The organism is Virgisporangium aliadipatigenens, assembly GCF_016863615.1.
Lineage (GTDB): Bacteria > Actinomycetota > Actinomycetes > Mycobacteriales > Micromonosporaceae > Virgisporangium > Virgisporangium aliadipatigenens.
Genome location: NZ_BOPF01000002.1, coordinates 508,656 through 564,129 on the forward strand (window position 1 = coordinate 508,656; position 55,474 = coordinate 564,129).

The following is a 55,474-nucleotide window of genomic DNA, read 5'->3' on the forward strand; positions in this document are numbered from 1 at the left end:
TTCGTGCGTGTACCCGTGGTGGCGGAGACGGAGCTACGGCACCCCTGGGTGGGCCGGGTGACGGTGACTCAGCGGGCGCTCACCGGCGTCGGCACCACGGGGTGCTATTTCGTGTTGGCCACGGCCAAGCCCGGCTCCGAGTCCGCCGAGCGTCTCCGGCGGCTCGCCGACGAATCGTCCGGGCGGTGCGCGGCGGCGGGCCTAGAGTGAGCCCATGTCCAAGGTTCGGGTGCACAACTTCGCGGTGTCGCTGGACGGTTTCGCCACCGGCGAGGGACAGAGCCTGGAGGCGCCGTTCGGACACGCCGGTCTTCGTGCTGACCCACCATCCGCGGCCCCAGCACGGTGCGCCAGTTCCTCGAGGCGGATCTGGTCGACCATCTGCACGTGGTCCTCGTCCCGATCGTTCTCGGGCGCGGTGTGCGCCTCTGGGACGGGCTGGAGAGCCTGGAGAGCCGGTTCGCGGTCGAGTCGGTGACGAGCCCGAGCGGCGTCACCCATCTGACCTTCACTCGGCGATAGAGGACTGTTCGGCGGCGATCCAGCCCGGCGACTCCAGCCGGATGGTGTCGGCGCCGACGAACGCCGTGAGCAGTTCCTCGAGGCGGGCGAGTTCGTCGTCGCCGATGCGTTCCGCCCACGCCTTGCGCAGGTCGTCGAAGATCGCCTCGCCCTCGCGCATGACCCGGTGGCCGAGGTCCGTGACCCGCAGCCGCCTGCGCCGGCGATCGGCGGTGTCGTCCTCGACCGCCACCCAGCCGCGCTGCACGAGAACGGCGATCGTCTTGGCCGCGGCCTGTTTGCTGACCGACAGGGCCCGGCCCAGTTCGGACGCACTCTCGGCGCCGAGGTCGATCGCGCTCATCGCGTAGTGCAGCGACGGTCGAACGTCGTCGTGCCCGCGGTCGGCGAGTTCGCGCACGGCGGCGTCGACGAGCTTGCGGTAGCTGCCCAGGAGCAGCAGCGCGAGGTGGGGGCCGGGTCGGGTCACAGGGTTCAGCGTAGGGGGCGCCCTGGACAAGGACAACCTTGTTGTCTACCTTTACTCGACAACAAGGTTGTCCAATCCGAGGAGGTCTCCCGTGGACCCGACCTACCCGACTCCCGCGATCGCCGGGGTCACCCATCACACGGCCGCCGTCAACGGCACCGAGCTGCACTACGTCTCCGCCGGCGACGCCGGATCGCCGATCCTGCTGGTGCACGGCTTCCCGGAGAGCTGGTGGGCGTTTCACAAGGTCATCCCGTTGCTGGCCGAGCGGCACCGGGTCTTCGCCGTCGACCTGCGCGGCTTCGGGGACTCCTCGCACGCCGCGGGCGACTACGGCAGCGCCGTCGCAGCGGAGGACCTGCACCGGTTGATCGCCCACCTGGGCGTCGGGCCGGTGCATCTGACCGGGCAGGACATCAGCGGCGGCACGGTGTTCCGGCTGGCCGCCACGCACCCCGGGGACGTCGCCAGCCTCACGGCGATCGAGATGGGACTGGCCGGCTTCGGGCTCGAGGGCTTCGCCGACGTCACCAACGGCGGCTCGTGGCACATCGGCGTCCTGGCCGCGCCGGGGATCCCCGAACTGCTGCTCACCGGGCGGGAACGGGAGTTCCTGGGCGGATGGGCGTTCCCCGGGATGACGGCCGTGGCCGGGGCGATCACCGACGCGGACGTGACCGAGTTCGTCCGGGTCTACGCCCGCACCGACGGATGGCGCGGCGCGGCCGGGCTGTACGCGTCGATGCTCACCGAGGGGGAGGAACTGCGGGCGCTGGCGGCCGCGGCACCGCTGACCGTGCCGACGCTCGCGATCGGCGGGTTCGGCGGGCGGTTCACCGAGAACACCCTCAACCGGGTCTCCGCGGCGCCGGCGCGCAGCGTCCTGCTCGAAGGAGTCGGGCACTACGTGGCCCTCGAGGCGCCGGAGGCGTTGGCGGCGGCGCTCCTCGCGTTCGTCGCCGACGTCGACGGCGTCGCCGACGAGGACCACCCGACCGGTGTGCCGGGGAACGGCACCGTCCATAGTGGACGTTAGCCGACCGGTGCGATCCCGCACGGCGGCGCCGGGTTCGGCGGCTACTTGACGGCGATCGGGTTGACCGGGGCGCCGACCGCGCCGGTGACGGGTAGCGGCGCGGCGGTGAGCCAGAACTCGAAAACCCCGTCGGCGGCGCAGTCGGCGGCGAGCGCGTCGAGGTCCCACAGTTCGCCGAGAAACAGGCCGATGTGCGGGATCGCGACCTGGTGCAGCGGCTGGAACGCGCGGTCGAACTCGTTGGGCCGCACCTCGAAGCCCCACGTGTCGGTGGCGATGGCGGCGATCTCGGTGCGGTGCAGCCACTCGGCGGTGGTGAACGACAGGCCGGGCGCGGGACCGCCCGCGTAGTCGCCCCAGCCGTGCCCGGCGGCGACTCCCCGGCGGGCGCGGGTGAGTTGGCCGGTGCGCACGAGCACGATGTCGCCACGGCCGATCGCGACACCGTGCGCGTGTGCGGTTTCGGTCAGGTGTTGCTCGGTGACGGCGAACCCGTCGGGCAGGTCGCCGTCACCGCCGTGTACCCGGCCGACGTCGAGGAGCACGCCGCGGCCGGCGATGACGTCGGCGACGGTCTCGATTCCGGTGACCGTGTCGCCGAGGCTGGTGACCACCTCGCCGGCGGGGCGGCCGTTCCAGGCGGCCCCGTGGTCGAAGATGTGGCCGAGGCCGTCCCACTGGGTGGAGCACTGCAACGGCATCGCGATGACGTCGTCGGCGCCGCCGAGCCCGTGCGGGAAGCCCTGGACGCCGGCCGCCGCGTCGGTGCCGGTGTCGAGCATGGTGTGCACCGGGTTGGTGCGCCGCCGCCAGCCCTTCTGCGGGCCGTCGCCGTCGAAGCGTTGCGACAGCGAGAAGGAGACGCCGCGTCGCACGAGGGCGGCCCCTTCGCGGCGCTTCTCCTCGGTCAGGAAGTTCATGGTGCCGCGTACGTCCTCGGCGCCCCATCGGCCCCAGTTGGAGCACCGCTTCGCCGCCTCGCGGATCGCGCCCTCGGGGTCGGTCCGGTCGAGGGTCATGCCTTCTCCTGGAACGTGTCGGCGATCCAGTCGGCGATGTAGGTGGCGACGTGCGGCAGGTGGTCGAGTCCGATGTGCTCGGTGCCGCCCTCGGCCGGCGTGAACACCCGCAGGTCCCGCTTGGGGCTGTTGACGGCCTGTTCGTACGAACGGTGGGCGTAGCGCAGCGGGATCTGGCGGTCGTTCTCGCCGTGGGCGATGAGGAACGGCACGGTGATGTGTTCGACGACACCGTCGAGGTTGACCGCTTCGGCCTTCTTCACGAACGTGTCGATGTCGCTCTCGCCCCACACCCACAGCACGTGGTCCCAGTAGTGCGGTACCGGGTTCTCGCCCTCGCGTTCGAGCCGGCGCTTCTGTACCGCACCCCAGTCGTGGTTGGCGCCCCAGGCGACGCAGAGCGCCAGCCGCTTCTCGAACGCCGCCGCACGGGGCGCGTAGTAGCCGCCGAGGGACCAGCCGACGAGGCCGATGCGCGCCGGGTCCACGTCGTCGCGACCCAGCAGACGGTCGACGCAGGCGGCGGCCCACTGTTCGGTCTCGACGCGGGCGGTGAGACCCTGCAGGCGCAACGCCTCGCCGCTGCCGGGGCAGTCGACCATCAGCGTGGAGATGCCCCGGGCCGCCAACTCCTGCGGGAACCCCGACACGTACATGTGTTCCTTGGTGGAGTCGAGCCCGTTCCACAGGACGATGCACGGACGGGGCCCGTCACCGGGTGCGGCCATGAAGTACGCCGGCAGCTGCGTTCCCTCGAACGGCACGCTCACCCGCGTGGTCGCCGGCCGCAGGTACCGGAACGCCTTGGCGGCCAGCTCGAGGCAGCGCCGGTACACGGCGACGCGGTCGGCGGAGTGCGCGCTCTGCATCCGTTCGGCCTGCGTCAGATAATTTGTCGCGCGGAAATATTTCTGCCCGGCGGCCCGGTGGTGTCCGGCCCGTTCGTCCGCGGCGGCCGACACTTCGAGGTCGTCGACGACGGCGGTCCAGGCCGCCATGAACTGTGCGGTGCCGACGTCGGAGCCCTGCGCGGCGAGCTCGCGGATCGGCCGGCAGGCGCGGTCGACCTCGTCGATCAGGCCGCCGCTGTTGAGCGCGGCGACCACGCTGAGGTTCCACACGTAGTTGCCGGGGAAGTACTCGAACACTGCGGTGCCTCTCAGGTACGGCCCGGCGGGCGATAGGTGGGACGCAGGGCATCGGAGACGGGCTTGGCCCCGCCGTGGGAGGCGGCTCCGCCGTCGACGGCGATCTCGGCCCCGGAGACGAACGACGCGCCGTCGCCGAGCAGGAACACCACGACGGCGGCGACCTCGTCGGGCGTTCCGGCGCGGCCCAGCGGTGCGGCGGCGACCCCGGCCTCGCGCATGGCGGACGCGCCGGCCGTCATCGGGGTGTCGATCAGGCCGGGGTGCACGATGTTGACCCGGATGCCGCGCGGTCCCAGTTCGAGGCAGGCGGTGTGGGTCAGGCCGCGCAGCGCCCATTTGCTGGCGGTGTAGGCGACCGGACAGTGGCCCTGCGACGCGGCGAGCGAACCGATGTTCACGATCGACGCGCCGGCCGGCATCAGCGGGCCGAGCGCCTGGATGCCCAGCAGCGGGCCGAGCACGTTGACCGCCTGCACGTCGGTGAACGCCGCCGCGCTCACGTCGCCCAGCCGGGCCCGCCAGGTCACCCCGGCGCAGTTCACCAGACCATGGATTGTCGTCAGTCCGGCGGCGAGGGAGCCCCACGCGGACTCCTCGCGCACGTCGAAGCGGGGCAGGTCGAGTCCGACGGGATCGCCGCCCGCGGCGCGCACGGCCGTGACGACCGCGGCACCGATGCCGGAGGCGGCGCCGGTGACGACGACCGTGCGCCCGGCGAGGGCACTCACCGGGCTGGCCCGGAAAGCGGTGCGGCTCCGGAAAGCCTTGCGGCAGCGGGGTCGCGGCGGCGCACCGGCGGCAGGTCGGGTGCGGGCGCGGCCGCCGTGACCCGGTTGGTGAGGCTGCCGATGCCCTGCACCGTCAGCGTCACCTCGTCGCCGTCGCGCAGCGGCGGCGGATCGGTGCGGCCGCGACGCCCCCACAGTTCGGCGAGGCAGCCGCCGTTGCCGACCGTCCCCGACGCGAGCACGTCGCCGGCCTCGACCCGGCTGTCGCGGGAGGCGTAGGCGACGAGACTCTCGAACGTCCAGCCCATGTTGGACAACAGGTCCCGGCCGACCTCGACGCCGTTGACCGAGGCCGTGCACCACAGGTCGAGGAAACCGTCGGCGTCGCGGTGCGGCTCGAGCTCGTCGGCGGTGACGATCCACGGGCCGATCGTGGTGGCGAAGTCCTTGCCCTTGGCCGGTCCGAGCCCCACCCGCATCTCGCGACGCTGGAGATCGCGGGCCGACCAGTCGTTGAACACCGTGTAGCCGAAGACCGCGTCGCGCGCCTGCGCCGCCGTCAGGCTGGTGCCGCCGCCGCCCAGCACCACCGCGACCTCCAGTTCGAAGTCGCGGTCGGCGCACCGGGCCGGGAAGGCCACGTCGTCGCCCGGCCCGTGCAGCGTGTGCGGATTGGTGAAATAGAACGTCGGCGCCTCGTACCAGGCGTCGGGCACCCCGCCCGCGCCGTCGACGCTTCGGCGCACACCCTCGACGTGTTCCTCGAAGGCGACGAAGTCGCGAATGCTCGCCGGGGTGAGCGGTGGCCGGAGTCGGACCGCGTCTAGCGCCACGCCGTCGGAGGCGTCGAGAGCCTCGGCGCCGAGACGTAGCGCGGCCTCCGGACCGAGCGTCACGACCGCGCGCAGGTCCACATTTCGCGGGAACGGGTGGACGCGCCCGTCGGCGACGACGCCGGAGCGCTCGATGTCGCCGAGCCGGTAGGTGGCGAACCGCATCAGACCGGCGGTGCGACGAAGACGCCGCGGTCGGGGTCGTTGAAGGACTGCTTGGCGACGAACTCGCTCATCGGGTTCGCGGTTCCCCACTGGTCGGCGACCTCGGGTTCGGAGAGGTCGTAGAGGTGCGGATGCCAGGTGTCCTCGTCGAGTTCCTCCAACTCGGTGGTGTATTCGACGGTGTTGCCGTGCGGGTCGAGGAAGTAGGAGAACGTGTTGTTGCCGGCCATGTGCCGCCCCGGCCCCCACACCTTCTCGACCCCGGCGCGCAGCAGCCGCCCGGTGCCGCGCATGTATTCGTCGATGCCCCGCATCTCGAACGAGGCGTGGTGCAGCGACACGTGCGGCCCACGGGCGACGGCGAGGCTGTGGTGATAGCGGTTGGTGCGCAGGAACCACATCACCGAGCCCATGTGCGGGGAGGCGAGTGTGTCCGACAGCGCGAAGTGGAGGTGCTTCTCGTAGAAGGCGACGGTTGCCTCGGGGTTCGGTGCGTTGATGACGACGTGCGACAGCTTCACCGGGATCGACTCGCCCTCCTCGACCCGGCGGTGCGCACGTACGGCCACATCGCTGGAGACCTCGACCGTGCGCCCGTCGTTGTCGAAGAAGCGGAACCCGTAGCCACCACCGGGTGTGCGCAGCGAACCGGGCTCGGTGACCAGCCGTACGCCCGCGGTGCCGAGTCGCGCGGCCAGCGCGTCCACATCGGCCGGTGACGCCGCCCCGAACGCGATCAGGTCGAGGCGCTTCTCCGGCGCTCTGCGCAGCCGAACGGAGTACTGCTCGGGCGAGCCCTCGGCCGCCAGGAAGGCGATGCCGTCGTCGGTCGTCTCCGGCGAGAGGCCCCACGTGGAGGTGTAGAAGTCGAGTTGTTTGTCGAAGTCGGGCACGGCGAGGTCGACGTGGCGAAGATGGGTGATGAGGCGTTCGTCCATGGTGCGCGTTCCTCAGGCTCAGGCGGGTTCGGAAAGCATGTGCGTGGTGCGGGCCAGCAGGCCGGGCACGTCGCCGCGTTCCCGGTCGAGCAGCCACCGCGCCAGTTGCAGCGAGGCGTCGACGACGGCGCGGGCCCGGTCGTGGCGCCGATCGGCGTAGGCGCCCAGCAGGTCGTCGGTGACGGTGTCGTGGGCGATGAGAAGTTCGGCGAGGACGGCGGCGTCCTCGAGCGCCTGGGCCGCGCCCTGGGCGAGCGTGGGCGGGCAGGAGTGGGCGGCGTCGCCGACGAGGACGACCCGGCCGCGGTGCCACGGCGTGGGCACGACATGGCTTTCGAACCGGGCGTAGTTGACGGTGTGCGCGTCGACCAACACACTGCGGATCTCGTCCCACGGGCCGTGATACGCCTCGGACAGGCGGCGCATCACGGCGAGGCGTTCGGCCGCGGTGAGGTCGCTGCGATCCTGTACGTCCTCCACGATGTAGGCGTACAGCGAGTTGTCCCCGGTGGGGCAGTAGCCGGCGATGTAGCAGGGGCCGCCGTAGTACAGGTCGGTGCGGGTGACGCTCGCGGGTCGGGAGGTGTAGGCGCGCCAGATTCCCATGCCGGTCGGTGCGGGTTCGCAGTCGATGCCGATGGCGCGCCGGGTCCAGGAACGGATTCCGTCGGCCCCGACGACGAGGTCGTAGCGCCGGCGCGAGCCGTCGGCGAAGGTGACGTCGACGCCGGTGCCGTCCTGGTGAAGCGTGGCCGGCGACGTACCGAAGCGGATCTTGGCGCCGGCTGCGGCGGCCCGCGCGTGCAGGATCCGCGCGAGGACGGGGCGCGGCATGCCGACGGTGGCGGGCAGGTCGGGTCCGCCGGTGCGCACGTCGTCGAGCGAGGCGATCAGCGTGCCGTTCGGATCGGGGGCGCGCAGCCCCAGGGTGTCGAACGCATAGCCGTTGGCGAGCACCTCGTCCCAGACGCCGAGCCGGCGCAGGACCCGCAGGGCATTGCCCTGCAGCGTGATGCCGGACCCGACGGCGCTCGCGTCCGGTTTGATGTCGACGAGGTCGACGGAGACGCCGGCCTCGGCGAGGAGAACGGCGGTGGCCGTACCGGCAGCGCCGCCGCCGCTCACGAGCACGCTGTCGACTGCGGGCATGGCGCGTTTCTCCCTCGTCGCGGGGGTGTGACACGGCCCACTGTCTCGGACAGCGGCGGTATTCGGGAAGAGCGACTTGCCGATGCCAGCTATCCACGGTGCTTATGGTGAACGGATGGGCTTCGACCGCGTCCTCGGCAACCTGGACCTCAACCTGCTCGTGACGCTGGACGCGCTGCTGCGCGAGCGCAACGTCACCCGCGCCGCGGAACAGCTCGGCTCCAGCCAGCCGGCGGTCAGCGCCGCCCTCGCCAGACTGCGCCGGCACTTCGGCGACGAACTGCTGCACCGCGCCGGCAACCGTTACGAGCTGACGCCGCTGGCGGTCCAACTCGCCGTGCGTACCGCGCCCGCGTTGGCCGGGGTGCGCCGGGTCTTCGACACGAGCAGCCAGTTCGATCCGTCCACTGTGGAGCGCGAGTTCACGGTCGTCGTCTCCGACTACGCGGCCGCGGTCCTCGGGCCGGTCGCCGCACGGCTGATGAGCGAACGGGCCCCCGGCGCGCGGCTGCGTCTGCAACAGACCACCCCGCACGCCGTCGACCACGCCGACGAGACCCTGCGCGCCACCGACGGGCTCGTGCTGCCGCACGGGTTCCTCGCCGACATCCCGCACACCGACCTGTACGAGGACCGGTGGGTGTGCGTCGTCGCCACCGACAGCCCGGCCGCGTCGGCCGACCTCACCCTCGGACAGCTCGCGGACCTGGCGTGGGTGGCGCTCTACCACCGGCCGACCGCGTTCGCGCCGGCGTTGCAGCAACTGCGCATGCTCGGCGTCGAACCGCGGGTGGAGATCGTCGTCGACAACTTCCTGCCGATGCCGTTCCTCGTCGCGGGAACCGACCGTGTCGCGTTGATGCAGGAACGCCTCGCCCGCCGGGTGGCCGACGCCGCCGGGATCCGGGTGATGGCGTGCCCGTTCGAGGCGGTGCCGGTGGCCGAGGCGTTCTGGTGGCATCCGATGTACCGGGCCGATCCGGCGCACGTCTGGTTGCGGGAACTGTTCGCCGAGGCGGGCCGCACCCTGGATCCGGACGCGGGGGTATCCGGCACGCTGATGACGGGTATCGGCGGTTGACCCCTTCCGCCGTCGGGTCGGCGCGCCCATAGTCGGCGCATGTGACGCCCGCCGCCCCGGCGTCATCCACCCACGGCTGTTCCCTCGGCCGGCCGGGCATCGCGTGCCACGGCCGGGGCTGACGCCGTTCCCCGAAAGGCACCAGCATGTCCGAGACGACCTCGCCCCCGGCGCCCGACGTGGAGTCCACCGCGACCGACGGACGGCGCGCGGGCCCGGCGCAGCTCATCCTCCTGCTCGCCGGCAGCTGCATGTCGGTGCTCGGCGCCGTGCTCCTCGCGCCCGTCCTGCCGGCGATGAACGACCACTTCGCCGCGGTGTCCGGGGTGGACGTTCTGGTGCCGGTGGTCCTGACGGTGCCGGCGCTGCTGATCGGGCTGGCGGCGCCGTTCGCCGGCCTGGTCGTCGACGCCGTCGACCGCAAGCGGCTGCTCATCGCGGCGATGGTGGCGTACTCGGTGTTCGGGACCGCGCCGCTGTACCTGGACTCGCTCGGGGCCATCATCGCCAGCCGGGTTGCGGTCGGTGTGTGCGAGGCCGCCATCATGACGTGTTGCACCACGCTGATCGCCGACTACTGGTCGGGTGCGCGGCGCAGCCGGTATCTCGGCCTGCAGACACTGGTGGCGTCGGTGTCGGCCACGGTCTTCCTCGGCCTCGGCGGCGCGCTCGGCGCGGCCGGATGGCGCACGCCGTTCTGGTTGTACACCGTCGCCGCCCTTGTGGCCGTGCCGATGGCGCTGCTGTTGTGGCAGCCCGTCCGGGAGTCCACCTCGGACGGTCCCGGGAAACTGTCCACTTCGGACGGTGGGCGGCGGTTGCCGCCGGTGCCGTGGCGGCAGCTGTCCGTGCCGCTGCTCGTGACGCTCGTCGGTGGGGTGGTGTTCTACGCGCTGATCGTGCAGTTGGCGTTCCTGCTCGACGGCGCCGGGGTCACCGATCCGGCCACGGTCGGCGCGCTCAGCGCGCTGATGTCGCTGGCGACCGCCGTGGCGGCCGGGTCGTTCGCCTGGCTGTCACGGCACAGCCCGCGCGTGCTGCTGCCGGTGGCGTTCGGGGTATCGGCGGTGGGCCTGGTGGTGGTGTCGGCCACCGGTGCGGTGCCGGTCATCACCGTGGGAGCCGTGCTGACCGGTGCCGGTACGGGGCTGCTGCTGCCGACGCTGCTGACCTGGGCGGTCAACCGGCTGTCGTTCGCACAGCGCGGGCGCGGCACCGGACTGTGGACGGGCGCGCTGTTCCTCGGCGAGTTCCTTTCGCCGGTGTTGATCGGCGGCGTCGGCGCGGGCATCGGTGGACTGCGGCCCGCGATCGGAGTCGTCGCAGCGGTGTCGGCGGTGCTCGCGCTCGCCACCGCACTGCTGGTGCCGCGCACGGCCGGCCGGCTGGACGCCACCGACTCCTGAGACCGGCGCCGGCGGTAAGGTCCCGTCGTGGAGTTCGTGACCCGTTCTGACCGGCCGGACCTGCGGGAGATGGCAGCAGTCGTGTTCAAGGAACGCTGGCCCGAGTTCATCTTCCACGACGAGGTCCCGAAGAAGTACATGGACCGGGTCGAGCAGCACTTCAGGCATTTCGACATCATGGTGCTCGACGGTGGCTCGGTGGTCGCCGGCGGCTGGGGAGTGCCGATCCCGTGGGACGGCACCGCCGAAGACCTGCCCTCAGGCTATGACGGGGCACTGGTGCGAGCCGTCGAGGCCCACGAAGCCGCTGTCCCCGCCACAACCCTCGCCTTCATGGCCGCCGCTGTCGGAGCGTCGCACGACAAGCGTGGTCTGGCCACCGCCGTCCTCCAGGAGTTGACGCGCCGAGCCCGGAACGCCGGCCTTGCGCACATCGTCGCCCCACTGCGGCCGACCTGGAAACACCGGTACCCCATGGTGCCCATGGACGAGTACACCACCTGGACCCGATCGGACGGACTGTCCATCGATCCCTGGATCCGCACCCACCAGCGGATGGGTGCCCGGGTGCTCGGCACGGCGCCACGCTCGATGGTCATCGAGGGAACCGTTGCCGAATGGGAGTCCTGGACCGGAATGATCTTTCCCGTCACGCGGGAGTACGTCGTTCCCGATGCGCTCAATCTCGTCCGGATCGACCGCGAACTGGACCGTGGCACCTACGTCGAGGAAAACCTGTGGGTGCAGCACTGAACCGGCGCCGAGGGAGGCTGGTCCGCTCCGGACCGTCCCCTCGGCGCCGGTGATCCGCCCGCCCGTTCAGCCCCACACGGAGGCGGACCAGCTCTCTCCTGACCAGCTCAGTCCTGACCACGACAGCCCCGACCAGGACAATCCCGACCAGGACAGCCCCGACCAGGACAGTCCCGACCAGCTCAAGCCGGACCAGGACAGTCCCGACCAGCTGAGACCGGACCATGACAGGCCGGACCAGCTCAGGCCGGACCAGGACAGACCGGACCAGGAGAGTCCCGAGAACGCTTCGGCCGTGCCGCTGAGCGCCCAACCGTCCCCGGTGAGCCCGTAGCCCATCCACTGGCCGCCCACCCAGGCCGTGCCGGCGTTGCTGCGGGCCGCCCAGGTCGCCGCGTCGAACGGGCCGAGAATGTGCCGTTCGCCGGTCAGTTCGATCCCGTTGATCGCGATGTGCACGCTGCCGCGGGCCGCCTCCAGAGAGCCGAGGCCGGTCGAGGGCGCCCACGCCTGCGCGGCGCCCCGGGGGGAGAGAGTCAGTGCGCGGGTGAGGTTGAGTTCGCCGGCTCCGGCGCCGTCGACGTCGGCTCGCGGCAGCTTCCGGGCGGAGTCGACGAGGAGCTGCTTGACCTGGTCCGGAGTCAGGTCGGGGCGACGCTGCAGAAGCAGGGCGACCGCGCCGGAGACCACCGCGGCGGCCTGTGAGGTGCCGCTGCCCTTGGTGTAGTTCGCGCCGACCCGTGCCGTCGCGTACATCTCGTCGACGTAGCTGCCCGGATTGCGCAGCGACACCATCGACCGGCCGGGGGCCACCAGGTCGACGCGGCGCGCATCGGTGCCACGGCTGCTGAACTCGGCGATCCGGTCGTCCGCGGTCCTGAGGGTCCCGGCGGGGTCGGCGGCGCCGACGGCGATCACGAACGGGTCGGTGGCGGGGTTCGCCAGCGGGCTGCCGACGCCGCCGTTGCCGCCGGCGACCACGACGACGATCCCGGCCCGCCAGGCGTTCTCGACGGCGTGGGTGAGCGGGTCGCTGCGGTAGTCCTGCGTGCCGTCGGTGCCGTAGGAGAGGTTGAGCACCCGGACGGGGTGTGCCGGGTCGTCGTTGCGGTGCGCCACGACCCAGTCGACCGCCGCGATGACCTGGGACACGTCGGCGATGCCGGCCGCTGCGCCGACCTTGACGGAGGTGAGGGTCGCGCCGGGGGCGACACCGGTGAAGCCGCTGCCGTCGCGCGCGGGCGTTCCCGCGATGATCCCGGCGAGGTGCGTGCCGTGACCGAACGTGTCGCGGTGGAGCAACTGCGGCGCCTGGCTGTCCAACGACAGGTCGGGGCCCTCGACGATCCGGGTCCGGCGCAGGCCCTCGACCGGCACCACTCCGGTGTCGACAAGTGCCACGCCGACGCCGGAGCCGTCGGTGCCGGAACGCTGCAGCCCGTCCGCGCCGATGATCTGGTTGACCTGCGACATCGTGACCGCCGAGTCGTCGAACCGCCATCGGGCGTCGCCGTGGCCCCGGGGGGCGGCCGCGGCCGGCTCGGTGACGAGGGTCGAGGCGGCGACGCCGAGCGCGACGGCCAGGGTGGCGGTGAGTACCGGGGCGAACCGTCGTCCCGGCCCTGCTGTACGGATCATGTGTGACCTCCTTGCTTCGTGACCCACAATCAGCAAGCACCTACCGAGAGTGAGAAGTCTTGGTGGGGCTTGGCCGAACGGCTGATCGGATCCGCATGACGGCCCGACTTCCGCTCGTGCCGCGCTCTCCTCAGATCCGCCGGACGGCGGCCGAATGGCGGGATATGAGCGGCGACCAGCAGGACGCGGCCTCGGGCCAGCTGATCACCGATTCCCTGACCGGGGCGTACTCGCGCGCACTGCTGGCGCCCCGGCTCGCCGAGGAACTCAGCCGGGCGTCGCGCTCGAGCGCGGGCTGTGCGCTGTTCCTGTTCGACGTCGACTACTTCAAGAGCATCAACGACGCGTACGGGCATCCCCGCGGCGACGAGGTGCTGCGCCAACTGGCCGACCGGATCCGGGACCTGGTACGCGGCTACGACGTGCTGTTCCGCTACGGCGGCGACGAGTTCGTGCTGCTGCTGCCCGACACCGGCAAGGCCGACGCGGTCCGGGTCGCCATGCGGATGGTGAACGGCGTGAAGTCGACGCCGTTCGAGGGCCAGCCTCCGCTGTCGGTCTCGGTCAGCCTGGGCGTCGCCTCGTTCCCCGACGACGCGCTGGACGCCGACGGGCTGCTGGCGACCGCCGACCGGCGCAACTACCTCGCCAAGCACCGCGGGCGTGCCTGCGCGGTGGCCGACGACGTCGACTCCGACGCCCGCCCCACCTCGTCGCGGATGCTCGAACGTGACCTGCAACTCGCGAGCGTGCGCGAATACCTCACGCGGCTGGTGATCGGGGACAGCGGCGTGCTGTTCGTCGCGGGGGAGCGGGGCGCCGGGTACACCCGGTTCTTCGAGGAGGTGGTGCGCAGCGGCCGGCTGCGCGGCCTGCAGGTGATCGAGGCCGAGGATCCCGACGAGGTCGCCGTCGCCGGCGACCAGCCGGCGCTGGTCGTTCTCGACGGGGAACCGGACGAGCGGATCGCCGCGGCGGTCCGGCGGCTGTCCGTCGCGGGCGTGCCGGCCGTGGGCGTGGTGTGCAGGCAGCCGACCGGCAGGCGCCCGGACGCGGTGCTCGACCTACCCGTTCACGACACCGTCGAACTGTTCGCGTGGTCGACGGCGGCGATCCGGGTCTGGCTGCGCACCACCCTGCAGGGCGAGCCGAGCGCGGTCCTGGTCGACTGGCTCGCCGCACGCACCAACGGGCTGCCGGCCCGGGTGGCCCGCGAGCTGGAACGCCTCACCGAACGCGGCGCGCTCATCCGCGACGGCGACGGCTGGAGCGTCGCGGCGGCCGTGCTGCACCGCGGCGGGCGCCGCCGCCGGACACTCCCCGCCCCGATGACCGAACTGCTCGGCCGCCAGCACGAGACCGCACAGGTGGCGCAGCTGATGGCCGAACGGCGCCTGGTGACGCTGGTCGGCCCCGGCGGCATCGGCAAGACCCGGCTGTCCCTGGCGGTCGCCGCCGCCGTCGAGGCGAGCTTCGACGACGGCGTGGTCTTCGTCGGCCTGGAAGCCGCCCGCACCGAGGACGAGGTCCTGATGATGACCGCCCGGGCGCTGGGGGTCGAGGAGACGCCGGCCGAGCCGCTGCGCGACAGCGTCGTCGAACATCTGATCGACCGCGCACTCCTGCTGGTCCTCGACAACTTCGAGCAGGCCCACGCCGCCGTCGACCTGCTCGGCGACCTGCTCGCATCGGCCCCGCTGGTGAAGATGCTGGTCTCCAGCCGGGAGCGGCTGGGGCTCTACGGCGAGCACCCTTACCCGGTGCCGCCGCTGTCGCTACCCGATCCGGGCACGCTGCGGCCCACCGTGGCCGGTGCCGCGCTGGCGGTGGCCGGTTCCCCGGCGCTGGCGCTGTTCCGGGCCCGCGCGCGGGCCGTCGCGTACGACTTCGCGATCACGGCCGACAACCTGGTCACCGTCGTCGAGCTGTGCCGCCGGCTGGACGGTTTGCCTTTGGCGATCGAACTGGCAGCCGCGCACAGCGACGTCGTCACCCCGGAGCAGATGCTGGAGGACCTCGCGAACCGGCTGGATCTCCCCGGCGCCGCGCCGCGCGGGATGCCGTCGCGCCAGCGCACGCTCAGCGGCACGATCGACTGGAGCTTCTCCCTGCTGGACGGCGTCGAGCAGCAGTTGTTCGTGCGGTTGGGCGCCTTCCACGGCGGTGCCCGCCTGGACGCCGTCGCGGCGCTCGCCCCGGACGTCGAGGACCTGCCCAAGCGGCTGGAACGACTGGTCGACAAGAGCCTCGTGCGGGTCGAGCCCGACGAGCCGGAGGAGTCCCGCTACACACTGCTGTCGACGGTGCACACCTATGTGGCGGCGCGCCTCGCCGAGCAGGACGTCGACGGCGCGATCCGGTGGGCATACGCCGTTCACTACACGGATCTGGCGGAGCGGGCCGGACCGGAACTGACCGGGCCCCGTCAGGCGTTCTGGATGGGCAGGCTGGAACGCGAGTACCACAACCTGCGGGCGGCCTCCGACCATTTGCTGACGGTGCCCGGCGGCGCCGCCTACGCGGCCCGGTTGGCGGTGGGGTTGTGGCGCTTCTGGCGCAACACCGGCCGGCTGCGGCAGGGCCGTGAGTGGCTCGAACGGCTCCTCAGCGCACCGGTCGCGTTGGACGACAGCCCGCGTGCCCGGGTGCTGCACGCGGCCGCGGTCCTCGCCGCCGCGCAGGACGACCACACCGCCGCTCATGACCTGGCGGCGCACAGCCTCGCGTACGCCGACGCCGCAGGCGACCGGTACGCGATGGCCCAGGCCGGCAATGCGCTCGGCATCGCCGCGATGACCGCCGGCGACCTCGAACGGGCCCGCGAGCACTTCTGCGACAGCCTGAACGTGTGGCAGGAACTCGACGATCGGGTCGGCCTCGCGATGGCCCACGGCAACCTCACCATGGTCGCCCTGCGCCTGGGCCTGCTCGATGTGGCCCGCCACCACGCGACCCACTGCCTGCGACTGGAACGCGCGCAGGGCAACCTGCGCGGCATCATGCTCGGTCTGCTGTGCCTCGGTGAGATCGAGTTCAGCCAGGAGGACACCACGACCGCCAGTGCGTGCTTCGAGGAGGCGCGAACGCTGGCGCGGGGCGTCGGCGACGTCTTCGGCGAGGCGATGGCGCTGCATCAGCTCGGCCTCGTCGCACACCGTTCGGGTGACCGTGCGGCCGCGGTGCGCCAGGTGATGGCGGCCCTCGTGCTGCGCCGCGACGCCGACGACCGCGGTGACCTCGCCGAGTCGCTGGAGACGCTCGCCGACCTCGTCGGCGTGCCGCAGTACGCGCCCCGCGTCGCCGCACGGCTGATCGGCGCCGCGCAGGCGCTCCGCGACCGGTATGCACTGCCGCCGGGTGACGCCACCGTTCTTACCCGCCTGGGCCGGCTGCTCGCGGCCGAGGATCTGGACGCCGCCGTCGCCACCGGACGGGCCGCGCCGCTGGACACCATCGTCGACGAGGCGCTCGACGCGTTGCGCTGACGGGTCAGGCCCCGTGGTGGACGCCGCCCTGCAGGGTGTCCACGATGTCCAGCAGCCGCCGCAGCACGTCGCGGCACAGTGACGGCTGTTGACTGATCACCACGTCCCAGGTCGGTTGACGGCCGTCTACCCCGGCCACGGCGCGCGCGGACACGACGGTCGCCACTGTCGGCGACAGCACGAGGAAGCAACGCTCGCCGGCCAGTACGTGCTGCGCGGGGAGGTCCGCGGCGCGGATCCGCCAGTCGTTCCAGGTGGCCACGTTCGGCCCGACGATGACCACGAGGGGGCAGCGCTCGACCATCATGCGCCACATGTTCTCGGTGACCGGATCCGCGCCCGCGCCCTGCGGGGTGATCGCCGCGACCACGGGTGGGCGGGCGCCGGTGCACGCCTGGCTCGCCACCGTCTGCACGATGTGTTCCAGCGCGTTCTCCCCGACCCCGTCCGTCCGGTGTGCGCCGCCGTCCACCAGCACCTGCCACGGCGTGCGGGTCACGTCCGGCGAGGAGTCCAGCAGCGGCAGGGGCGATCCGGGCACGGTCACGTTCGTCGGCAGCGGCCCCTCCCGGCCGATCAGGCGCCCCTGCTGGTAGGCCGCGCCGAAGGCCCGCGCCGTCAACGCGTGCTCCTGGCTCTCCACGCGTTCGATCAGCAGCACCGCGCCGGTCTGCTCGCTCTCGGCCAGCGCCGCCAGCACCGCGTCGGTGGTCTGCCCGAACCGGCTGGTCAGCACCCGCTGATCGAGCTTGATGACGTCGGGCTCGATGGTCGGCAGCAGTGCCAGACCCTCGTTGCTGTACGCGACGTCACCGACGGAGACGCCCCAGCCTGCCGCCCGCGCCCGCCGCACGGTCTCCAGCACCTGACTCGGATAGCGCGCGAGCGCCCGACCGGTGAGATCGACGAAGACCCGCAATTTGGCCTCCGCCTCCTGCATCACCGGCAGCAGGTCGTCCGGGCACGGTTCCATCAGGGAATCCGCCTCGACATTGACGAACAGCGACAGCGACGGCGGCAGCCCGGCCGAGAGCATCCCGCGGAACGCGGCGGCCCGGCAGATCCAGTCGAGCTCACCCAGCCGGCCGACGGCGCGCGCCGCGCTGAACAGCTGCGCCGGCGACTGCAGCGGCCCGGCGGGGCCGCGCGACAGCGCCTCGAAGCCGACCACCTGGTTGCGCCGGGCGTCGACCACCGCCTGGTACTCGATCTCCACGGAGCGGTCGGCGATGATCCGGTCCACGAGCGAATCGCCGCGGTGCGCCGGGCGGGGACGGCGCTCGAGCGAGCCGACCGTCACGCTCTCCCTCTCGGCGGTCCGGACGGACGAACCGGTGGCCGGCGCCTCGGCCAGGTCCGCGCGCCCCCGATAACCGTCCCGGGACCACAACACCCACCCGCTCGACCGCGCCATCGCCCCACTCCAGACTGCCGACCACCAGGCTCATCGGCCGCCCCGGCGGGGCCATGAGGACTACGGGCCGGTGGGCGATCGGCGTGCCGACGGTGCCGGAAACCCGACATGCACCGCCGCCGTCCCGCGGACCGGCCTCGCCGGCGATCGCCCGAACTTCGCTCGCCCCCTGCATGCCGAGACCGATAATCCACCTCATGGGTAGGAGGTCAGGCCGTGGCGACAGGCGCCGCCGGGCGTCGGTCCGGTCGGCCGGGGCCGACGACGAGCCGATCGAGATCCGGGCAGCGCGGTACGCGACCCTACCCGACAGCTGGCTGGAGGCGTCCGCCGAACTCATTTGGATCCAGGCCGTCGGCTGGTTCACCTATTGGATCGCCGGGAGCGTGTGGGCGCTGGTTTGGCTTGCCGCCGACGCCGTGATCCAGGTCGGACGCATCTGGCTCGGCCTGCGGCACCGACGGGCCGTCTCCGCCGGCAAGCGGCCGCCCGATCGGAAACTGGTGGCGACCAATGTCGTGTGGTCGCTGGTCATGGCGGCCGGGACCATCGGCGTCCTGCAGGTCGGGGATCCGCGCCTGCTGGTGCTGGGCAGCATTGTGCCCGTCGGATATCTGGGTTACATCGCATCCCGATTTGCGGCGCTTCCCCGCCTGGCAATACCCCTGTTGTACATGATGGGCGCCGCGCAGACAGCGGGGTATGCGCTGTCGCCGCAGCTGCGCGGTATCGCCTTCCTGATACCGGTCACGTCAGTGGCATTTCACGTCGTGCTGCGGCACAACTACATCACTTTCATGGCTGCCGCCCGGGCGCAGCGGGAATTGCTCCGCCAGTCGATGCACGACCCGCTCACCGGGCTCGCGAATCGGCTTTTCCTGGGCGAACGCACGGCCGACCTACTCGCGGACCTGACCCAGGAACGCGCTACGGAAGGCTTCGCGATTCTGTGTCTCGACCTGGACGGCTTCAAACCGGTCAACGACCGGTACGGGCACGCCGCCGGAGACCAACTGCTGCAGGCTGTCGCCGCCCGACTGCGGGGGAGCGTACGCCCGAACGACCTTGTTTGCCGGGTCGGCGGTGACGAGTTCGTCATCCTGCTTCCACACACCGACGGCGCAGCGGCCGTCCAGGTCGCCGAACGGCTCACCCTCGCCTGCGGCCAGCCGTTCGACCTCGGTGCCGTCACCGTCGTCATCGGAGCCAGCGCCGGCATCGCACTCGCTCCCGAACACGGTCGCTCCGCCGCCGAATTGCTGGAACACGCGGACAGCGCGCTGTACGCCTCCAAACGTCGCGCCAAGGGCGGCTGGACGGTCCACGCAGCGGGGATCGCTGGTTAGACGCCCGCAGCGGCGCCACCGCCGGCGCCCGCCTCAGCAGAGCCGAAGCGGGCACCGGCGCGCCGGTCTAGGCGGACGCGGTGGCCAGCCGCGGCTGTGCGGCCTGCGCGCCGGTAGCGGCTGCGGCCTCGGCGGTGAACTCCTTGCGCAGCAGGTCGTCGACATCGATCAGCTTCGGGTTGTCCAGTACCTGTTGGAACCGCTCGCTGTCCAGGGCGCCCTGCCACCGGGCCAGCACCATGGTCGCGACCCCGTTCCCGATCAGGTTGGTCAGCGCCCGCGCCTCGGACATGAACCGGTCGATGCCCACCAGCAGGGCGATACCGACGGCCGGGATGGTGTCGCCGAAGGCCGACAGCGACGCGGCGAGCGTCACCAGCCCCGCGCCGGTCACACCCGCCGCTCCCTTGCTGGAGATGAGCATGAACAGCAGCAGCGCGATCTGGGTGCCGATGGAGACGTCGGCGCCGGTGGCCTGGGCGATGAAGATGGCGCCCATGGTCAGGTAGATGCACGTCCCGTCGAGGTTGAACGAGTACCCGGTCGGGATGGTCAGACCGACGACGGAGCGTTGGGCGCCGGCGGCCTCCAGCTTCGTGAGCATGCGCGGCAGGACGGTCTCGCTGGACGAGGTGCCGAGCACGATCAGCAGTTCGTCCTTGATGAGCCGGACAAACTTGAAGATGTTGAACCGTGCCGCGAGTGCCACGGGGCCGAGGATGGCGACGACGAAGACCACGCACGTCAGGTAGAAGGTGCCCATGAGCGCGGCGAGGCTGCCGAGCACCTTGTCGCCGTACTTGCCGACGGTGAACGCCATGCCGCCGAACGCGCCGACCGGGGCGGCATACATGATCACCTTGATGACACCGAACATGATCTTCCCGACGGTGTCGATTCCGCGGATGACGGCCGCCGCGCGGTCGCCGAGGAAGGTCAACGAGACGGCGACGAGGATGGCCACGACAAGGACCTGGATGAGCTGACCGCCGGTGAACGCACCGACGATGCTCGACGGGACGAGGCCGAGGATGAATCCGGTGATGCCGCTGTCCGCCTTCGCGGCACTGTCCAATGTGGACTTGGCTGCGGCCGGGTCGACGGCGATGTCGAGTCCGGCGCCGGGCCGGATGAGGTTGATGGCGACCAGGCCGAGTGCCAGCGCGATGACGGTGAGGCCGGTGAAGTACGCGATGGTGCGCAGCGCCAGGGTGCCGGCCTTGGAAAGGCTGCCCAGCCCCGCGATGCCTACGACGACGGTGCAGAAGATGGTGGGAGCGATGATCATCTTCACCAGGTTGACGAAGAGGTCGGCGAGCCACTTCATCTCGGCCGCCTGGGCCGGGAACGCCAGACCGTAGGCGATGCCGAGGGCGATGGAGACGAGGACCCAGAAATAGAGGTGCCGGTAGATCCGGCGGCGTGGCGGGGACTGGGGGACGTCGATGCTGGTGGGGGCCATCTCTCCTCCGGTGCATGGGCGGCGTGTGCGTGAGGAGGACTGTGAACGGTGTCACGGGCGACGTCTCGCTTTTGTTCATTACGGTCACGTTCGGCTGCCGTAACGGTTGACGCTCATCGAGCGTGTCCCTCGTCACACTGGCCCCATGAGCACGTTCTTCGCGCGTACGAGCCTGGCCCGCCAGCTGTTCGTGCTCCAGGCGGCGGTCCTCGCGTCACTCGTGATCGTGGGAGCCGCGGTCGCCTACTACGACGCGAAGAGTGACGCCGAGGACGCCGCACGTCAGCGGGTGCTGGATCTGGCCCACGCCACCGCACTCTCGTCCGACGTGGTGACCGGGCTGCGCGAGCACGACGGGGCCGGCCGTTTGCAGCCCTACGCGGAGAGCGTGCGCATCGTCAGCCAGGTCGACTTCGTCGTGGTGATGACCACGGAAGGCATCCGCTACACACATCCCAACCCCGCCCGGGTGGGCGGACGGTTCATCGGAACGTTCGCACCGGCGGTGGCCGGTCGGCCGGTCACCGAGACGTACACCGGGACTCTCGGACCGTCGGTTCGGGCGGTGGTGCCCGTGTTCGACGGCGGACGCGTCACGGGACTGGTCGCGGTCGGAGTCACGACCCGCCGCATCGCCGACGATCTCGGCAGCCAACTGCGCATGGTGGTCGTCATCTGCGTCGCGGCGCTGTTGATCGCCGGAGCCGGCGTGGGCATGATCAGCCGACGGCTGCACCGGATGACGTTGGGCCTCGGACCGGCGGAGATCACCGGCATGTACGAACACCACGACGCGGTGCTGCACGCCATGCGGGAGGGACTGATGGTGTTCGACCGAGCCGGCCGGCTGACCGTCGTGAACGACGAGGCTCGGCGCCTGCTCGGACTCCACGGCGACGTGAACGGTCGGACCGCGGCCGACCTGGGGGTGGGCGGTTCGCTCGGCGATCTTCTGCGGGCCGGCGCCACGGCCCACGACGAGATCCACCTGACCGAGGAGTCCGTGCTGGTGGTGAACCAGTCGCAGGCGTCGAGGCGGGGGCGCCGGCTGGGTACGGTAACGACGCTGCGTGACCATACGGAGCTGCAGGCGCTCTCCGGCGAGCTGAACTCGGTGCGCGGCTTCGCCGAATCGTTGCGGGCGCAGGCGCACGAGTCGGCGAACCGGCTGCACACGGTCATCACGATGGTCGAGCTCGGCCGGACCGATGACGCCCTCGCGTTCGCCACCGAGGAACTGGCCACGACGCAGCAACTCGCCGACGAACTGCAGTCGGCGGTCGGTGAACCGGTGCTCGTCGCGTTGCTGCTCGGCAAGGTCGCCGAGGCGAGCGAACGAGGGGTCGAACTGAGCGTCAGCGGCGACACCGCGATGGCGCAGCTGCCGATCCCCGCCCGGGACCTGGTGACACTGCTGGGCAACCTCGTGGACAACGCGATCGAGGCGGCGATCGCGGCCCCACCGCCCCGCCGGGTGACCGTCCGCCTGCGACAGGACGACAGCGGCCTGCTGATCCGGGTCGCCGACAGCGGTGCCGGTCTCGCGCCCGAACAGGTCGACAACGCGTTCGCTCGCGGCTGGTCGACCAAGCTCGACGACCGACCGCACGGCCGAGGACTGGGCCTCGCGCTGGTGCGACAGGTCCTTCATCGGCACGGCGGTGTCATCGACGTGACCAACGACCACGGCGCCGTCTTCGTCGTACGGTTCCCCGCCCACTCGACGGTCGCGCACGGTGTCGGGTGAACACGAGAGTTCTCGTCGTCGAGGACGACCCGATTCTGGCCGAGGCGCACGGCGAGTACGTGCGGCGACTGGCGGGTTTCACCCTGGTCGGGACCGTGCACCACGGCGCCGAGTCGGTCGAAATCGTCAGCCGGGGCGGCGTCGACCTGATACTGCTGGACTTCTTCCTTCCGGACATCGACGGATTGGCGGTCTGCCGCAGACTCCGGGCTCGCGGCTGCACCACCGACGTCATCGCCGTCACCTCGGAGCGCAGCCTGTCCGCCGTCCAGGAAGCGATCACGCTGGGCGTGGTGCAGTATCTGGTGAAGCCCTTCACCTTTGCCACGTTCGCCGACCGGCTGGGTCGCTACGCCGAATACCGTCGGATGATCACCGATCCGGCCGGTGTCGCCGCGCAGGGCGACGTCGATCGGGCCTTCGCGTCCCTTCGGACGCCGATCCGCCACCACCTGCCGAAAGGGCTCAGCGAAGAGACCCTCGCGGCACTGATCGGTGAACTGCGCGAGCACGACACCGCCGTCACCGCCACCGAGATCGCCGACGCCACGGGCACCTCGCGGGTTACGGCACGCCGTTACCTGGAGTACCTCACCGCCCAACGGATGGTTGAGCGGGCGCTGCGGTACGGGTCCAAGGGGCGTCCGGAGCACGAATACCGGTGGAACCGCCGGTGACGGTTGGTGGATCGATCCTGCTGCGGGCCGTTCGCGTTGATCTAGCGGTTGGTGCGGGGAGACGGTTCCTTGCCCGGCCGGTTCGGGTGGTGAGCATCGGTGCCGTAGCGCGCAACCATGGTTCGCACGGCTTCCTCCACAACCGCGGTCGTGCGAGCTGGGGTCACCGTCCAGTCCGGGAGTAGAAGGTTCGGCCAGAAAAGGTAGTTGGAGATCATTCCGAGGAACTGGGTCGCCGCCATCTCCGGGTCGGCGATGTCTGCGCCTCCCGCGTCGCGCTCGGCCAGGAGGTAGATCCGCACGGAGTCGAAGTACGGCAGTTTGCCCTGTGCGAAGTGTGCTCTGGCCAGTTCGGGAAAGCGGGGCAGTTCGGCGATGACGATGCGAAACAGGTCGGTCATCTCCGGCCGGCTCAGCAGCGACGCGTAGCGCCGTCCCAGAACCGTCAGGCCGGCCGTCAGGTCACCGGCGGGCGGCACCTCGGCGACGTCGTTCTTGGCCCACGAGTCGATGACGATCGCATCGAACAATGCTGCCTTTGTCGGAAACTGCTTGAACAGCGTTGCTTTCGACACGCCGGCTTTGTCTGCGACACGCGCCAGTGATGCCCGGTCGTAGCCCAGCTCGAGGAAAAGCTCGGTAGCGGCCTGCACGATGAGTGCGCGCTTCTCCTGCGCCACGCGCTGGTGATAGGCCGACGGTGCCGGGGTCATGCGCCCATCATAGCGAGGTGAGTGGGTTGACTCACCACTTGAGGGGGCGTAGCTTCGGCATGGTGAGTCGCTCGACTCGCCACCCGGTTCCGGGTTGTCGTGCTCGTACCTACTCGGAGGATCTGATGTCTCGCTTCGCCGACCAGACCGTTCTCGTGACCGGCGGGACCGGTGGGCAGGGAGCCGGCCACGTTCGCGCCTTGCACGCCGAAGGTGCCAACGTCGTCATCGGCGACGTGAATGCCGAGCGTGGTGCCGGCCTCGCCGCCGAGTTGGGAGACGGGGCGCGTTTCGTCCACCTCGACGTGTCCCGGGAGGAGTCGTGGGTTGCCGCCGTCGCGGAGACCGAGAAGACCTTCGGTGCGCTCACCATCCTGGTCAACAACGCCGGGGTGCAGAACCCGCCGGCCCTCATCGAGTCCACCGACGCGGCCACGTGGGCTCGCATCCTCGACATCAATCTCACCGGCACCTTCCTCGGCATCAAGACAGGCGCCCCGGCGCTGCGGCGCGCGGGAGGAGGAGTGATCGTCAACATCGCCTCCACCATGGGCATCGGCGGTACCGCCTTCTACGCGCCCTACGTCGCCAGCAAGTGGGCGATTCGAGGGCTTACCCGGACCGCTGCCCTCGAGCTGGGGCGCGACAACATCCGCGTCAATACAATCCACCCGGGCGTTGTCGCCACCCCGTTCATCACCGAGCCGGCCGCCGGCAGCGACGCCCCGATCGCCGACTTCTACTCGCCCGAGCCGTTCGCCGTCCCGCGACTAGGCCAGCCCGCCGACATCACCGCGCTGCTGTTGTTCCTGACGTCGCCGGACGCGGCCTTCATCACCGGCGCCGAGTACGTCATCGACGGGGGACTGCTCCTGGGCCCCGCACTGCAGAAGGAAGCCGCATGAACCCCGCGGACCGGCCCGGTGAGCAGCGCGCGCTCGACCCGCTGGCACACCTGCCGCACGAGATCAGACGCGCCATCGAGATCACGCCCGCAGCCGGAACCCGCGAACGAATCGTGGACATCACCACCACCGGCCGGCGCACCGGACGACCCCGCCGCATCGAGATCTTCTTCTACCGCGCCAACGGCGCAACGTATCTGTGCAGCGGAGCAGGCGGAGGCCCGACCGGCTGGTACGCGAACCTACGAGCGAACCCGACATTCACGTTCCACCTCAAGAACGGCATCAGCGCGGACCTGCCGGCGCGCGCGACCACCGTCACCGATCCCACGGAACGGGCGGCGGTGATCGCGGCGATTGTCGACGACCTCAACCAGCCTCACGACCCCGGCACCATCAGGCCCACCCATCCAGACGACTGGGCCACCAGCAGGCTGATGCGAATCGACTTCCGCTGAGCCGCCTCACACGGGGTGAAGCAGCGCGCGCCGTTGCCGACGCGGGGCACGTATCGACCCACCGTTCGTCATCGCGGCGGAGGCATACACGGACCGGCAACGGCTGGTTCCACCGCCGCCCGACGGCGACGAGCGCTGCTGCCGGTGTGGGCCGATCCGATGGTGCTCAGGACTTCACGCGGGTCATCGTCCCGGAGTAGAAGCTGGTGTTTTGTGAGCGCGTCGTCGTTGCACGTGTACCGCTCGGGTTCCAGGCTCATGGTGAGCGTGCCGTAGAGGATGTTGTCGTAGACCACCTGAGACGGTGCCGCCGGGGCGGTAGGTCGTGACGTGCCTGCCGTCGGTGAGTCGGAACGGTGTCGGCCGGCCGTCGATGGTGGGGTTCCCCGTGGCCGTGGTGGTTTCCCGGTCGCCGAGCAGGCACGCATCGACGCCGGCCCGATAGTTGGGTGCGGCACTGGGCGATACGGACGGGGCTCGCGCTGCCGACGGCGCCGGAAGGGCCGGTGCTGGGCCCGCCGGAGGCGCCGGAGCTGGATCACCTGCGGTTGCGCCACGGTCTCCGGGCGATCAATCGGGTGGCGGCAGGCTGTCGGGACTGGCGATGATGATCCCGTGGAGGATCTCGGACGGGCGGCCGACGACTACATCCTTGGACTCGTCGGTGCGGAAGAGTTGCCGCTGGCAGCCGCGCAGGCGTTGGCGCGTGGCGTAGACTCGCCGGCCTTGCGGGAACTGGCCGGGCTGGGGCGGGCAGACGTTCGAGACGCGACTGATCTGTTCGACCGGGCGATGAGCGAACTGGGACGCCCGCTGCGGGCGCCGAGGGCAGTGCTGTGGGAACAAGCCCGGCAGGTAGCCGCTGGGCTGCTGGCCGGGACGGCAACCACCCCGGTGGCGGCCGGGCGAATCGCTGCCCTGCTGTGCAGTGCGGACCATCTCGACGAGCGCGGACGTTCCTCGGAACTCGCGACGCGCTTCGAGGTCTTGTCGGTTGACTGGGATGACTACCCGAACGATCGTCCAGCGATCGCCGAGCAGATCAAGGCAGCCGCTCGTGAGGTGATGGATCAGTCAGGCACTCGGCTCGACGGCCCGAGCAAGAAATTCCTGATGTCTCCATAACGCCGGCGCCGCTCATTCCACATTGGAGCAGTGGTGCGGAGGCTTCTCGGGGCGCGCGAGTACGCGATCAAACCGGAGTCTCAGCGCTCCAACGTTCGCTCGGCTCTTTGCCGGACGGCGGGTTCCGGGTCATCCAGCGCGGCCAGGCATCGTTCGCGATGGCCGGGCTCGCCGAGTTGGCGAAGCAGTTCGATGGAGATCTCGCGCCGTTGAGGGCTCGGGTCGGTGAGCCCTCGGCGCGCGAGGTCGACAACCACCTCGGTCATCCGTGGTGATCGACTGGCGAGGGCTCGCAGAGTCGCCATCGCTGCACCCTGTACCGAGGCGTTCGGGTCCGCCAGGCCGTGCACCAGGGTTCGCAGAATGGAGTCGTCGACGGTGTGGGCGGCGCGTAGACCGGTCAGCGCCGAGCACCGTACCGGGTCGGTGTGGTCGCGCGCGACGGAGACAAGTGCGGCTGCGGCATTGTCGGCATCAAGGCTGATCAAGGTCCTGATCGCTGCCTCGCGCACGGCGTAGTCGTCGTCGGTGACGGCAGCCATCACCACGGATGCGGATCGCGAGGCCGGTAGGGCACCAAGACCGCGAATGGCCCTGATGCGAACCCTGGGGCTGGTGTCACGTGCTGCATGCACGAGGGTCGATGCAATGGTGTCGTGCTCAACGCTGGCCGGCAACTGTCGGCCGGCCACTGTCCCCAGGCCCGTGATCGCCGCACGTCGCTCTGCCTCGTCGGCCGACGAGGACCGTCGCAACAGATCCATCACCTCGTGGCGGAGGGCCTCGCCGGGTTCGTTCATCCTCTGATCTTCCCAGTCTCGGAAGTGAACGTCAGCATCCGCCCTTTGTCGCTGCGGATCGACTCCGTCTGTTGTCGCGCGGGCTGCCGCCGGGCGCGCACCGGCATGACGCATGGTGGAGCAACGAAGACGACCCGAGGAGCACGGCCGGCGGCTACACAGTCGCCGTTATCGTTGACCGGTGGTCGGCAACCTTGAGGCGTTTGCGGACGAGTTGGCCGCCAGTGGGTTTCCGCCGCTGGTCAACAAGTTGGCCGGGGCAGGCTTCCAGGGCCGGGTTGCCACCCGCAACCTTGGGTCGCTGCGGCTGGTCTGCCTCGACACGCCCGAGAGCGTCTGTATCGGGCGGGAGCGCGATGCCCGCGATGGGGAGAACCTGGCGGTCAAGGTGATGATCCGGGGCCGGACGTGGATCGAGCAGGGGCGCGGCGACGCCGAGCTCGGGCCGGCCGATCTGGTGCTGCTCGATCCCACGCGTTCGCTCCGGTTCGAGAGCACCGCCTCGGCGCACGTCACTATCCTCGTTCCGCGCCGGGAGCTTCGGATCCGGCCGGCGCAGATCGACCGGCTCATCGGTACACGCATCGACGGCAGCCATGGTCCGGGTGCTCTCGTCTCTGTGCTGGCCCGGGAGTCGGCGCGGCTGGCCACCGGGTTCCGTGAGGTAGAGGCGCTGCGGTCGGCGGCGGCCGTCGTCGAGCTGATCGCGGTCGCACTGGAGGCCCGGCTGGGCGACGAACAGCCGGCTGCGGACGAGGTGCTGCGCGACCGGATCGCCGGCTACATCGAGGCCCGGCTGGCCGATCCCGAGCTCTCCCCGCCCAGCATCGCCGCCGCCCACCACATCTCGGTACGCCGGCTGCACAAGCTGTTCGAGGGCCAGCCGCTCACCGTTGCGGCCCTGATCCGTCGTCGCCGTCTGGAGCGCTGCCGGGCCGAGTTGACCGGAGGCGGACGTACGGTCACCGCCGTGGCCGCCCGCTGGGGGTTCTCCGATGCCACCCATTTCAGCAAGCTGTTCAAGGCGACGTACGGCTACAACGCCCGCGCACTGGTAACCAGCAACCGTGCGCGGACGACCAAGACACGCACAACCGACCCGGAACAGGATGGTGGTCAACGAAGCAGGCAATAGCAATGGGAGAACGTCGTGGCGAAGGTAAACATCGTCCGTCCCGGTGAGGGCGAGATCCTCGGCAGCGGGGCGCAGCAGATCCGGATTCTGGAGAACGGCGAGCACACCGACCACCGGCTGGGGTTCGCCGAGGTCACCATTCCGCCGGGTACCCCGAGCCCGTTGCAGCACCGCCATGCCCAGCACGACGAGGGTTTCTACGTGCTGGCGGGAACGTTCCGGTTCACCGTCGGCGAGGACCAATACGACGCCGGGCCGGGCACCTGGGTCATCGTGCCGACCGGAGCGCCGCACACGTTCGCCAACGTCGGCGACGAGAACGCGGTCATGCTGAACACGTTCACGCCGGATCTGTACGTGCAGTATTTCCGCGACTTCAAGGCCATGATTGATTCCGGGCAGCCGGTCAACGCCGAGACCATGAAACCGCTGTGGAAGAACTACGCCACCGAGATCTCGAACGAATACGCTTCGTGAAGCGCCTTCAGTACGAGCGCTACGGCGGCCCGGAGGTAATGCGCTCGCAGAGTTCGAGCCACTACGACCGGGTCCGGATGAGGTTCTCGTACGCGTGCGGGCGGCTGCTTCCAATTCGCTGGACCGGAAGATGCGCAACGGCGAGATGAAGCCGATGACCGGTCGCTTCTTCCCGGGCGCTGGGGCACGACTTCGCCGGAGTCGTCGAGGCGGTCGGCGCCGGTGTCACCCGCTGGAGGCCGGCGACGCGGTACTCGGCGTGGCTCGGTTCCGGGAGGCGGGGCGTCCGCCGAGATCGGATGCATGGAAGTCGACATGTGCGCGCGCGAGGACGGCAATGCGGTCACTCGAAACGACAGGCCCGACCCTGCGAGGCCTGGGCTCATCGAACTGTGGTGTCGATCAGCGAGGTCAGCGCCGGGAGCAGCGCCTCCGCCGCGACGATGACGCTGGCGACAGGGCGGTTCTGCTCGCCGGTGAACTGCTGTGCAATCGTGGTCAGCTCAGGTTCGGCGACCGTGGTGGGGCCGATGCCCTCGACCGTCTCCAGCGGGCCGACGCCGCCGGCGAGCAGCCACAGGTAGTCGCCGAGGTCCGCAGCGATCACATGCAGTTCACCCTCCGAGCCGAGGAACACGAGTGGCTGGGTCTCGATCGGGTGCTCGGGTTCGCGTATCCAGATGGCGGCCAACCCGCCGGTCCCGTCCTGCCCGAAGACTCGGAACGGTGCTGGACCGGCCGACGGGTTGCCGGTCCATGACCGCCACCACTCGGACGCCTCGACGGACCACATGAACTCGTCGTACGGCTCGAAGTCGTAACCGTCGTGGTCCGTCGAGAAGTCTTCGGCGTGTGCCGCGGCCAGCGGGCCCGGGAGCACGCGGTCCTCGTCCCGCATGGGCGAAGTCTATGAGGGCTGCACTGCGGCGAAGGAATGCGGAGCCGAGCCGGAAGAGCCCTCCGCACCTCGGCCGGGCTTGGGTATGGCCTTGACGTCGTCACCGAGTTCGCTGACCCCGACCTGGAGCGCAGCTGCAGGAAGACGGCTTCATCTGCTGCTTCCCCCACGCGGGCGGCAGAAATGGGCGGCTGGTTGGCGGCTCAGTCGCAGATCACGATGGCCAGCTCGAGGTCAGGCCGTTCTCGATGAGCCGTGCAGCGCGGCGGACGTCGGTGGTGACCTCGTTGTGCAGTTTCGCGGGATCCGATGTGGTGGCCAGGTGACGGCGCAGGCTTTGGAACTGGACCCGCCAGAGGCCGAGCAGCGCTGCGGCGGCGATCTGCGGCTCGGGGTCGCCGGGGGATAGGCCGACCCGCTCGGCGAGCAGTTCCGCGGCCACGGTGACGAAGCGGTCCATCGTGTCGCTCTGGTAGGCGCGGAGCGAGGGGGTGGCGTCGATCAACTCGCCGAAGCGCCGGTAGCCGGCGATCGCCGAGTCCGGGTCGCCGCTTGCGGCCAGGCCGGCGGTCATGGCGGTGAGCTCGGCGTCGAGGATGCGCAGCGCCGCCTGCACGGGCGGTACCGCGCCGTTCCGGCCGTCCTGGAGCAGACCTATCGACGACCAGCGACGAGTTCGTAGCGAAGCCCTGCCGCCGCTGCCACGAGACTTCGTAGCCGGCCGTTCGGGTCGCGCGAGAACTGGTCCTGCCCTCGAATCGAGCCTTCGACTTCATGGCGTGGGATTGCGCGCTGCGATCGGACCGGTTGGGCCGTCGCCGTGACCCGTTCAGGCCGCTATCGTGCTCCGGGTGGGCCCGTTCGAACGGCGGAATGAGGAACTGTTCACCGTCCATGGACCTGGGCGATCGGCACCGGACATCGAATCGATGGCAGGTCCCGGTTTCCGCATGCCGGTGGCTGATGTCTTCGTTATCGCGGGTCGGGGGACGGTGGTCACCGGGAGGGTCGAGGCCGGCGCGGTCACAGTGGGTGCCCAGGTCACAATCGAGCGCGCGGGGCGGCCGCCGCTCGCGGTCGAGATCGCGGCCATTGAAATGTTCCGGAAGATGATTGGGCGGGCCGGTGCGGGCGACAGTGTCGGCCTGCTGTTTCGAGGGCTGGCCCGCACCGAGATCGTCGCTGGCGACGTGGTCCGCACCTTATGACCTTGGTGGTGGGCTGATCGGCGACCCGTGCCGGCTGGGGCGTGCGCGAAGCTGGAGCACCGCGCCGAGGCAGCCGATTTCTCGTCCCGGGCGGGCGATCAGTTCACCGGCTGATCGTTTGCTCCAGTGTCACGCGGATGGTTCGCACCGAGGCGAGCGCCTGAGGGTACGACTCTGCGGCGTCCTCCCACAGGGAGCGCCACTGCGAGTCCTTGTCCACGATCCGGTCCAGCGCTCGCACGGCGATCGCGGGAACGTCGTCGGCTACCTCGACGGTGCCTCCCTCCAGCAGAAAATCGGGTGCGTAAGGAAAGGCGACCATCGTCCCGTCCGGCAGTTGGGAGGCGATGATGGCTGCGGCGGCGATTGCCTGCGTCGCGTAGACGTTGTCAAGGTACTCGTCGCCATGCTCGGCTACCCGGGTCAGCGCATCGCGGATCAGTGTCGCTCGCTGCTGTGGGTCGGCGTCGTGCAGGTGACCGCACCAGTCGGCGGCGCTGTCATTGTCGAACGGCCCGACATCCCATGCACCCACGCTGATCTCCTGCTCGATGGCAATCCGGACTCGCCGCGACCTTAGCGTCGGTGATCAGAAATGGGGAGAGGTGTCGGGCCATGATCGGCACGGCAGTCACCAGCATCTTGTCCGCTGAGCCGCCCAGGGCATCCGTGACCGTCAGTGCCTTGCGGGAGGGAAACCGTGGGCGCGGTCGGCGGCAGAAGCGGATGTTGTAGGTCTTCCGCTAGGCGGGGCTGAATTCGCCGCGTTCCACGCAGATGATCGGATCCGGCTTCGCAATCGCGAACATCACCTCAGCCAGCGCCATCGCCTCAGGAACTTCGAGTACGGCGGCGTGATCCTCGATGCTGGACCAGTGCGACTGATTCACCACCTTGGTGCCGTCCACGGAAGCGTAGAGAGTCGAACCGAGAAAGCCTGGCAACTTACAGACGACCTCGCCAGCACGATTGATCGCTTCGACGAGATCCTGCTGCTGTTCCGCGGCAACCGCGAAAATCCCGATCACAGTGACCTTCAAGGCTTCTCCTCAACCCGCGTACATCGGTTACGACGATTGATTCAACGCGTGGGCGAGCCCCGCGGCCATGCGTCTGCGTCCGTGGTCGATACGCGTTGGTCCGGAAGCGGGTCAGTACGATGCGCCGGTGGACCTGATCACCGAGGCGATCGGCGGCCTGCGCTCCGGAGTCCCCTATGCCCACCGTGTCGGCGAGTCCGGCGACTGGGGCTGGAGTCATCCGTCATTCGAAGGTGTGGGCTTCTACGTGCTGCTCGCCGGCGAGGCCTGGACGGCCGCCGACAACGGCCCGTCGCACAATGTCACGGCCGGTGATGTGGTGCTCTGCCCGAACGGTGCCCGGCACGCCTTCAGCCGCCGTCCGCGCCCGCTGGACGACCTGCCCACGTGCCGGCACGACAAGACCGGCAACAGCGAGGACCAGCTCGTCGAGGCGGAGGTGATCTGCGGCGCCTACCTGCTGCCGCGCGGCCGCGTGCATCCCTTCCTGCGCGGCATGCCGCCGCTAGTGGTCGTACCCGGCCGGGGTGCTGAGCAGGAACTGCTGGCGCTACTCGGCCAGGAAGTCGCTGAGGAACGCCCAGGCACAGAGACCACCCGGGCCGCGCTGATCGACCTCATGCTGGTCAAACTGCTGCGCTCCTACGCTCCGCCGGAAGAAGGCGACCCGGGCATCGCCGCGGCCCTGGACGCGATCCACGACAACCTTCGCGCACCGTGGAGCGTGCGTCGGCTGAGCGAGATCGCCGGTCTGTCCCGCACCGTCTTCACGGAACGCTTCAGCTCATCGATCGGCAAACCGCCCATGGCGTACGTGTCCGGCGCGCGCCTTGATCTCGCCGCGCGCCTGTTGCGGAGCACGACCCGCCCGCTCTCCGCGATTGCCCACGAGGTCGGCTACACCTCGGAGTTCGCGTTCGCCGCCGCCTTCCGCCGCGCCTATGGTGCGCCGCCCGGCCGTTTCCGGCGCGAGGCAGCCGCGGAGCCTCCATCGCATGACAGTGCGGCGGGTGACGAGGCGACGACATCCCGGCAGCTGCGAACGCATTCACCACAGATGCCGATGGTGCCGTCCGTGCAGTCCCGCGCTTTGTCGAAGCCGGTCACGAGCCAATCGGCCAACGCGGCGGCTCCGACCTCGAAGTAGCGACCTGAACGGGTCGTCGCACGATCCGAGCCTGCCGCATTGTCAACGGCGGGCGGCTCGAGGCAAACGAGTGGACGGCCGCCGCGGTTGCGGCTCATCCTGGACGCCGTGGAACCTGTTCCGACGCCGCGCGGTCCAGGCCGGATCATCATGCTCAACGGTGCGTCGAGTTCCGGCAAATCCACCCTGGCCGTCGCGCTTCGCGCGGCCCTGGACGAGCCGTTCCTGCACGTGTCTTCCGACCAGTTCGTTGCCGCCGGAATGCTCCCGAACCGACGGGAGGACGGTGGACCTTTCGACTGGTGGCACCAGCTGCGACCGCGGTTCTTCGCCGGTTTCCACCGCTGCCTGCCCGCTCTCGCCACGGCCGGTAACGACCTGATTGTCGAGCACATCATCGAGTTCCGCGCCTGGCGACACGAACTGGCCGTTCTATTGGCCGGCCTCGACGTATTCCTGGTCGGCGTGCACTGCGCCCCTGACGAGTTGGACCGCCGCGAACGCGCTCGCGGCGACCGACGCATCGGCGAAGGACGCGGCCACGTCGAGGTCAACGGCATCCACACCTTCGGCTCCTACGACCACGACGTCGACACCAGCCAGGGAATCGGTGCCGACCTCGTCGACTCCATCCTCACCGCGTGGCGCCACCAAACACCGCACACCGGTGTGCTCACCCGAGCAACACAGGGGCCGTAAATCAATCGCGCGTCGGGCGCACGAGTGTCGGCGAACGGGCAGGCCTCCACATCGCCCAGCGGTTCTCGGCCTCGTCGCGCTGTGCCGCGTCCGGAATGATCGCTGCATGACCGATCTCGATGTAACGGTGCGCCCGGCGTCCGACGCAGACGTGCCCGCCCTGGCTGGTCTGCGCTGGCGGCGGGCCACCCAGGAGCGCGGCTACCAGGGCGACAACCTGGACGAGTTCGTCTCGGCGCTCGCCGACTGGATGCGTGGCCACCCCGAGCACCGGGCGTTCGTGGCCGAGGCCTCCGGTGAGGTCGTCGGCATGGCGTGGCTGGCGATCCTCGACCGGGTGCCCACCGCGAACAAGTATTGCCGGCGTGGCGGCGACGTTCAGTCCGTGTTCGTCGTTCCCGAGATGCGCGACCGCGGGGTCGGTGCGCTGCTGATGAAGGCGGTACTCGACGAAAGCCGCCGCCTGGAGCTGGAGCACGTGACGGTGCACTCCAGCCCTCGAGCAGTGCCGTTCTATGTGCGCAACGGCTGGGAACACGACCCGGAATGGCTCAGCCGGGGCTCCGGCAGGTAGATCTGTAACCGGCCGGCAGCGGCGCCACGATGCGCTGACACCGCGCTCGCGGCGGCAGGTCCGCATGTCAAGGTGCTGACGCGAAGCCGGGTATGTGATCGGCATGCGTCGATGCGGCATCGCGTTCGTCGTCGTCCTGGCCCTCGGCTTGCCGGCGAGGCCGGGCCCGAAGGCGGCCGAATCGGCAGAGGCATTGGGCGTCGGCACTGTCGAGCGCCGCGTCCGCAACCGCGGTCTGCGGCTGACGGCCGAGCGTGGTGAGTCCGCCATGGGCCTGCTGGAATGCTCTCTACATCGGCCGTTCAGCGCCGGTTCCACCAATGCCGTTTGGGTTGCGCGGGCTCGGCATCCGGGGCCAGTACGGACCGGGCCGTGGATTTGCTGATGACGAGACTGATCTCCGCGATGGCGCTGTTGACCAGAATGCCGGCGCATCCGTCGTCGGTCGCCGCCATTTGTAGAAGGACCGCGCCGGAGACACCGGCGTTGAACCGCGGACCGAAGTTGCGCAGGGCCACCTCGGGATCGGCGAAGGCGAGGATTCGGGGCTGCCCGTCGCCGTGAGTGGTCCTGCCCGCGCCGAAACCGTGGCCCGTGGTCAGGTTGCCGTCGGCATCCCGAATCGGTGTGCCGGTGGTCGCGATCCCGATCGTGCTCGCGCGGAACAAGGCGAGGAACCGCTCGTAGCTTTCCGGGCTCTTCGTGGCCGCGTGTTCCGCCATGGTGTCTGACAACGGGCTGTTGTTCATGCCGCGTACGGTAGCCGCCCGACATCCTGCACCGTGCGTGGCCCGCCCCGCTGTCGATGCCGATCGCGGCGTGACCACCTCCGGTACGATCGTCGATGGTTTCTGCGCAACGGCGGGGGTCTCATGCTGGCGGATCGGTACGCGGGGTTGGTCGACGCGATTCTGTTCCAGATCGAGACTGTGGAGGATTCGCACCCGCTCGGGCACCTCGATGGACTGCTCCGCGAGTATGTTCGCGAACGGCTCGAGTCCCAGCGGCGGAATCTCGACCGGTGCGATTCGCGCCGCGACCTGGAATCAGCAGTCTCCGGGGTGGTGCAGTTGGGCCACGAATACGCGACACTTCGCCGGCAACTCTTCGTAGACCTGCACAACTACGGTCCCGAGCCACCGTGGCGTCTCGTCGGCAGTCGGCACGTTCGGCGCTTCGCGGTCCGGGCACAGTTCACGTTCATCTCGAAACGACGCTCGTACGCCCTGCGCCACACCGGGGCGGCCGCTTCCGGCGCCGCGACGTGGGAGCTCTCGGTGATCCGCGACAGTCTCACCGAGCCGGTGGTGCACGTGGTGACAGTGGTCGACGAGAAGCCGCTGGCCCTCGTGAACGTGCCGGCGGCGCTGTCGGCCGACGAGGAGGACCTGCTGCAGCTGTATTACGGCTTCGATGCCCTGGGCAGGTCCGTCCACCTCGCCGGCCCGTCCGACTGAGTACCTGCCCGCCAGGACGGCGGGGTGGTCATGACGCCCGTCGGACCGGTGTCGGCGACCATCGCGGCGAGGGCGCTGTACGCGGCCGCCTCGTGTGTGTCGCTGGCGCTGCTGGCGGTCGGGAAGCGTTCGGTGCCTTCGGTGATGGCGCCGGGCGTGACGATCACGGTCTCGATGCCGAACGCGTTCGCCTCGTACACGGTGACGACGGCGAGGGCGTTTATCGCGGTTTTGGATGCCACGTACGGGCCCATGAAGGGTGGTGTGGTGACGGGGATGGTGCGCCGACGTACATCAGCACACCGGCTCCGCGCTTGCGGAAGTGCGGCAGTACCGCGCGGTTGACTCGGTGGGTGCCGACGCATTGACGTCGATGAGGTGGGTGATGTCGTCGTCGGTGAAGGCTTCGACGTAGCCCACGTAAAGGTGCCCGGCATTGTTGATCACGACGTCGAGTTCGACGACGTGCAGGGCGGTGCCCGTGTCGCGGGCGTATGCCCGGATGGCGGCGGCGGGTGCGGTGTTGCGTCCGGCGTCGCGCATGCTGGCGTACACGGTGTGTCCCGCGTCGGCCAGTCGTCGGGCGGTGAGGTTCCCGATGCCGGTGGAGGCGCCGGTGACAACAATGACGGACGTCGCGGCTTCCCTGTTCTACGGGTGGACTTCGATGCGCAAGATGCGGTCGTCGCCGGGTTTGGGGGCGACACCGCCCCAGGTGGAGCGGTCGGTGTTGGAGGTCATCAGCCAGAGGGCGCCGTCGGGTGCGACTTCGACGGTGCGGATGCGGCCGTACCGGCCGCGGTAGTGCTCGACCGCTTTGCCGGTCGCGCGACCGCCGTCGACGGGCAACTGCCATAGACGGGCCCCGCCGAGGGCGCCGATCCAGAGGGAACCGCCGGCGTATGCCATGCCCGAGGGTGATGCGTCGTCCGGGTGCACGGTCCAGATCGGTGCGGTGCCGGTGCTGCCCTCGATGCCTTCGGTTTCGGGCCAGCCGTAGTCCGCGCCCGGGCGCAGCGCATTGACCTCGTCCCAGGTACGGTGGCCCAGTTCCGAGGCGTACGGGGTGCCGTCCGGACCGAACGCGAGGCCCTGGACGTTACGGTGCCCGGACGAGTAGATCGGGCTGTCTCCAGGGTTGTCGTCGGGGACCGTGCCGTCTGTGCGGATGCGCAGGATCTTGCCGTTGAGCGAGTTGTCGTCGGCGGCGTTGGCCGGTTCGAATGCGTCGCCGGTGCCGATCCACAGGTTGCCGTCGGGACCGACAGCGAGCCGGCCGCCGTGGTGACGTTCGGCAGTCCGGATGCCGTCGAGCAGCACTCGTTCCTGGCGCAGCGACCGGTAGTCCTCGGCGATGCGCAGCGCGACGATCGAGTTCTCGGTCGCGCCGGTGATCGAGGCGTAGACGGTGCGGTCGGTGGCGAAGTCCGGTGAGGCGACGATGCCCATCAGGCCGCCCTCGGCTTTCGGGGCGACCCCGGGCACGACGCCGACCGTTTGCGGTGTGCCGCCGTCGGCGGGTACCCGTTTGATCAGGGCGGAGTCCCGCTCGGAGATCAGGGCGGAGCGGTCGGGCAGGAAGGTCAGGCCCCACGGCACGGTCAGGCCGGTGGTGATCGCGGCGGGCTCGCCGAGGGCGGCGAGCGGGTCGCGGGGTTCGGTGAGCGTCGTGCTCGGGCCAGGGACCGTCTGGGTCGCCGGCTCACCGGCGTCCGGGTCGGGGGAACAGGCGGTCAGGCTCAGGGCCACGGTGAGGCTCACTCCGAGCAGCGTTCGGCCGGGGGTAGGTCTCATGGGGGTCCTTAGGGTCAGAGGCGTTCGGGGTTCGGGCCGGTGCGGCCCGCTTCGCCTCGGTCGAGTTGGTCGATGCGGGTCATCTGGCGCGCATCGAGCGCGAAGTCGAACACCGCGGCGTTCTGCCGGATGCGTTGCGGTGTGCTGGCTTTCGGCAGCACGATGTCGCCGCGTTGCAGGTGCCAGCGCAGGATGACCTGGGCGGGACTACGGCCCGCTTCCCGGGCAACCGCTGCGATCGTGGGGTCGCGCAGTACGGAGCCGGCACCGAGCGGCGACCATGCCGCGACGGCGATGCCCCGCTCCGCGCAGAAGCGGCGCACGGCGTTGTTGGCGAAGTGCGGGTGAGCCTCGATCTGGTTGACAGCCGGAGGCGGTCCGCCGTCGGCGAGGATGCGATCGAGCTGGGCCTGGTGAAAGTTGGAGACGCCGATCTCCCGCAGCCGGCCGGCGGCCTGAGCGGAACGCAGTGCCTGCCACGTCCGCGGGTAGCGTCCGTGCCGCGGCCTCGGCCAGTGGATCAAGTAGAGATCGACGTGCGTGCCGAGCGCGTCGACGGTGGCGTCGACGGCCCGGTTCACCTCGTCGGCGCCGTCCGCGTCGATGGGAAGTTTGCTGGTGATCCAGATGTCGTCGCGCACCAGGCCACTGGCCCGGACGGCGGCACCGACGCCCTTTTCGTTGCGGTAGTAGCGGGCGGTGTCGATGTGTCGGTAGCCGGCCCGCAGCGCTTCACCGACGCGTTGTTCGGTGTCGCGCGGTGCGATCTGGTAGGTGCCGAAGCCGAGCCGGGGGATACGGCGCCCGCCGGGCACCGTGACGGTGGATTCCATGGAGGGCCGTTCGTCGGAGGGGGCGGCGGCCGGAGCGGGAGGTATCCGGCCGCCGCGGTCGGTCAGGACCGGTAGCGGCCGCTGAGCGCGCCCAGGACCTCGGCGTAGCGGCCTTCGGCCTCGGCGTTGCGCTGCCACTTCACCCGCTCGACCAGGATCTGCTCGGCCTTCGGGTCGGCCTCGAGCAGGCCGATCACCTCGTCGAGGAGGTCCTCCAGGGGCATCGCCACCTCGGAGTTCTGCTGGTTCATCAGCGTGGTCCGGGTGGCCGGCGGGACGAGCTCGATCACCTGGACGTTGCTGCCGGTCAGCTGCACGCGCAGGCTTTCGGTGAAGGAGTGGACCGCAGCCTTGGTGGCGTTGTAGGTCGGGGTCGCCGGCAGCGGCACGTACGCCAGGCCCGAGCTGACCGTCATGACGGTCGCGGACGGTTGAGCCAGCAGGCCGGGCAGGAACGCGTTGATCAGCCGGATCGTGCCGAGCAGGTTGATGGCGATGGTGCGCTCGGCGACGTCCAGTGACGCCGGATCGCGAAGGTCCTCCAGCTCCATGATGCCGGCCGTCGTGATCAAGGTGTTCAGTCCTGGGTAACGGATGGCGAGATCGTCACGGGCCGCGGTGATCGACACCGGGTCGGTCGCGTCGATGACGACAGTGCCGATGCCGGGGTGCTCGGCGGCGATCTGTTCCAGCAGTTCGCTGCGGCGCCCGCCGACAATCACGGTGTTGCCCTTGGCTCGCAGGCGCAAAGCCAGGCCGAGGCCGATGCCGGAGGTCGCGCCGGGGATGAAGACGGTGTTTCCGCTGATGTTCACAAGGTTCCTTCTGGTGCCGTTTCGGGGCGCGCGGATGTATCCGCGTTTTCGCGGTGATGAGAAAGAGCAAAGGTGAGACTCAGGAGAACTTGTGATTCCCGAGTACGTCGAGGAATGCGATCTGCTCATGGGCGTTCGAACCGGGCCGGGGCCGGAAAAGAATGAGCCGGTGGCCGGTAGCCGGGCTCAACACGACATCACACTGCAGATCGAGTTCGCCCACGAGGGGGTGCCGGATGAGCTTCGGCGCCGAGGCGAGCGCCGCGACATGCTGCTGCGACCACAGCTCCGCGAACTCGGCGCTGCGCTGCAGAAGATCCGACACCAACCCGCGAGCGAACCGGTCACCTGCTGAGCGCTGCGCCACCCCCGCACGCAGATCGGCCGCGTAGGCCTGGCCGATGCGCTCGTGCTCGGCCGGATCGTTGCTGTCCCGAGACGCCGGATCGGCGAACCACCGCCAGGTGACATTGGACTCGTAACCGGGCAGGCCGGTCCAGACACCCAGCAGGTTCTGCGCCGCACGGTTCTGCGCAACGACCGTCAGCAGGTCATCGGCTACCTGCGCCGGCGTGTGCCCGAGAGCGTCCAACAGGTAGAGCATCGCCGGATCGACGTAGGCCAGCGGTGAACGCGGCTCCGGCGGCTGCTGCCCGGCGAGACGGAACAGGTAGTCCTGCTCATCGCTGGTGAGCCGGATGGCCCGGGCGAGACTGGCCAGCGCCGCCGCCGACGGGGTGCGCACCCGGCCCTGCTCCAGCCGGGAGTAGTAGTCCGGCGACAACGCCGCCAACCCGGCGACTTCCTCTCGGCGTAAACCGGGGGTGCGGCGTCGGCCACCGCCGGGCAGACCCACATCCTCGGGCCGTAACCGTTCCCGCCGATGTCGAAGGAACTCGCCGAGCGCTCCGTCTTCCATGTCACCCCCTTTCTCTCCTTCGTGAACCCAGCATCTCTCCGGAGAACCGGGATATGAAGGCCACGTTTAGCCTAGGTATTCCATACCCTGGCTACCCTCCGATACGACTGCCGAGGCTCTCCTGATACCGGGAGTCCGAGCGGTGCTGCTGGGTTATCCCTGCCGTGCGGTCGCCGCCGCGTTCGCTGCCAGGATGTCGATCAGGACGTCTGCTGAAACTCAGGGCAACGCGGGCGGCGATGACCGGACGGTCCGACCTCATACGCGTCCGGACCCGACGGTGGCTGTCGCGCGCGGACCCGCCGGGAGCCGACCTCACTATCATGGCCGTCGTGGACGTGATCAGTGAAGCAATCGGCGCCATCCACGCGGGCCGGCCGAGCGCATCCAGCGTCCGCGAATCGGGTGCGTGGGGAATGCGCCTGCCCGCCATCGAGGGGATGGGTTTCCACGTCGTCCTGCACGGCACCGGATGGCTGATCACCGCCGCCGACCAACCGGTGCGGCTCCGGGCCGGGGATGTCGTTCTCGTGCCGCACGGTACCCAACACGGGCTCAGCCACACGGCCGCGAGCGAGATCGGTGGATTGCCCCCACTGCGACTGCCCGCGCGCCGTCGCGGGAGCGAGCCGACGGCCTTCGAGGTCGTCCTCGGGTGCTACCGCCTGGACCGCGGTCAGGTGCATCGTTTCTTACGGGACCTTCCGCCGGTCATCGCGATATCGCCGGACTACGACCGTCATCCGGAGATGCGGGCAGTGATCGAGCTGCTCACCATGGACGTGTCCGGCAGCGGGCCGGGCACCTCGGTGACCCGCCCCGCGCTCATCGACCTCATGTTGGTCCACGCCCTGCGCCACGGGCAGCGGCAGTCCCTGATCGGGCCGGAGGCCATCGACCCCGGAATCGCCGCCGCGCTCAGCCAGATCCACACCAATCCCCAGCGGCCGTGGACGGTGCAGCAACTCGGCGAGGTCGCGGGCATGTCCCGAACCGCCTTCAAGCGACAGTTCACCGGTCTGCTCGGCAAGCCGCCGATGACGTACCTGATCGACTGGCGCCTCACCCACGGCGCACGAGTGCTCCGCGAGACGACGGAGCCGCTGGCGACGATCGCCCGCCAGGTGGGCTACTCCAGCGAGTACGCCTTCGCGAACGCGTTCCGCCGCAAGTTCGGGATCGCCCCGGGCCGTTTCCGGAATCAGGCCACGGACACCCGGAACGGACTCTTATGAAGGTGGGCCGATGGAGTATTCGTGTCCTCCCTGGTCGCTGCTTGACTCGGTGGAGTGATCGACGAATTCCCGTTTCCGAACGGTCCCCGCGGCCGCGTTTCGGCGCACTTCGCACACCGGCGTGAACACGACCCACTCGGGCCGGCGCGCCTGCCCAGCGGCGACGTGGCTCGAATAGCGACCCGATACGCCGACGTGGTCGCGATTTTGAACGATCCGCGGTTCAGCAGCGATCCCTCGCGCGAAGGCGCACCTCGAATGCAGCCCGGGCTCAACCCGACGCCGGGCCCGGGTTTTCTCGTCCTGATGGACCCGCCCGATCACACGCGGTTGCGGCGGTTGTTGACCGGCACGTTCACCAGCCGCCAGATCGCCGCATGGCGGCCCCGGGTGCGCGAGCGCGCCGTGGAGGTGCTGGACGCCCGTCCGGACAGGTTCGACTTCGTGAAGGACGTCGCTTTCGTCTACCCAGCAATGGTGCTGTGTGATGTCCTCGGCATACCGGCCGTTGACTTCGACCGCATACGCACATGGATGGGCACGATGCTGTCGACCTCGGGCTTCGGACTGGAGCAGCAGGTCGCGACCTTCCAGGAGTTCCTCGCTTACCTCGCCGAGCTGGTCATCGCGCGCCAGGACTCGCCCGGCGACGGACTCCTCGCGACCATGATCGAGGCACGCGACAACGGTGACAAACTGACCGCGGACGAGTTGGTCGGCATCATGTTCACCCTCGTCACCGCCGGGCACGAGGCCACCGGTGTGGTCCTCTCGCGCTCACTTCTGTGGCTGCTCGATCCCCGCGAGCGATTCGAGGCGCTCCGCGCCCGTCCGGAGTCGGTGCCCGCCACCGTCGACGAGCTGCTGCGGCTGGAGTCTCCGCAGCATCAGGGTGCCTTGATCCGGGTCGCGACCGAGGACGTACCACTGCCGTCGGGCCTGATCCGCAAGGGCGAGGGTGTGGTCGCCGCGGTGACCTCGGCCAACCACGACCCGGAGGCCTTCCCCAACCCCACCGAGATGATCCTGAACCGGCGGACCCAACACGTCACCTTCGCCCGCGGCATTCACCACTGCCTGGGCGCCAACCTGGCCCGGCTGGAACTGCAGGTGATGCTGGAGGTCCTGATCGAGCGGCATCCGAACCTGGACCTCGCGGTGCCCGCCGATGACGTGCCCTGGAACGGAAACCACATGTTCGAGCAGGTGACATCGTTGCCGCTCCACAAATGAACGGTGCCGCGTGCGGCGGAGTCTCGACGGCCTGACGGACCCGAGCGGGCTCGGAGGTGGTGTGGGTCACGCTCATTTGCCTCTGACATCAACGTCAGGTTTTACGTTCTGGGCATGAACCTGCGTCTACTCGCCGCTGCTGCCACCGCAATGTTGTCGCTGTCGCTGGTGGCCGCAGCGCCGGCCAGCGCCGGCAACCGCTATCCGGACACCATCACCCTGCCCAATGCGCTGATCGCCGGCGACGTCGGTTTCCAGCCCGAGGGCATCGCGATCACGGGGAACACCGCGTACGTCACGTCATTCGCCGACGGCACTGTGGTGCGGGCCGATCTGCGTACGGGCCGGGTCGAGCCGTTCGTACCCGCTGACGGCGACGGTGCTCTGGGTGTGGAGATCGCCGGTCCGTTGCTGCTCGTGGCCGGTGTCACCTCGGGCGAACTGCGGGTCTACGACCGCGTGAGCGGGCAGCGGGTGGCGTTGTTCGACGTGACCGACACGGGGCTGGTCAACGACATCGCCGTGGCGGGGAGCACGGCGTACTTCACCGATTCGCTGCGGGCGGTCCTCTACGCCCTGCCGATCCGGGGCCGCACGGTCGGCACGCCCCGGGAGATCCCGCTCACCGGCGACTACCGCCTCGCCCCACCTGCGGCCGGTGTCTTCAACGCCAACGGTGTCGTCGCGCTCGATGAGCACACGCTGGTCATGGCGCAGACCCACGAGCGCAGCGACGGCAGCGGGGGTGCGCTGTTCGCGGTGGACGTCCGGACCGGTCACACCACCCGGGTCGACGTTCGCGGTGGCGCGATTCAGGGCCCGGACGGGCTGGTGCTTCGCGGCAGCACCCTCTACGTCGTTCAGCATCGGGTGGAGACCGTGGCCGAGTTGCGACTGTCCCACGATGGCACCAGCGCGGTGCTGCTGCGCACGCTGACGAACGACGGTCTCGACGTTCCGACCACGGCGGCGTTCGGTCCTCGCGGCGCCTTGTACGTCGTGAGCTCACACTTCTTCACCCCGCCGTCCGACGCCGTCCGGTACGAAATCGTCAGGCTCGACAGCTAGGCGAGACCCGTCGGCCGGCGGCGGTTCGAACCCGTCGCCGGCCGACGGCTTCGGTCGCCCAGCCTCGGGCGGCCAGGTGGCTGGCAAGCACTGCCGTCTCCAGTTGCCCGACCGCCAAACCCTGCAGATAGGCGGCATAGGACAACACCTGAGCGACGACGGCACGCCGGGTTTCGCTGTTGCCGGCAAGCTTGACCTCGACGATCACCAGCCGGCCGGACGACTCCACCGCGATCAGGTCCACCCGGCCGGTGCCGAGCCGAACCTCCCGACCCAAAACAGTCAGCCGGGGGCTGCCGGCCAACGGCAGCAACTGCGGCGTCTGCTCGACCAAATCGTGCAACGTCGCCTCGGTCGGATAATCGCCGGGTACCAGGGATGCCACTGTCCCGCAGGATCCGCGTGCCAGATAGCCGCCACCCGGCGACGCTACCAAGGTTCGAGGGTGCCACGGCTCGGGCTGCGGAGACGCCGGAGGTTGCCGGTCGCGGTGATAGCGAAGGCCTACCCGCAAGCCGGGCCGGCCAACCCAAGCCACACACCGCGGCCGTACCTACCGGATCGCCAAACCCTCCAACGGGGTCCACCATGCCACGCCATCACCGGCGTCCTCGACCTACTCGCGGACACCACGTCCTCACCCGCCTCAACCCGGCCGACCGGTCACCGGTCGCGCGATGACCGGGACCGGTGACGGAACGGCGTGCTGCGTCTGCCTGCAGGACGGATCACCGGGTCGACCGCGGCGGGGTCCTGTCGGCGGGGTCCGTCTTCACGTAGGTCGGGTGCAGGTGGACCGTTTCGGCGTCGCGGCGCTGCTGGCGTGACCTGACCTTCAGGTTGAGCAACTCGACGAAGATGGAGAAGGCGATCGGTCCGTAGACGTAGCCCTTGGGGATGTGCTGGTCGAGGCTCTCGGCGATGAGGCTGCCGCCGATGAGAAGCAGGAAGGACAGGGCGAGCATCTTGACGGTGGGGTGCTGGTTGACGAAGCGGCTGACCGTGCCGGCGGACACCAGCATGATGATCATGGCGACGATCACGGCGGCGACCATGATGGACAGTTCGTCGACCATGCCGACGGCGGTGATGACCGAGTCGAGGGAGAACACCACGTCGAGGACGAGGATCTGGGCGATGACGGCGGCGAACGAAGTGGCCTTGCCGGCCGTGCCGTGTTCGGCTCCTTCGAGGTGTTCGTGAATTTCGAAGGTGGCCTTGCCGACGAGGAACAGTCCGCCGAGGAACAGGATGAGGTCGCGGCCGGAGATCTCCTGGCCTATCACGGTGAACAGCGGCGCTGTCAGGCCGATCACCCAGGACAGCGAGGCGAGCAGGAGCAGCCGCGTGATCAGCGCCAGGGACAGGCCGATGGTGCGGGCCCGGGCCTGCTGGGCATGGGGAAGCCGGCCGGCCAGGATCGAGATGAACACGACGTTGTCGATGCCCAGCACCACTTCGAGCAGCAGCAGGGTGGCGAACGCGACCCATACCTCCGGACTGGCCAGCAGTTCCATCTCGCTCCTCGTCGACGTCGATCGGTGGCACGGATGCCGGGTGAAGGGGCACCGCGCGCGTCGGTGCGGTCCTTCGTGTCGGCTCGTTCGACTGGTCCGCCCGGCGGGTCGGGCTGCGGCCGGGTCGTCGCCCACCTGCCGCCGCGCCCGCCGGCTCGGCGCAGGCAGGCAAGCGACCGGACCGGGCCGGCGACACCCCTGCACTACCCGCCGCCGGGTCGGATATTCCCGCCGCCGCCTTCCCGTTGCGTGGTGGTGTCACCGGGCCGCGACCTGCACGTTGCCGGCAAGGGATGAACACGCCGTGGGGTCGCGTGGACCGATCGCCGCCGGCAACCCCGATCACAACGCCCGCGATCGGCGCGCCCGCATCCGGGTGATCGCTACTCCTTCATCAGATGCAGCAGCCAGTCCGAGTCCGTCTTTATCAGTGCGTAGGTTCGTGGTGCGCCGTGGCCGTGCAGTGTGAAGACGATGCGCTTGTCGTTGCGATCCACCTCTTCCCACCAGCCGATATCGGCGATCCCTTTGTCGGCGTCGGTGTAGGTCAGATGATCAAGGTTGTGATCGGGCACCGCGACCGCGAGGCGATTGCGCTTCGGGTCCTCCGGCAGGCCGCGAGGCACTGCCCAGGACCGCAGGACCCCGTCCTCTTCCAGTCGCAGGTCGAAGTGGTGCCGCGGTTTATGGTGCTCGTGCAGCACGAATGCCGCTCGCCCATGTTCATCCACGCCGTCCAGTGTGCCCCGCCCGCGGTTCAGGGGGTTGCCGACCGCGTCGCGACGTCACGGTGGGATCGAACGCTAACCCGGAAGCCGGCCGGAGAGAGGCGATCCGACAATGCCCAACCGGGTCGCCTCCGCAACCCACTGCGGGAACTCGTCGAGGAGCCGGTCGTACAGGTCGGCGTCGGACACCTCGTCGAGGTCGTCCACGGCGAAGAATCCTGTGTTGTCGACGGCTCGCCCGGTGAGGGTGTCGAACTGTTGCAGAACGCCGTAGTCCTGCTCGCCGAGCCCCACGAACTGCCAGAAGACCGGCAGGGTCGCCGCGCTGCGGAGAAGCTCCTCGATCTCCTTGTTCCGGTACACGCCGCCGTCGGAGAAGAAGACGACGAGCGTGGGGTCGGCGGTGGGGTGCTCGTCGACGAATGTCAGGACGTCGCGGATGACCGCCGGCTCCTCGTTTCCGTAACCGATGATTTTCGCGTGGTCGAGCATCGCTTGGAAGGGCGTGTTGACGGCCAGCCATTGTGGCAGTTCGCCGATGCTCAGGCTCGGCAGGCTGCGGGCCTCGTCGGCGAACGACCAGGCCTGCATGACGCCGTCGTCGTCGAGTTGGGCCGCCACCGCGGCGATCCGTTCGACGGCGCGGGCGACCACCCCGTCCAGGTACAGCCGCGACATGGACCCCGACGCGTCGAGAACCAGCAGGACCCTGGCGGTGAGACCGCCCGCACCGCGCTTGACGAGACTGACGAGGACCTGCTGTTTGCGCAGGTTGAGCCGCTCACGGACCTCATCGGGGAGCTTTTCCTCCCCAACGGTCGTCCGCACCCGCGGAACATCCGACTCCACGGCCGGCTGGGGCCGGTCCGGTCGGTCCTCTACCGTGACGCCGTAGGTGCTCAGGAGTGCGGCAAGGCCACCGTCCCAGCCCTGTCCGACGGCACGGAACCGCCAGCCGGACTCGCGCCGGTACACCTCACCGAGGACGAGCACCTTTTCGGTGAGCGACGGATCCGGTTCGAACGCGGCCTCTGCGCCGGCCTCGATCCGCAGCCCGTGGACGCCGGAAAGCGGCCGGTCGTCGGCCCACACCGCGATCACGATCTTGTCGACCGCCGGTTCGACCCGGGCCAGGTCCACATCGACCGTCGTCCCGTCGAGGGCTACGGCGCCGGCCGGATGTGTCGGCTGGTTGAAGAACACCATGTCGGAGTCGGTGCGGACCTTGTCGTCGGCACCGAGGATCAGCGCGATCACGTCGAACTCGCGATGGTCGGCGGCGCTGCTCACCGCGATACGAAGCGGCCCGACCGGGATCGAGGTATTGCCACCTTTGGTAAGTGTCAAGGTCACCCACATACCTTGTCGGCGAGGTCCCGTGTTGGCAACGTGCTCGGCCGATCTCATGCTGCCCGGTGCCGGACGGGCGCTCGAGTACGCGGGACGGGCGTTGACGCCTCACCCCACCGTCACCAGGATGATCACGATGGATGGACCTGGTCCAGACGCCGCACGTGCCCAACCGTCGATCGAGGAGGGGACATGCACGTCCATCTGGTCACCGCGGAAGACCCGCTCACGCTCCATGCCCGGGCCCGCGAGCTCATCCGGTTCCCGCAGCTGACCATGCCGCTGCTCGCCGCTCTCACGCCCGAGAACTGGACGGTGACGCACACCGACGAAATCACCCATACCGTCGACACCGGCCAACGCTACGACCTGGTGGGTATCACCGCTGCCACGCCCGGCGCGCCGCACGCCTACGAGCTGGCCGACGCGTTCCGGGCGAACGGAGTCCCCGTGGCGATGGGCGGTCCGCATGCCACGCTGATGCCTCTCGAAGTCGCGAAGTTCGCCGACATCGTTGTGGTCGGCGAGGCCGAGACGGTATGGCCGCGTGTGCTGCGGGACATCGAGCAGGAGGCTCGATATACCGTCGGCCGGCACGTCATCGACGAGGCGACGGGCGCCAACGTCGAAGTCCTGCCCAACGGCGCCAAGGTCTACCGGTGTCCGCAGCCGGCCAGCCTCGTCGGTCTGCCGGCGGCCCGGCGGGACCTGATCCGCCACGGCGGCTGGAACAGGAGGTGGGCGACGAGCGGGGCAATCATCGCGACGCGCGGTTGCCCGCACCGGTGCGACTACTGCACCATTCCGGTGCTCTACCCCGAGGCGCGCCAGATGCGGTTCCGGCCGGTCGAGGAGGTGGCGGCCGAGGTCGCCGCCATCCCGGACAAGGGCATCGTCTTCTGGGACGACAACATCGGCGCCAATCCCCGGTACGCCAAAGCGCTCTTCCGGGCGCTGAGGCCTCTCGACAAATGGTGGACCAGCCAGACGACCATGGCCTCGGTCAGGGACGACGAGTTCTTGCGGCTCGCCGCCGAGAGCGGATGCAAAGCGCTGTTCCTCGGTTTGGAGAGCGTCAGCCAGGAGAGCCTCGCCGGTGCGCACAAGGCCCACAACCGGGTGAGCGAGTACAAGCTCCTGCTGAAGCGCTTCCATGCGCACGGCATCGCCGTCCAGGCGGGCATCATGTTCGGGTTCGACAATGACACCAGGGACATCTTCGCCCGGACCGTGGACGTCATGGGTGAGATCGGCCTGGACAACGCGACGATCAGCCTGATGGTGCCCTATCCCGGCACACCCGCTTACACCCGGCTGCAGGCCGCTGGCCGGATCGTCGACCACGACTGGCGGCACTACAACGGCAAGACGCACGTCGTGCACCGGCCGCTGTTGATGGCGCCCGACGAGCTGCTCGCGGGCTACGAGTGGGCGAAAACGCAGTTCTACCGGCCGCAGCACATCATCAAGCGACTGCTCAAGAGCCGAACGGGGCTGTGGTGGAACGTTCCGCGCAACGTCGGCTACATGCGCGGCCTCACGGGCGAGGTCCGGTCGCGGGCGGAGATGCATCAGCGTCCGGGCCCGTGAACGGGTGCGCGGTCAAGGCCGCAGACTCGCGCTTGCCAGGGCGCGGTTGTTCAACCTGGGACGGAAGATCAACGTCACCAGGATGAGGAAGACACCACCGGCGACATACGGGACCTGGACGGTGAACACGCCGGCGAGAACGCCGCCGAGCGCCGCACCGACCGGCCCCCCGGCCATCACCACCAGCCTGCTCGACGAGAGCACCCGCCCCATGAGTTCCGACGGCACGATCTGCTGGCGCAATGTGCTCACCACGACCTTCTCCGCGGTCATCAGCGCGCCGGTCACCGCCATCATCGCGGCCGCGACCCACGAATCGGCGACCAGTCCCAGCACCAGAACGGCCGCGCCCACGCCGGCTTTGGCGGCGAGCAGCACGGTGCCGGAGCCGAATCGCCTGCTGGCGGCCGCGGCCGCCAATCCGCCGACCAGTGCGCCGGTCGCGGTGGCCGTCAGCAACAGGCCGAAGCCGACATCAGGAAGTTCCAGGACCTCCTTGGCCAGCAGCGCGAGCATCGCGAACTGAGCGGAGGCGACGACGTTGCCGAGGCAGGAGACCGTGGCCAGCGCCCGCAGGGTCCGGTTGCCGAACAGCCACCGAATGCCCTCGACGATGTCGTTCCGCACGCTCTTTCGCGCAGCCGTGGGCGTCTTGTTCGTCGTGGCGTCCGTGCGGATCGAGAGGATCAACAGGCCGCTGGCGGCGAACGAGAGTGCGTTGCCGGCGAACGGCAGGAAGTTCCACACACCGAACAGAGCGGAGCCGAGCGGAGGCCCCACGAAGTCCTCGCCACTGCTGTCCGCCGCGGCGATCCGCCCGTTCGCCGTTGCCAGGTGCCGCGGATCCCGCGACACGAAGTCAGGAACGGCCGACTGGGCGGCGAGGTCGAAGAAGACCTGGCCGACGCCCAGCAGGAACGCCGCGAGCACCAACCACACCAGGTTCACCCGCGCGGTCAGGAGCAGCACCACGAGCGCGACCATGACGGCGAACCGGCCCAGGTCGGCCCACACCATCACGCGCCGGCGGTCCAGCCGGTCCACCACGACACCGGCATGCAGCGACACCAACACCCACGGAATCTCGGCGGCGGCGACGACAAGGCTCAACGCCATCGGGCTGCGGGTGCTCTGCAGGGTCAGCAGGGGCAACGCCGCGGCGTGCATGCCGGTGCCGACGGCCGACACGAGCGTGGCGCCGAAGAGCCTGTGGAAGCGACTTCCCAACCTCACCTCGCGTCCTCATCCATGGCCTGCCAGCATACTGGAACGATTCCGCTATGCTGGCCCGCGTGGATCCCCTCGTGGTGCGGCTCGGCGAGCAGGTGCGCCGCCTGCGGCAGGCCCGGGGCCTCAACCTGGAGGGCCTGGCCGCCGCCAGTGGCGTCAGCCGCAGCATGATCTCCGATGTCGAACGCGGGCTGCGTTCGCCGACCGTGCTCGTCCTCGCCCGGATCGCGACGGCGCTCGGCACCACCGTGTCGCGGCTGCTCGGCGAGGACCGGCCGGCGCCCGTGATCCACCTGCCCCGGGCCGAACAGCACGCCATCGACCACCCCGACGGATGGCAGCGGCGGATCATGTCGCCGGTGCTGCCCGGTGTCGAGTTCGAGCTGATCCGCACGGTCGTCGGCGGCGGGGTCGTCATCGGCTCCTTCGACGCCCACGCGGCCGGCTCGCGGGAGTACGTCGCCGTGGAGTCCGGCGCGCTCGCCGTGACGCTCGACGGCGTGGGCCATCACCTGGAGGCCGGCGACGCGCTGTACTACGCGGCCGACCGCGTGCACGCGTTCGCCAATCCGGGCGATGTCGAGTGTGTCTACTACACGGCCATGTGCGTCGTCGGCGACGCATCGAGGAGTGTGCATGAGCATCACGCCCCTTGACCCGCCCGCCCTGCCGGCGCCGACCGGCAACTACACGCACGGCATGCAGGTCGACGGCGCCCGGCGGATCGTCTTCGTCAGCGGCCAGGTGCCGTGGGGCGACAGCGACGGCAAGGTTCCCGGGGACTTCGACACACAGTGCCGGATGGTCTGGGACAACATCGCCGCCGTGCTCGCCGCGGCAGACATGGGCCTGCGCGACCTGGCGAAGGTGACCACGTTCCTGTCGGACCGGCGGTACCGGGAGGCCAACAGCCGCATCCGCGCGGAGGTGCTGGGGGAGCACCGGCCGGCGTTGACGATCATCATCACCGACATCTACGCGCCGGAGTGGCTCCTGGAGATCGAGGCCGTCGCGGTGCGCACCTGACCGGTGCCGCGGCTCAGTCGGGGCGTTCCTCGCCGCGGCGGCGCAGCATGCCGAACCCCGGAATCCCGGAGATCGCCTGCTGGACCTCGCGCGTGACACCGAGCAGTTCGTGCACGTCCGGCCCGATCTGGGTCAGCAGCGTGCGCGCCTGCGCCGACGTCTCGGCGACCTGGCCGATCAGCTGTTCCGCCGCCGCGGAGGTCTGCGCCGCGTCCTGGGCGACGGCCGCCGCCGAACCGGTCACAGTGCGCACGTCCTCGACGGTCTTCTCGGCCGCGTCGACCACCGCCGCGATGCGCACGAGCAGCACTTCGCCCTCGTCGATGAGCCTGAGCACGCGCCCGGGGACCGAGGCGATGGTGGCCGCCGTGGCCAGCGCCTTCCCCGTGGTGGAGACGGCGACGTCGACGATTGTGCCCGGGGCCGGTATGCGGAACGCCATCCACCAATTGTGCCCGCGCCCGCGCGACTCAACCGCGGGCGCGACGGCGGCCCCGAGCCGGCCGCGGCGATGGTCCGGGAAATGGGACCTAACATCGACGCTCATGGTGCGCCACACGACCCTGGAGCAGTTCACCGACCACTACACGAAACGCCCGCGCACTGACGAGCGGGATCCGGCGCTGCTCGTGCCGGACGCCGTCGGCGTGGTGCTCGAGACCGCCGCGACCTGGCTCGGTTGGGACCGCCGGCCGGTCCTGCGCGACGGCAACACCTGGACGCCGCACAAGGCGCTGCGCCGGGTCGCCGACCACCTGCTCGATCACCTGACCGAGCTGGAGTGCCGCCTCGCCGGCCTGCCGAGTCCGGCCGACCACTGGCACGGCCGGATGGTCACCACCGACGCCGACCTGGCGTGGTTCACCGAGGTCGACCTGGACGAGGCGACCAGCCGGTTGACCCGACTGGCCACCTGCTACCGGGCGCGGCTCGGTGGCCTGCCGGCCGACGTTCTCGACGAACGGCCGGACGAGGCCACCTGGACCCTGCGCGAGGTGGTGCACCACGTGGCCGGCGTGGCCTACTACGCGAAGGCCATGGGGCCGCTCGGCACACCCGACTGAGCGGTCCTACTCCACCGACCGGGCCGGCCAGGTGCGCAGGTCGCGCGGGTCCCCGACCCAGCGGAACGCCTCCGCGACCCTGGCCGCCTCCGGCTCGGTGAAGTTCCACGAGCGCACCGACACCACCAGGTCCCGCCCGGGCTCGCCGGGCACGTCGAGCTTCGTCGCGTCCGGGTTGTCGCCGGGCGCCCGCCAGCGCGCGGGCTTTCCGTTCACGGTGCGGTTCTGCGTGAACGGCTGCGGGATCGCCACCGTGCCGAAGATCACGTCGAGGTAGTTCCCGGCGCGGGCGCTGTACGTGAGGACCGAGTGGTTCCAGAACGTTCCGTCGGCGGCTGGTGTGCGCAGCGAGACCTCGCACTCGAAGAAGGTCGCGTCCGCCGGTGCGCCGGAGACGACCGCCGGGGCGGCGCACCGCTGCGAGCGGTCCAGCCGGAACGCCTTGGCCGCCTGGGCCAGGTCCTGCGGGTCGCCGGTGACCATCTGCAGCCGGGCGTAGAGGCCGGGCACGGGGCTCCACGTCATCGTGTACAGGCGCCGCGTTCCATCGGCCGCCGTGCGCCCCGCCCGCACGACGGCGGGCGCACCGGTCACCGGCAGCGGCACGTCCTCGAAGTCGTACCACCGTTCCGCGGTGGGGCGCGTCCCGTCGGATCCGGCGCGGTACTCCGGGGGGAGGTTGCTCACGCCGGGGTAGCCGCGATTCAACCCGAACCCGTCCCGCGCGATCAGGAACTGCAGGTCGTACGGGTCGCCGGCGCGGCGCACCATGACGCTCTCCTGCGTCCAGACCGAGCGCCAGAGCAGCTCCGTCGCGCCGAGCGCGGCCGCGTCGACGTCGAAGTGGATGACGGACGGATCGGTCGCGACGGTGTCGGGCCGTTCGCTCGCTCCGGGCACGTCCACCGCCGGCAGTTTCGGGGGAACGGTGTCAGTGCGGCCGGCGGAGCGTTCGCGCGGCTCGCCGTCCCGCAGCGACACGACGGCACCGCCGCCCACCAGCAGCGCGACGGCGAGCAGGCACACGCCGATGCGGCGCCGGCGGCGCACCCGCTTCGCCCGCGTCACGGCGCCCGCGCGCAACGCCGCCACGTCGACGGCGCCGCCGGTCCGGCCGGACAGCGTCCGGATGATCTCGCGTTCGACCGCGGTGTTCACCGGTTCCTCCCCGTGGGTGTCTCCTGGTCGGCGTACTGGCGCAGGGTGTTCAGCGCGCGCATCGCGTGGGTCCGCACGGTCGCGGCCGAACAGCCGAGAATGCCGGCGATGGCCGCGTCGTCGAGATCCTCGTAGTAGCGCAGCACCAGCACGGCCCGCTGCCGCTGCGGCAGAACGACGATCCGCCGCCACATGTCGTCCCGTTCGACCGCGTCGGTCTCGACCCGATCGGGTGCCGCGCGGTCGGCGGGTGAGTCGGTCGGGGTCTCCTGGTTGGAACGGCGGCGCCACCACGACCGCGACCCGTTGACCACCATGCGCCGCAGGTAGGCGTCGGGCTGCTCGGTGGCGAGGATGCGCCGCCACCGCAGGTACGCCTTGGCCAGCGCGTCCTGCACCAGATCCTCCGCCCGGTGCGGATCACCGGTGAGCAGCCGCGCGAAGCGCACCAGCGCATCACCCCGCGCGGCCACGTATTCCTCGAACGTCACGGCATCGGCCCCCTCAGCTCGCCGCCTCCGCCCGGTATACGCCCGACGCCCGGCGGCCCGTTGACAGGGGAGCCGATCGATTTACGGCCGGCACAGCCACCGGTACAGTTCCGGCGACACCATCGGCGCCACCCGATCCCGGAACCGCGCCAGCCCGGCCGGGCCCGCCGCCCGCACTCCCGCACCGGAGCGCCCCTCCCGGAAGAACGCCGCCCGGCTGAGCAGCGGCACCACGCGCGGCGCGAGGCGTTCGGCGTCGGCGCGCATCGCCCCGAACGTCGCCGCCTCCACCAGCGCGGGCCACCGCTGCTCGGGCACGTCGATGTCGAGCCGGACGGCCAGCCGCCGCATCTGGCCGGCGAGGTCGGTGCGGAGGTCGGCGTAGTGCGCGAGGACGACGTTCGGGGCGTGGCGGCGGGCCCACGCGTCGGCCACGTGCCCGACGACGTTGCGCAGCGAGTGCAGGTCGTCGGCGTCCTCGTCGATCCACACCGACAGCCACGCCTCGACCGGAACGTCTGGCGGATCCGGCATCTCCGCCGCGGTGATCCCGAGGGCGGTGCGCACGGCGTCGAGGTCGATGTTGCGCCACTGGTGGTACAGCGACACGGCGACGTCGAGCGGGTGCCGCGCGCCGACGAGGTACGTGACGTCCGGCCGCAGCGGCAGGCCGTCCAGCGGCGTGTGGGTCTTGATGAACCGGCGGTGCTGCTGGCGTTCGAGCTGGGCGGTGACCGCCTCCAGGGGCACCATCCGCATGTCCAGCCACGGCGACAGGTCGTCCAGCGGGGCGGGCAGTTCGTCGTGCTGGAAGACGAGCAGCGCGCAGATCCTCTGCAGCCACGTCGTGCCCGCCTTGGCCGGTGCGGACACGACGATGTCGCCGCCGCGCAGCGGGAACTCCCGCCAGCGGGCGCTGTCGAAGCGGTCGTCGGAATAGCGGCGGGTGGTGTCGTTGATCGTCACGGCCGGTGACGCTAGGGGATCGAGCCGCGTTCAGCGTGGTAGAACGGGTACCACCGTCCGGCGCTTCCGTGCGGCGGGCGCAGAATGGCCGGATGCCGGTATCGACCGCGTTCGGGGAGGCGCTGCGGGGGTGGCGCGAACGGGCCACGCCCCGCCAGGTGGGACTCGTGGCGCACGGGCGGCGGCGGGCGCCGGGACTGCGCCGTTCCGAGCTGGCGCAGCTCGCCGACACCTCGGTCGACTACGTCGTCCAGCTGGAACAGGGCCGCGCCACGAGCCCGTCCGCGCAGGTGGTCGCCGCGCTGTCCCGCGCGCTGCGGCTGGCCCCGGACGAGCGCGACCATCTGTACCGCTGCGCCAATCTGCTGCCGCCCACCGGAGACGTTCCCCGGGAGATCTGCCCCGACGCCCGACGGCTCATGGACCGCCTCCCCGAACGCCCGGTGGTGATCCTCGCCGCGGACTGGACCGTCCTCGGCTGGAACGCCATGTGGACGGCGGCGTGCGGCGACCCGGCGGCCTACGACTGGCCCTACGACAACTTCCTCGCGGCCGCGTACCTGGCGACCGACGGCCGCAGCGCGGAGGAGACCGGCCCGTGGCCGGTGCGCTCGCCGGCCGGCCCGGAGGCGACCGAGACGGCGCTGGTGGCGGACCTGCGGGCGACGGCCACGACCTACCCGGCCGACGCGCGGCTCGCGGAGATGATCGACCGGATGCTCGCCGCGAGCCCGCGCTTCGCGCGCCTGTGGACGAACGGCACCGTGCGCCCGCACGCCGGACAGGAGAAGATCATCGAGCA

60 protein-coding genes and 1 pseudogene (2 of these 61 only partly in view) are annotated in these 55,474 nt (G+C 70.1%); 28 read left to right on the top strand and 33 right to left on the bottom strand.

What is annotated here, in order from left to right:
- Together Val02_RS02980 and Val02_RS02985 are read left to right on the top strand one after the other, a co-directional pair.
- On the top strand, window positions 1-210 hold the 3' portion of the coding sequence (locus Val02_RS02980) for a helix-turn-helix domain-containing protein (RefSeq protein WP_203897268.1). The gene continues 747 nt to the left of window position 1, outside the view; only the last 210 of its 957 coding nucleotides appear in the window; its start codon lies beyond the left edge, outside the window; it ends in the stop codon at window positions 208-210.
- A gap of 135 nt (window positions 211-345) precedes the next feature.
- Window positions 346-522 (top strand): dihydrofolate reductase family protein, encoded by a 177-nt coding sequence (locus Val02_RS02985; RefSeq protein WP_203897269.1) that lies wholly within the window; start codon window positions 346-348, stop codon window positions 520-522.
- Here Val02_RS02985 and Val02_RS02990 read toward each other — a convergent pair.
- Entirely contained in the window at window positions 509-991 is a 483-nt protein-coding gene (locus Val02_RS02990; protein WP_203897270.1) for a MarR family winged helix-turn-helix transcriptional regulator, read from the bottom strand. The two genes, Val02_RS02985 and Val02_RS02990, sit on opposite strands and share 14 nt — an antisense overlap.
- Before the next feature lie 91 nt (window positions 992-1,082).
- Here Val02_RS02990 and Val02_RS02995 point away from each other — a divergent pair, with 91 nt between their 5' ends.
- On the top strand, window positions 1,083-2,027 hold the full coding sequence (locus Val02_RS02995) for an alpha/beta fold hydrolase (protein ID WP_239151777.1): 945 nt from the start codon (window positions 1,083-1,085) through the stop codon (window positions 2,025-2,027).
- Between the two features lie 41 nt (window positions 2,028-2,068).
- Here the strand turns inward: Val02_RS02995 and Val02_RS03000 are convergent, their stop codons facing one another.
- Genes Val02_RS03000 through Val02_RS03025 form a run of 6 tightly spaced genes read right to left on the bottom strand, consistent with a single transcriptional unit; the run spans window position 2,069 to window position 8,010 of the window.
- The gene (locus Val02_RS03000; RefSeq protein WP_203897271.1) at window positions 2,069-3,046 is read right to left on the bottom strand and encodes a cyclase family protein; all 978 of its coding nucleotides are present in this window, start codon (window positions 3,044-3,046) and stop codon (window positions 2,069-2,071) included.
- Complete coding sequence (locus tag Val02_RS03005) at window positions 3,043-4,194, bottom strand: alpha/beta hydrolase family protein (RefSeq protein WP_203897272.1); 1,152 nt, start codon at window positions 4,192-4,194, stop codon at window positions 3,043-3,045. Before Val02_RS03005 ends, Val02_RS03000 begins: the two co-directional genes overlap by 4 nt.
- Window positions 4,195-4,205: 11 nt before the next feature.
- Window positions 4,206-4,925 (bottom strand): SDR family NAD(P)-dependent oxidoreductase, encoded by a 720-nt coding sequence (locus Val02_RS03010; protein WP_203897273.1) that lies wholly within the window; start codon window positions 4,923-4,925, stop codon window positions 4,206-4,208.
- Window positions 4,922-5,923 (bottom strand): fumarylacetoacetate hydrolase family protein, encoded by a 1,002-nt coding sequence (locus Val02_RS03015; protein ID WP_203897274.1) that lies wholly within the window; start codon window positions 5,921-5,923, stop codon window positions 4,922-4,924. The genes Val02_RS03010 and Val02_RS03015 overlap by 4 nt, the downstream gene beginning before the upstream one ends.
- The gene (locus Val02_RS03020) at window positions 5,923-6,861 is read right to left on the bottom strand and encodes a VOC family protein (protein WP_203897275.1); all 939 of its coding nucleotides are present in this window, start codon (window positions 6,859-6,861) and stop codon (window positions 5,923-5,925) included. Before Val02_RS03020 ends, Val02_RS03015 begins: the two co-directional genes overlap by 1 nt.
- 18 nt (window positions 6,862-6,879) lie before the next feature.
- On the bottom strand, window positions 6,880-8,010 hold the full coding sequence (locus Val02_RS03025) for an FAD-dependent monooxygenase (protein ID WP_203897276.1): 1,131 nt from the start codon (window positions 8,008-8,010) through the stop codon (window positions 6,880-6,882).
- A gap of 115 nt (window positions 8,011-8,125) precedes the next feature.
- Between Val02_RS03025 and Val02_RS03030 the strand changes: the two genes are divergently transcribed.
- From Val02_RS03030 to Val02_RS03040, 3 genes are all read left to right on the top strand, one after another.
- Window positions 8,126-9,091 (top strand): LysR family transcriptional regulator, encoded by a 966-nt coding sequence (locus tag Val02_RS03030; RefSeq protein WP_203897277.1) that lies wholly within the window; start codon window positions 8,126-8,128, stop codon window positions 9,089-9,091.
- Between the two features lie 146 nt (window positions 9,092-9,237).
- Window positions 9,238-10,497: an MFS transporter gene (locus tag Val02_RS03035; RefSeq protein ID WP_203897278.1), complete on the top strand. Its 1,260-nt coding sequence runs from the start codon at window positions 9,238-9,240 to the stop codon at window positions 10,495-10,497.
- Window positions 10,498-10,524: 27 nt separating this feature from the next.
- Window positions 10,525-11,250, top strand: a complete 726-nt coding sequence (locus tag Val02_RS03040; protein ID WP_203897279.1) for a hypothetical protein — start codon at window positions 10,525-10,527, stop codon at window positions 11,248-11,250.
- Window positions 11,251-11,316: 66 nt separating this feature from the next.
- On the opposite strand, the gene Val02_RS03045 is transcribed toward Val02_RS03040, so the two are convergent.
- Complete coding sequence (locus Val02_RS03045; protein ID WP_203897280.1) at window positions 11,317-12,888, bottom strand: S8 family serine peptidase; 1,572 nt, start codon at window positions 12,886-12,888, stop codon at window positions 11,317-11,319.
- A 95-nt stretch (window positions 12,889-12,983) separates the two neighbouring features.
- On the opposite strand from Val02_RS03045, the gene Val02_RS03050 reads away from it, so the two are divergent.
- Window positions 12,984-16,373, top strand: coding sequence for a diguanylate cyclase (locus tag Val02_RS03050; protein WP_203897281.1), 3,390 nt, complete (start codon window positions 12,984-12,986; stop codon window positions 16,371-16,373).
- A gap of 4 nt (window positions 16,374-16,377) precedes the next feature.
- Here Val02_RS03050 and Val02_RS03055 read toward each other — a convergent pair whose 3' ends face one another.
- A complete protein-coding gene (locus Val02_RS03055) occupies window positions 16,378-17,787 on the bottom strand; it encodes an EAL domain-containing protein (RefSeq protein WP_203897282.1) in 1,410 nt (469 codons plus the stop codon).
- Between the two features lie 197 nt (window positions 17,788-17,984).
- On the opposite strand from Val02_RS03055, the gene Val02_RS03060 reads away from it, so the two are divergent.
- Entirely contained in the window at window positions 17,985-19,133 is a 1,149-nt protein-coding gene (locus tag Val02_RS03060) for a GGDEF domain-containing protein (RefSeq protein WP_203897283.1), read from the top strand.
- Window positions 19,134-19,200: 67 nt separating this feature from the next.
- On the opposite strand, the gene dctA is transcribed toward Val02_RS03060, so the two are convergent.
- Window positions 19,201-20,595 carry a C4-dicarboxylate transporter DctA gene (gene dctA, locus Val02_RS03065; RefSeq protein ID WP_203897284.1) on the bottom strand — a complete coding sequence of 465 codons (1,395 nt, stop codon included), beginning with the start codon at window positions 20,593-20,595 and terminating at the stop codon, window positions 19,201-19,203.
- A gap of 145 nt (window positions 20,596-20,740) precedes the next feature.
- On the opposite strand from dctA, the gene Val02_RS03070 reads away from it, so the two are divergent.
- Window positions 20,741-22,342: a sensor histidine kinase gene (locus tag Val02_RS03070; RefSeq protein WP_203897285.1), complete on the top strand. Its 1,602-nt coding sequence runs from the start codon at window positions 20,741-20,743 to the stop codon at window positions 22,340-22,342.
- The gene (locus tag Val02_RS03075) at window positions 22,339-23,019 is read left to right on the top strand and encodes a response regulator (protein WP_203897286.1); all 681 of its coding nucleotides are present in this window, start codon (window positions 22,339-22,341) and stop codon (window positions 23,017-23,019) included. The genes Val02_RS03070 and Val02_RS03075 overlap by 4 nt, the downstream gene beginning before the upstream one ends.
- A gap of 41 nt (window positions 23,020-23,060) precedes the next feature.
- On the opposite strand, the gene Val02_RS03080 is transcribed toward Val02_RS03075, so the two are convergent.
- The gene (locus tag Val02_RS03080; protein ID WP_203897287.1) at window positions 23,061-23,732 is read right to left on the bottom strand and encodes a TetR/AcrR family transcriptional regulator; all 672 of its coding nucleotides are present in this window, start codon (window positions 23,730-23,732) and stop codon (window positions 23,061-23,063) included.
- 125 nt (window positions 23,733-23,857) lie between these two features.
- On the opposite strand from Val02_RS03080, the gene Val02_RS03085 reads away from it, so the two are divergent.
- The 3 genes from Val02_RS03085 (at window position 23,858) to Val02_RS03095 (ending at window position 26,220) form a co-directional block, all read left to right on the top strand.
- Window positions 23,858-24,637, top strand: coding sequence for a glucose 1-dehydrogenase (locus Val02_RS03085; RefSeq protein WP_203897288.1), 780 nt, complete (start codon window positions 23,858-23,860; stop codon window positions 24,635-24,637).
- A complete protein-coding gene (locus Val02_RS03090) occupies window positions 24,634-25,095 on the top strand; it encodes a nitroreductase/quinone reductase family protein (RefSeq protein ID WP_203897289.1) in 462 nt (153 codons plus the stop codon). Before Val02_RS03085 ends, Val02_RS03090 begins: the two co-directional genes overlap by 4 nt.
- Before the next feature lie 615 nt (window positions 25,096-25,710).
- On the top strand, window positions 25,711-26,220 hold the full coding sequence (locus Val02_RS03095) for a hypothetical protein (RefSeq protein ID WP_203897290.1): 510 nt from the start codon (window positions 25,711-25,713) through the stop codon (window positions 26,218-26,220).
- 80 nt (window positions 26,221-26,300) lie between these two features.
- On the opposite strand, the gene Val02_RS03100 is transcribed toward Val02_RS03095, so the two are convergent.
- Window positions 26,301-27,020 carry a HEAT repeat domain-containing protein gene (locus Val02_RS03100; protein ID WP_203897291.1) on the bottom strand — a complete coding sequence of 240 codons (720 nt, stop codon included), beginning with the start codon at window positions 27,018-27,020 and terminating at the stop codon, window positions 26,301-26,303.
- 181 nt (window positions 27,021-27,201) lie between these two features.
- On the opposite strand from Val02_RS03100, the gene Val02_RS03105 reads away from it, so the two are divergent.
- Together Val02_RS03105 and Val02_RS03110 are read left to right on the top strand one after the other, a co-directional pair.
- Complete coding sequence (locus Val02_RS03105; protein WP_203897292.1) at window positions 27,202-28,155, top strand: helix-turn-helix domain-containing protein; 954 nt, start codon at window positions 27,202-27,204, stop codon at window positions 28,153-28,155.
- A 15-nt stretch (window positions 28,156-28,170) separates the two neighbouring features.
- Window positions 28,171-28,632: a cupin domain-containing protein gene (locus tag Val02_RS03110; protein WP_155342733.1), complete on the top strand. Its 462-nt coding sequence runs from the start codon at window positions 28,171-28,173 to the stop codon at window positions 28,630-28,632.
- A 382-nt stretch (window positions 28,633-29,014) separates the two neighbouring features.
- Here the strand turns inward: Val02_RS03110 and Val02_RS03115 are convergent, their stop codons facing one another.
- Window positions 29,015-29,530 (bottom strand): SMI1/KNR4 family protein, encoded by a 516-nt coding sequence (locus Val02_RS03115; protein WP_203897293.1) that lies wholly within the window; start codon window positions 29,528-29,530, stop codon window positions 29,015-29,017.
- A gap of 214 nt (window positions 29,531-29,744) precedes the next feature.
- On the bottom strand, window positions 29,745-30,146 hold the full coding sequence (locus Val02_RS03120; protein WP_239151784.1) for an acyl-CoA-like ligand-binding transcription factor: 402 nt from the start codon (window positions 30,144-30,146) through the stop codon (window positions 29,745-29,747).
- 235 nt (window positions 30,147-30,381) lie between these two features.
- Here Val02_RS03120 and Val02_RS03125 point away from each other — a divergent pair, with 235 nt between their 5' ends.
- Window positions 30,382-30,738, top strand: coding sequence for an EF-Tu/IF-2/RF-3 family GTPase (locus Val02_RS03125; RefSeq protein WP_203897294.1), 357 nt, complete (start codon window positions 30,382-30,384; stop codon window positions 30,736-30,738).
- 103 nt (window positions 30,739-30,841) lie between these two features.
- Here the strand turns inward: Val02_RS03125 and Val02_RS03130 are convergent, their stop codons facing one another.
- Window positions 30,842-31,273 (bottom strand): DUF4259 domain-containing protein, encoded by a 432-nt coding sequence (locus Val02_RS03130; RefSeq protein WP_203897295.1) that lies wholly within the window; start codon window positions 31,271-31,273, stop codon window positions 30,842-30,844.
- Window positions 31,274-31,481: 208 nt separating this feature from the next.
- A complete protein-coding gene (locus tag Val02_RS03135) occupies window positions 31,482-31,778 on the bottom strand; it encodes an antibiotic biosynthesis monooxygenase family protein (RefSeq protein ID WP_203897296.1) in 297 nt (98 codons plus the stop codon).
- 127 nt (window positions 31,779-31,905) lie between these two features.
- Here Val02_RS03135 and Val02_RS03140 point away from each other — a divergent pair, with 127 nt between their 5' ends.
- The 3 genes from Val02_RS03140 (at window position 31,906) to Val02_RS03150 (ending at window position 34,198) form a co-directional block, all read left to right on the top strand.
- Complete coding sequence (locus tag Val02_RS03140) at window positions 31,906-32,925, top strand: AraC family transcriptional regulator (protein WP_203897297.1); 1,020 nt, start codon at window positions 31,906-31,908, stop codon at window positions 32,923-32,925.
- A 108-nt stretch (window positions 32,926-33,033) separates the two neighbouring features.
- Complete coding sequence (locus Val02_RS03145; RefSeq protein WP_203897298.1) at window positions 33,034-33,624, top strand: chloramphenicol phosphotransferase CPT family protein; 591 nt, start codon at window positions 33,034-33,036, stop codon at window positions 33,622-33,624.
- Window positions 33,625-33,730: 106 nt separating this feature from the next.
- Entirely contained in the window at window positions 33,731-34,198 is a 468-nt protein-coding gene (locus tag Val02_RS03150; RefSeq protein ID WP_203897299.1) for a GNAT family N-acetyltransferase, read from the top strand.
- Window positions 34,199-34,500: 302 nt separating this feature from the next.
- Here the strand turns inward: Val02_RS03150 and Val02_RS03155 are convergent, their stop codons facing one another.
- Window positions 34,501-34,947: a hypothetical protein gene (locus tag Val02_RS03155; protein ID WP_203897300.1), complete on the bottom strand. Its 447-nt coding sequence runs from the start codon at window positions 34,945-34,947 to the stop codon at window positions 34,501-34,503.
- Between the two features lie 123 nt (window positions 34,948-35,070).
- Here Val02_RS03155 and Val02_RS03160 point away from each other — a divergent pair, with 123 nt between their 5' ends.
- Window positions 35,071-35,655, top strand: a complete 585-nt coding sequence (locus tag Val02_RS03160; RefSeq protein WP_203897301.1) for a hypothetical protein — start codon at window positions 35,071-35,073, stop codon at window positions 35,653-35,655.
- On the opposite strand, the gene Val02_RS03165 is transcribed toward Val02_RS03160, so the two are convergent.
- The 7 genes and pseudogenes from Val02_RS03165 to Val02_RS03190 all read right to left on the bottom strand — a co-directional run bounded on the left by Val02_RS03165 (window position 35,601) and on the right by Val02_RS03190 (window position 40,016).
- Window positions 35,601-35,897: a hypothetical protein gene (locus Val02_RS03165; RefSeq protein ID WP_203897302.1), complete on the bottom strand. Its 297-nt coding sequence runs from the start codon at window positions 35,895-35,897 to the stop codon at window positions 35,601-35,603. The two genes, Val02_RS03160 and Val02_RS03165, sit on opposite strands and share 55 nt — an antisense overlap.
- Window positions 35,898-35,949: 52 nt before the next feature.
- Window positions 35,950-36,198 carry a hypothetical protein gene (locus tag Val02_RS03170; protein ID WP_239151793.1) on the bottom strand — a complete coding sequence of 83 codons (249 nt, stop codon included), beginning with the start codon at window positions 36,196-36,198 and terminating at the stop codon, window positions 35,950-35,952.
- Window positions 36,199-36,207: 9 nt separating this feature from the next.
- Window positions 36,208-36,282, bottom strand: a pseudogene (locus tag Val02_RS48540) (SDR family NAD(P)-dependent oxidoreductase); the annotation flags it as partial.
- Between the two features lie 24 nt (window positions 36,283-36,306).
- Window positions 36,307-37,449, bottom strand: coding sequence for a PQQ-dependent sugar dehydrogenase (locus tag Val02_RS03175; RefSeq protein WP_203897303.1), 1,143 nt, complete (start codon window positions 37,447-37,449; stop codon window positions 36,307-36,309).
- 14 nt (window positions 37,450-37,463) lie between these two features.
- Complete coding sequence (locus Val02_RS03180) at window positions 37,464-38,282, bottom strand: aldo/keto reductase (RefSeq protein WP_203897304.1); 819 nt, start codon at window positions 38,280-38,282, stop codon at window positions 37,464-37,466.
- Between the two features lie 62 nt (window positions 38,283-38,344).
- Window positions 38,345-39,226, bottom strand: coding sequence for an SDR family oxidoreductase (locus Val02_RS03185; protein WP_239151807.1), 882 nt, complete (start codon window positions 39,224-39,226; stop codon window positions 38,345-38,347).
- Window positions 39,177-40,016, bottom strand: a complete 840-nt coding sequence (locus Val02_RS03190; RefSeq protein WP_203897305.1) for a helix-turn-helix transcriptional regulator — start codon at window positions 40,014-40,016, stop codon at window positions 39,177-39,179. The genes Val02_RS03185 and Val02_RS03190 overlap by 50 nt, the downstream gene beginning before the upstream one ends.
- Window positions 40,017-40,348: 332 nt before the next feature.
- Here Val02_RS03190 and Val02_RS03195 point away from each other — a divergent pair, with 332 nt between their 5' ends.
- The 3 genes from Val02_RS03195 (at window position 40,349) to Val02_RS03205 (ending at window position 43,552) form a co-directional block, all read left to right on the top strand.
- Window positions 40,349-41,251 carry an AraC family transcriptional regulator gene (locus Val02_RS03195; RefSeq protein WP_239151819.1) on the top strand — a complete coding sequence of 301 codons (903 nt, stop codon included), beginning with the start codon at window positions 40,349-40,351 and terminating at the stop codon, window positions 41,249-41,251.
- Window positions 41,252-41,305: 54 nt separating this feature from the next.
- Window positions 41,306-42,484, top strand: a complete 1,179-nt coding sequence (locus Val02_RS03200) for a cytochrome P450 (RefSeq protein WP_203897307.1) — start codon at window positions 41,306-41,308, stop codon at window positions 42,482-42,484.
- A gap of 114 nt (window positions 42,485-42,598) precedes the next feature.
- A complete protein-coding gene (locus Val02_RS03205) occupies window positions 42,599-43,552 on the top strand; it encodes an SMP-30/gluconolactonase/LRE family protein (RefSeq protein WP_203897308.1) in 954 nt (317 codons plus the stop codon).
- Here the strand turns inward: Val02_RS03205 and Val02_RS03210 are convergent.
- The 4 genes from Val02_RS03210 to Val02_RS03225 form a co-directional block, all read right to left on the bottom strand.
- Complete coding sequence (locus Val02_RS03210) at window positions 43,536-43,937, bottom strand: DUF8371 domain-containing protein (protein WP_203897309.1); 402 nt, start codon at window positions 43,935-43,937, stop codon at window positions 43,536-43,538. The two genes, Val02_RS03205 and Val02_RS03210, sit on opposite strands and share 17 nt — an antisense overlap.
- A gap of 343 nt (window positions 43,938-44,280) precedes the next feature.
- Window positions 44,281-45,069 (bottom strand): TerC family protein, encoded by a 789-nt coding sequence (locus Val02_RS03215; protein WP_203897310.1) that lies wholly within the window; start codon window positions 45,067-45,069, stop codon window positions 44,281-44,283.
- 383 nt (window positions 45,070-45,452) lie between these two features.
- Window positions 45,453-45,800, bottom strand: coding sequence for a DNA polymerase ligase N-terminal domain-containing protein (locus Val02_RS03220; RefSeq protein WP_239151827.1), 348 nt, complete (start codon window positions 45,798-45,800; stop codon window positions 45,453-45,455).
- Between the two features lie 72 nt (window positions 45,801-45,872).
- Window positions 45,873-47,150, bottom strand: coding sequence for a vWA domain-containing protein (locus tag Val02_RS03225; protein ID WP_203897311.1), 1,278 nt, complete (start codon window positions 47,148-47,150; stop codon window positions 45,873-45,875).
- 189 nt (window positions 47,151-47,339) lie between these two features.
- On the opposite strand from Val02_RS03225, the gene Val02_RS03230 reads away from it, so the two are divergent.
- Window positions 47,340-48,737 carry a B12-binding domain-containing radical SAM protein gene (locus tag Val02_RS03230; protein WP_203897312.1) on the top strand — a complete coding sequence of 466 codons (1,398 nt, stop codon included), beginning with the start codon at window positions 47,340-47,342 and terminating at the stop codon, window positions 48,735-48,737.
- A gap of 12 nt (window positions 48,738-48,749) precedes the next feature.
- Here Val02_RS03230 and Val02_RS03235 read toward each other — a convergent pair whose 3' ends face one another.
- The gene (locus Val02_RS03235) at window positions 48,750-49,970 is read right to left on the bottom strand and encodes an MFS transporter (RefSeq protein WP_203897313.1); all 1,221 of its coding nucleotides are present in this window, start codon (window positions 49,968-49,970) and stop codon (window positions 48,750-48,752) included.
- A gap of 59 nt (window positions 49,971-50,029) precedes the next feature.
- Between Val02_RS03235 and Val02_RS03240 the strand changes: the two genes are divergently transcribed.
- Entirely contained in the window at window positions 50,030-50,623 is a 594-nt protein-coding gene (locus Val02_RS03240; RefSeq protein WP_239151844.1) for a helix-turn-helix domain-containing protein, read from the top strand.
- Window positions 50,604-50,993: a RidA family protein gene (locus Val02_RS03245; protein ID WP_203897315.1), complete on the top strand. Its 390-nt coding sequence runs from the start codon at window positions 50,604-50,606 to the stop codon at window positions 50,991-50,993. The genes Val02_RS03240 and Val02_RS03245 overlap by 20 nt, the downstream gene beginning before the upstream one ends.
- 13 nt (window positions 50,994-51,006) lie before the next feature.
- Here Val02_RS03245 and Val02_RS03250 read toward each other — a convergent pair whose 3' ends face one another.
- Complete coding sequence (locus Val02_RS03250; protein WP_203897316.1) at window positions 51,007-51,435, bottom strand: hypothetical protein; 429 nt, start codon at window positions 51,433-51,435, stop codon at window positions 51,007-51,009.
- A gap of 103 nt (window positions 51,436-51,538) precedes the next feature.
- Here Val02_RS03250 and Val02_RS03255 point away from each other — a divergent pair, with 103 nt between their 5' ends.
- Window positions 51,539-52,057, top strand: coding sequence for a DinB family protein (locus tag Val02_RS03255; RefSeq protein WP_239151852.1), 519 nt, complete (start codon window positions 51,539-51,541; stop codon window positions 52,055-52,057).
- Window positions 52,058-52,063: 6 nt separating this feature from the next.
- Here the strand turns inward: Val02_RS03255 and Val02_RS03260 are convergent, their stop codons facing one another.
- From Val02_RS03260 to Val02_RS03270, 3 genes are all read right to left on the bottom strand, one after another.
- Complete coding sequence (locus tag Val02_RS03260; RefSeq protein ID WP_203897317.1) at window positions 52,064-53,215, bottom strand: hypothetical protein; 1,152 nt, start codon at window positions 53,213-53,215, stop codon at window positions 52,064-52,066.
- A complete protein-coding gene (locus Val02_RS03265) occupies window positions 53,212-53,706 on the bottom strand; it encodes a SigE family RNA polymerase sigma factor (RefSeq protein WP_203897318.1) in 495 nt (164 codons plus the stop codon). The genes Val02_RS03260 and Val02_RS03265 overlap by 4 nt, the downstream gene beginning before the upstream one ends.
- An 81-nt stretch (window positions 53,707-53,787) precedes the next feature.
- Window positions 53,788-54,672: a sulfotransferase domain-containing protein gene (locus Val02_RS03270; RefSeq protein WP_239151862.1), complete on the bottom strand. Its 885-nt coding sequence runs from the start codon at window positions 54,670-54,672 to the stop codon at window positions 53,788-53,790.
- 92 nt (window positions 54,673-54,764) lie between these two features.
- On the opposite strand from Val02_RS03270, the gene Val02_RS03275 reads away from it, so the two are divergent.
- On the top strand, window positions 54,765-55,474 hold the 5' portion of the coding sequence (locus tag Val02_RS03275; protein ID WP_203897319.1) for a helix-turn-helix transcriptional regulator. 148 nt of this gene lie beyond the right edge of the window; only the first 710 of its 858 coding nucleotides appear in the window; its start codon is at window positions 54,765-54,767; its stop codon lies beyond the right edge, outside the window.

Coding starts and splice junctions, on each gene's coding strand:
- Val02_RS03150 (WP_203897299.1), top strand. CDS start 33,731: ATGACCGATCTCGATGTAACGGTGCGCCCGGCGTCCGACGCAGACGTG.
- Val02_RS03230 (WP_203897312.1), top strand. CDS start 47,340: ATGCACGTCCATCTGGTCACCGCGGAAGACCCGCTCACGCTCCATGCC.
- Val02_RS03245 (WP_203897315.1), top strand. CDS start 50,604: ATGAGCATCACGCCCCTTGACCCGCCCGCCCTGCCGGCGCCGACCGGC.
- Val02_RS03250 (WP_203897316.1), bottom strand. CDS start 51,435: ATGGCGTTCCGCATACCGGCCCCGGGCACAATCGTCGACGTCGCCGTC.
- Val02_RS03045 (WP_203897280.1), bottom strand. CDS start 12,888: ATGATCCGTACAGCAGGGCCGGGACGACGGTTCGCCCCGGTACTCACC.
- Val02_RS03160 (WP_203897301.1), top strand. CDS start 35,071: ATGCTGGCGGATCGGTACGCGGGGTTGGTCGACGCGATTCTGTTCCAG.
- Val02_RS03090 (WP_203897289.1), top strand. CDS start 24,634: ATGAACCCCGCGGACCGGCCCGGTGAGCAGCGCGCGCTCGACCCGCTG.
- Val02_RS03185 (WP_239151807.1), bottom strand. CDS start 39,226: ATGAGCAGATCGCATTCCTCGACGTACTCGGGAATCACAAGTTCTCCT.
- Val02_RS03100 (WP_203897291.1), bottom strand. CDS start 27,020: ATGAACGAACCCGGCGAGGCCCTCCGCCACGAGGTGATGGATCTGTTG.
- Val02_RS03170 (WP_239151793.1), bottom strand. CDS start 36,198: ATGCGCGACGCCGGACGCAACACCGCACCCGCCGCCGCCATCCGGGCA.
- Val02_RS03255 (WP_239151852.1), top strand. CDS start 51,539: ATGGTGCGCCACACGACCCTGGAGCAGTTCACCGACCACTACACGAAA.
- Val02_RS03050 (WP_203897281.1), top strand. CDS start 12,984: ATGACGGCCCGACTTCCGCTCGTGCCGCGCTCTCCTCAGATCCGCCGG.
- Val02_RS03000 (WP_203897271.1), bottom strand. CDS start 3,046: ATGACCCTCGACCGGACCGACCCCGAGGGCGCGATCCGCGAGGCGGCG.
- Val02_RS03155 (WP_203897300.1), bottom strand. CDS start 34,947: ATGAACAACAGCCCGTTGTCAGACACCATGGCGGAACACGCGGCCACG.
- Val02_RS03060 (WP_203897283.1), top strand. CDS start 17,985: ATGGGTAGGAGGTCAGGCCGTGGCGACAGGCGCCGCCGGGCGTCGGTC.
- Val02_RS03055 (WP_203897282.1), bottom strand. CDS start 17,787: ATGGCGCGGTCGAGCGGGTGGGTGTTGTGGTCCCGGGACGGTTATCGG.
- Val02_RS03190 (WP_203897305.1), bottom strand. CDS start 40,016: ATGGAAGACGGAGCGCTCGGCGAGTTCCTTCGACATCGGCGGGAACGG.
- Val02_RS03115 (WP_203897293.1), bottom strand. CDS start 29,530: ATGCGGGACGAGGACCGCGTGCTCCCGGGCCCGCTGGCCGCGGCACAC.
- Val02_RS03205 (WP_203897308.1), top strand. CDS start 42,599: ATGAACCTGCGTCTACTCGCCGCTGCTGCCACCGCAATGTTGTCGCTG.
- Val02_RS03080 (WP_203897287.1), bottom strand. CDS start 23,732: ATGACCCCGGCACCGTCGGCCTATCACCAGCGCGTGGCGCAGGAGAAG.
- Val02_RS03020 (WP_203897275.1), bottom strand. CDS start 6,861: ATGGACGAACGCCTCATCACCCATCTTCGCCACGTCGACCTCGCCGTG.
- Val02_RS03180 (WP_203897304.1), bottom strand. CDS start 38,282: ATGGAATCCACCGTCACGGTGCCCGGCGGGCGCCGTATCCCCCGGCTC.
- Val02_RS03035 (WP_203897278.1), top strand. CDS start 9,238: ATGTCCGAGACGACCTCGCCCCCGGCGCCCGACGTGGAGTCCACCGCG.
- Val02_RS03215 (WP_203897310.1), bottom strand. CDS start 45,069: ATGGAACTGCTGGCCAGTCCGGAGGTATGGGTCGCGTTCGCCACCCTG.
- Val02_RS03070 (WP_203897285.1), top strand. CDS start 20,741: ATGAGCACGTTCTTCGCGCGTACGAGCCTGGCCCGCCAGCTGTTCGTG.
- dctA (WP_203897284.1), bottom strand. CDS start 20,595: ATGGCCCCCACCAGCATCGACGTCCCCCAGTCCCCGCCACGCCGCCGG.
- Val02_RS03025 (WP_203897276.1), bottom strand. CDS start 8,010: ATGCCCGCAGTCGACAGCGTGCTCGTGAGCGGCGGCGGCGCTGCCGGT.
- Val02_RS03030 (WP_203897277.1), top strand. CDS start 8,126: ATGGGCTTCGACCGCGTCCTCGGCAACCTGGACCTCAACCTGCTCGTG.
- Val02_RS03175 (WP_203897303.1), bottom strand. CDS start 37,449: ATGAGACCTACCCCCGGCCGAACGCTGCTCGGAGTGAGCCTCACCGTG.
- Val02_RS03085 (WP_203897288.1), top strand. CDS start 23,858: ATGTCTCGCTTCGCCGACCAGACCGTTCTCGTGACCGGCGGGACCGGT.
- Val02_RS03015 (WP_203897274.1), bottom strand. CDS start 5,923: ATGCGGTTCGCCACCTACCGGCTCGGCGACATCGAGCGCTCCGGCGTC.